The following is a 56,654-nucleotide window of genomic DNA, read 5'->3' on the forward strand; positions in this document are numbered from 1 at the left end:
GTCATGGGTTCGCATGACGTCTGTCATGCGAACCCATGACAGACCGCACTGCCACCGGGGCCCGCTCCACGAGAGCGTGGGGAGCACGACCAGGAACGACCACCGGGCGGAAAGGCAGACCATGCGTGACGAAACGCTGCTCGTCGAGGACCTGATGCTGATGCTCCTCGATGACGAGACGGGCGCCGTTGCCGGAGCGGGCACCCTTCACTACCCGCTGGGCGGCGCGCTCCTCGCCGAACTCGCGCTCCGCGGCAGGGTCGAGACCGACGAGGGCCGGGCGGGGCTGAACGGTGCCAAGGTCCTCGCGGTGGGGGACGGCCCGCTCCCGGACCCCCTGCTCGGGTCCGCGTACGAGAAGGTCGCCGAGCGTCCGCGGGGCGTCGAGACACTCCTCCTCGACATCGGCGGCGGCCTCTGGAAGCCGATGACCGACCGGCTGGTCGAGCGCGGCTTCATCCGCCGTGAGAGCAGGCGGAGGCTGGGCGTGTTCCGCACGACCAGGCTGCCGGTCGACGACGCGCGGCACGAGGCCGAACTCCGGCAGCGGATCTGCGCCGTACTGGAGGACGGCGAGAGCCCCGACGCCCGTACGGCGGCGGTGATCGCGCTGCTCTCCGCGAGCGGGACCCTGCCGAGCCTTCACCCCGCACCGAAGTGGTCGACCACGGTGTACGAGCGCGCGAAGGAGCTGGAGAAAGCCAGTTGGGTGGCGACGGCCGTGGGCACCGCGGTGACGCGGACCACCACGGCGAACACCGTGGCGAGCGCCGTGGTCACCGCCTCCGTGATCACCTGACGCGCCGCGCCGGCCGACCAACGTCAGGGCGCGTCCGCAACCCCGCCTGCGAGGGGCGGCGGGTCACTCCTCCAGGGCTGAGGCGATGCGGTCGAGGTCGGCGAGGAGCGCCGCGACGCGCTGGGGCGGGATCGCCCGGACCATGCGCTGTTCGACGGCGTAGACGGCGGCCTGGACCGCGGCCAGCCGCGCACGGCCCTCCTCGGTGAGGCGGGCGGGACGGGCGCGGCCGTGGTCGGCGGTCGCGGGGCGGGTGATCAGTCCCGCGTCCTGGAGCCCCCGCAGGACGACGTTTCCGGACTGCCGGGTGACGAAGGTCGCGCGGGCGAGGTCGGCGTTGGACATACCGGGACGCAGGGCCAGGAGTTCGAGGGTGGCGTACTGCGGCACGGTCAGCCCGTGCTCGCGCAGGACCTTGTCCATGGCTCCCCGCAGGGCGGCCTGCGCGCGTTTGAGCAGGTATCCCACGTGCTGGGTGACGTCCTGCGCGGGATGGGGCGGCTCGGGCGACGGACTCTTCGGCATGTCAGCATTTTGACATACGCACCCCTCGGCCATAGCCTCCCCTATGTCAAAGTACTGACATCAAGGATCGAGGAAAACCCATGTCTGTCACCGTCGAAGGACCCGACTTCATCGCCTTGCAGGTGCGCGACCTGAACGCCGCGGCGGCCTTCTGCGAGCAGCACCTGGGACTGCGCCGGGCGGCGGTCTCACCGCCCCACGCGGTCGTGTTCGACACGAAGCCGACCCCCTTCGCCCTCCGTGAGCCCCTCCCGGGCGTCGACCTCGCCGACACCGCACGGCCCGGCCTGGGCGTGGCGCTCTGGTTCGAGACCTCCGACGCCCACCAGCTCCACGACCAGCTCGCCGCCGCCGGGGTCACCATCCTCAGCCCGATGCGGGACAGCCCCTTCGGGCCGGTGTTCTCCTTCGAGGGCCCCGAGGGGTACGCGCTCACCGCGCACGGAGGCCGTCGGCCGCAGTGAGTTGTCAGTGCTCCCTGGCAGGATCACCGGCATGACACGGACGCGGACACCGTTGCTCCTCACCGACATCGAACAAGCCGTACGCGGCAGTTGGAGTGCCGAGACGTGCACTCCCGAGTTCCGGTCGCGCTGGACCGAGGAGAACCCGGCCCGGGACCAGTGCGGGGTGACCGCCATGGTCCTCAACGACCTGCTGGGGGGCGAGCTGATCCGGGGGGAGGTCCACGTCGACGGCGTGCGTGTGGACTACCACTGGTGGAACCGCCTCGGCATGGGCTTCGAGATCGACCTCACGCGCGAGCAGTTCGGCCCCGAGGAGATCGTCACCGGCGGCGATGTCGTCGCCCGCCCGCCCCAGGCCGAGTGGCGCAGGCTCCACGAGGAGTACGAGCTGCTCCGCGACCGCGTGCTGGAGAAGCTCAACCGGCGGCAGGCGACGGGCTCTTCGGCCATATCGCGCCGGCCGGTCTGACCGGCACGGCAGGCCGTTCGGGGCGTTCATCGCGGCGTCAGGACTTCCGGCCCACTCCGGCGTAGAGCGGGACGGGGTCCTGGCCGTTCGGGGTGGCCGGCCCGCCGCTCTCCGGGCGCCAGTCGGTGGCCGGGACGATGCCGGGTTCGACCAGGGTCAGTCCGTCGAAGAACCGCACGACCTCCGCGTGGGACCGGACCTGGGCGGGCGTTCCGCCGTTGCGGTAGATACCGACGATCTCGGCCCAGGTGGCCGGGTCGAAGTCGCCGGTCACATGGGAGAGGACGAGACAGCTTCCGGGCGGCAGTTCGTCGACGAGTTTCGCGACGATACCGGTGGGGTTGTACTCGTCGGAGACGAAGTGCAGGAGCGCGACGAGCGACAGGGCGACGGGCTTGCCGAAGTCCAGGGTGGCCTTGGCCTGTTCGATGATCTTCTCGGCGTCCCGGACGTCCGCGAGGATGAACTCCGTACTGCCCTGCGGGGTGCTGCGCAGGAGGGCCTCGCCGTGGCGGAGCACGATGGGATCGCTGTCGACGTAGACGATGCGGGCGTCGGGGGCTGTCTGCTGGACGATCTGGTGGAGGTTGGGTTCGCTGGGGATGCCGGTGCCTATGTCGAGGAACTGCCGGATCCCCTGGTCGGTCAGCCACCGGGCGGCACGGTGCATGAAGGCCCGGTTGATCTGCGCGCCTTCCTTGATGGCGGGAAAGCGGGCGATGACCTGTTCCGCGGCGGTCCGGTCGACTTCGTAGTTGTCCTTTCCGCCCAGGTAGTAGTCGTACATCCGGGCCGAGTGAGGCTTGCCGGTGTCGATCTTGATCTTGTCCGTGGTCATCTGTCTCTCCGCTGACTGCCGTGACGGTTGACGCGAGATGCAGTGTGCCATGACGCACGGGCGGAAAGAACGCGCTTTCCAGCGCGGCGACTTGAACCGCCTGCATCGCCAAGTGAGCTGGTTACACAGCGGAGTTGGCCGGTGGCGGGACCCTGCTCCCCTTTACCGTGGCGGTACTTCCCACCGTCCCCGGAGCGGGGACGGCACACAGGGACGCGCGCCGGCCGCGCGCGCCGCACCGCCCACTCAGATCCCCGGATCGCAGCATCCGTCCCGCCTCATCAGGCGCCCCACCGCGAGCCATTCGTCGTCGCCACCGGCGGGGGCACGGCGCGCCGGCGTCTCGAACGCGGCCACCAGGTCCTCGGTCGCGTACGGCACGCCGCCTCTGAGCACCGCGACCGTCCGGACCAGCGTGTCGAAATCCGCGAACGGGTCACCGTCCACCACCGTCAGGTCGGCGATCCTGCCCCGCTCCACCGTGCCGAGATCCCGGTCGAGGCCGAAGAGCCGGGCGGGCAGCACGGTCGCGGTGCGCAGTGCCGCCGCCGGTGACAGCCCGCCCCGGTGCAGCGCCCGGAGGCCCAGATGCAGGGAGAGGCCGACCGGGACGAGCGGCGCGTCCGTACCGAGCGCGACCAGACCGCCCGCGGCCAGCACCCGGCGGTAGACGTCGGTCTCCGTGCGCAGGGTCGCCAGCTGAGCCGCGGTGGGCGGCGCGCTCGCCGACCGCCGTACGGCCGCGACGTCCCACGGGGGCATTACGGCGGTGACCCGGGGGTCGTCGGCGAGCCCGGGGTCCGCGCCGAGCAGCGGTACGGCGGTGAACGGGGTGGCGATGAGGCCGAAGTCGATCCCCCGCGCGCCGTAGATCTCCACCACGTCCTCGTAGGCGCGCCCGGACGCGGTCACCGCGTGGCCGGACTCCCCTCGCTGGGTGGCCTGCAGATGGGTCGTCAGGTCCTGCCCCAACTGGACGCCGGGCGAAAGCAGATGGCTGCCCGTACGCACCCCGAGCCGCTCGTGCGCGAACCGTGCGGCTTCCTCCATCACCCACCCCGGCGCCCGCACATAGGTCTTGACGAAGTCCCAGTCGAGCGCGGCGCCTCGCTCCAGGGAGCGCCGCAGCCCTTCGAGGGTGCGGTGGGCGCGTCCCATGCTGTAGGCGACCCGGGCGCCGTCGAGGAGTTCGCCGGTGGTCAGCAGCCGGGGCCCCGCGAGCTGCCCGGCGGCCACCGCCTCGCGGATACGGGCCTGTTCATGGGCGAACCCGCCGAGGGACACGGCGGTGGTGATCCCGTACGTCAGCTGGCCGACGGTCTGGCGCCCGCCGTAGGTGCTCTGCCACGGGTGGGTGTGGGTGTCCCACAGGCCGGGGACGACCGTACGCGCCGAGGCGTCGATCCGCCGCAGGGCGCCGGGGCGGGCGGCGCGGTGCGGTTCGACCGCCGCGATCCGGCCCGCGCGTACGACAATGTCGACGTCGTCCCGTACCGCGTCGCCGGTACCGTCCCACAGCCGCCCGGCGTGCACCACGGTGTCGGCGGGGGTGGGTGTGCACCGGTCCAGCGGTACCCGGACCGTACGGGCGCGCGTGCCGTCGGTGCCGATGAGCCGCAGCCTCGATCCCGACAGGTACAGCAGCGTGCCCGAGTCGCCGGACCAGGACGGGTGGTCGGCCGGTTCGTCCGTCAGGGTGCGGAGCTCTCCCCTCGGGGTGCCGTCGGGCGCCACGGGCAGCAGGCACAGCGCCGACTCCACGATCACCGCCATCCAGCGGCCGTCGGGCGACCAGACGGGCCCGGAGTCGTACCGGTCGGCGACGGAGACATGGGGCGCGACGGCGTGCAGCCGGTCGGCGCCGGTCGTGGCGTCCACGACCCGGATGAGGTTGTACCCCTCCCTGAAGCGCAGGTTGAGGCGGTTGCGGTCGCAGAGGGCGAGATACCGCCCGTCGGGTGACCAGCTCGGCCGGCCGGGCAGTCCGCCGCCGCCGAGCGGATCCACGAGAACGCGTTCCGTGCCGGTCGTCAGGTCGCGCACCACGAGCCGGCCGGCCATATCGAGGCAGGCGAGTCTCCCGCCGTCCGGTGAGAGCGCCGGATGCACCCGGCCGCCCGTCGCGAGCGCGCTCTCCGCGCCGGTGGCCAGATCTCGCCGGTACACGCCGAGGAGTCCGTCACGGTCGTCGGCGTACAGCAGGGAGCGCCCGTCGCGCGCCCACACCGGTCCGAGCGGATAGCGGGTGGTGGACGGCCGGTTCAGCCGCTCGGGCGGCCGGGCGCCCGAGGTGTCCGCCAGCCAGAGGGTGTTGAGGGCGCCGAAGGCCACCCGGTTGCCGTCGGGTGAGAGCGCCGGCAGATGAATGCCCCGCACCGGGCGCACCCGCGCCTCCCCCAGGTCGTACTCCTTGACGCGGTAGCGCGGCCGGTCCACGGGGAGTACGCCCGCGAAGGGGATGGTCTCCGGTTTCCCCGGCTCTCCGGGGCGTACGAGGGTGAAGCGGCCGTCCACGGTGAGCAGCAGCTCTCCCCGGGCCGTCCAGCGCGGGGGTACGGCCGCGATGTCCCCGGCGACCGGCACGGGCCGGCCGTCGACGACGAGCGCGCAGGAGCCGTCGGGCGCCGCCGTGGTCCGCAGATAGGCGAGACGGCGGCCGTCCGGCGCCAGGGCCGGCGTCATGACCTGCGCCGCCTCGGTCTCGGTGTGCTCCGTCACGACCGGTCCCGCGCCCCCGGCGGGGACGGCGGCGACGGTACGGGCCTCCAGCCCTGGCCCGGTGGGGGTGGTGACGGCCCGCGCCCGTACGAACAGGATCCGCTTCCCGTCCGGCGACCAGGTGGGGTCGAAGTCCTCCCAGGCGCCGTCCTGAAGGGGGCCGTCCTGTCCGGCGACCCCGGTGACCCGGGCGATGTGGCCGGTCCGCAGGTCGAGGACGTGGATACGGTACGGGCTGCCCGCCACCGGGTCCCCGGCGCGCTCCGAGGCGTAGGCGATCCGGGTGCCGTCCGGCGACCAGGCCGGTCCCCGGTCGTCCCAGGGCCCTTCGGTCCGCTGCCGTACGTCCGATCCGTCGGGCCGCATGGTCCACAGGTGGTAGCCGCCGCCCTGGAAGGCGCAGAACGCGAGGAGCGTGCCGTCTGGGGAGTGCACGGGCCGGTGGGGTTCGAGGCCCGCCGGGGTGAGCGGCACGGCCTTGCCGCCGGTGCGCGGTACCGACCACAGGACGTTCTGGATCTCGGCGACGAGCCGGTCCCCGGCGGGTGAGAGGGTCGCCGCGCCGTTGGTGGCCGCCGTGAACGACAGCGAGAGCCCGGCGCGCGGCCGGGCCGCCGCCGGCGCGGCCCCGACGGTGGCGGCCGCTCCGGCGGCGCCCGCGGCGGCCAGCAGCCGGCGGCGGGAGAGCGGGAGGGCGGCGGAGATGCTGCGTTCGCGGTCCGGATCCATGACCCAGCAGGCTCGCGCACCTCACGGCCCAGCGGCAACACCGCCATTCACGCCAAACGGGTAGGGCCCGATGCTACAAGTACGGCGCGACGCAATCGGTACGGCGCGATGCTACGACCTGATGGCCGAGCCGCACGCGGCGTCGCCGGCCTCCCGCATGCGCGCGTCCATCGAGGTGCTCCGGTCGTACGGGTCGACCTCCGGGCCGTCCTCCGGCCCCGAGGTCGCGCGTTCGGCACCGAACGCGGGGGTGAAGTAGCCGGTGAAGGTGGAGCAGCCGCCGTTGGTGGAGTCCACCTTGTAGGAGACGAGGGAGAACGTCCCCGGCTCGATGACCACCTTCTCCGGGTCGTCCCAGCTCATCACGATCTCGCGGCGCGCGATGGTGCGCACGACCTCGTCGCTGCCCGCCTCGGCGCGTACGACCGGGTACACGTAGGTGACATCGGTCGTCACCTCGACCGCGCCCGCGTCACCCTCCCGGTAGGTGATCCGGCCACGTGTCTTGACGACGTCACCGACGAGCCGCACCTCCGACTCCGCGAAACGGCTGAACAGCAGCAGCGGGTCGTCCTCCTCGCTGGGCGTGCCGAACGCGGCCGTCAGATAGTCCTGGACGTCCCGCTGACGCGGATTGATCAACGCGATCGCCTCGCGGGGCCGTTCCCCGCGCAGCACGCCGGGGTCCAGGCTGGAGGCGGCGAGGAAGTCCCGGCTCCGGTCGAGGGCCCGCGCGACCTCCTCCGCGTTCATCCAGCCGGTCGCCCGCGCCGCGGGCAGGCTGATCCCGGCCGTCCCGTCGTCCCACCGCTCGGCGGGCGACCCCTTGAAGGGTTCCTCCACGGTGGGGCGCAGGGCTCCCGCCTCCCCGCTTCCGCCGCTTCCGCCACCGAACCAGCCGGTCACGCGCCCCGGGTCCAGCGCGACGAGCAGCAGGGCGACGGCGGCCAGCAGCCCGACCACGTACCAGACCTTCCTGCCGCGTCGCCGCGGGGCCGGCCCGTACGTCCGCCAGCCCTCCGGCCGGCCGGGCTCCTCCTGGAGCCGCCGCGCCACCATCCGGGCCCGCGCCGACGGCTCCTCGGGGGCGCCCTGGGACCCGGCCTCGGCCTCCCGAAGGAAGCGCTCCCACTCCTCGTCCGGTATGGACGTCCCGTCCTTGCTCATGTTGCGCTCCCGCCCCCTCGCCCGCGCCCGGTCCGTCCCCGGCGGCGGTCGACATCCGTACATCATCACACAGCTCAACGGCGTCATCACGAGCCCCGACCGCCACCTGACCGGTCGCGGACACCCTTTCGAACTCCCCCTGGAAAGCGCGGGGTTGGGGTGATGCGGTTCAGGCGGACACCGAGCCCCTCGCCCGGTCGGCCCCGTCGGCCCCGTCGGCCAGAAGCTGCGCGGCCAGCGTCGCCCCGTCGGTACGGATCGTGCCGGCCACGGCCCTCGCCCGTGCGCGGGTCCCGGGGGCCAGCGCCGAACCGAGCGCGGCCGACAGGGAGTCGACGGTCGGTGTCGGGCCGTCATGTGCCGTGCCGATGCCCAACTCGGCCACGCGGGCGGCCCAGTACGGCTGGTCGACCATCTGCGGGACCACCACCTGAGGCGTCCCCGCCACGGCCGCCGCCGTCGTGGTACCGGCGCCTCCGTGGTGCACGACGGCGGCCACCCTGCCGAACAGGGTCCGCAGGTCGACCTCGCCGACGGCGAAGCAGTCGCTCCGGTCCCCGGTCACCGCCAGCCCCGCCCAGCCGCGGAAGACCAGGACGCGGCGGCCCTGGGCGCGGGCCGCCTCGACGGCCACCCGGGCGATGCCCTCCGGGGCGCGCATGCTGCCGAAGCCCACGTACACCGGGGGCGCGCCGGCGTTCAGGAACGTCTCCAACTCGGCCGGCAGGGGGCGCTCGTCCGGAAGGATCCACGCGCCCTTCTGCACCACGTCGAGATCCGCCGGCTCCGGCCACGGGGCCAGGACCGGGTCGGCCGCCAGCCAGGGGCTGCCGGTGAAGACATGGTCGCGGATCCCGTCCACCGGCGGCAGCCCGATCGACGCCCGGTGCGTGTTGAGCGGCACGTCGAAGAGTTCGTCGATGCCCTGGGCGTCCAGGTCCCACAACTCCCGGTTGCCGGCGGTGTCCGGTGGCAGCGGCCAGCCCGGCCGCGGGTGCGGCGGGTGGTGCGGCGACGGCAGGGTGGTCGGCTGGTAGCTCACGTACACGTAGCGGATGCCCAGTTTCTCCGCGACCGACCGCGCGGCGACCTGCGCCAGGCCGGCCGCCACCAGCACGTCACATCCCTCGGCCGCCGCGGTGACCGTGTCGAACTGCGCGGCGACCAGATCGAGTCGGCGCCGGTACAGGTCGTCGGCCGACGGTGGCGCCGCCCCGTGCATCGTCGGGCGCACCGGTGGACCGATCGGCACCAGCGGCACGCCGGCGCGGTCCAGCAGCTCCGCGAACTCCTCGTCCGGCGGCGCGCACATCCGCACCTCGGCGCCGAGTGCCCGCAGCCGCACCGCGAGTGCCACCAAGGGCTGGACGTCCCCGCGCGACCCGTACGTCGACAACAGCACACGCATTTCGCGACTCCCTGTCCATGCGTTCCGGCCTCGGTGGGTGATTCTGCGGCGCCGCCCCGGTCTTGCCGCAAGTCCCCTGGTACGCGGTAGGTTGCGGGCTGCGAGGAGTGGCGGATCTCCGTCCCCTCCGCGGGCTCCGGCGGTGTCACGGCAGCGTTCCGAAACCGTCGGATGAGCACTTAAACATCGCGCGGGCAAGATCATCGCATCGAGTTAACACCGACGGCTTTTCCGGGCCGACCGGGCGCACCGGCCGTTACTGTTCCCAGGGATCTGGACGGGTTCCCGGTCAATTGCCCCTCTTTTGCCCCTCTTTTCCTCTTTCCCGGTGACGCGCACGGTGCGCCGGCCACCGCCCCCACGAAGGAGAGCTCGCCCGATGAGTGTTGATACCGGCCAGGAAACACCGCTGGAGTCGCCTCGGCAGTCCAGCCTCAGTACGGCGGCTGCCCGCAACCTCGCCACCACGACCAAGTCCGCCCCGCAGATGCAGGAGATCACCTCCCGCTGGCTGCTGCGGACGCTCCCCTGGGTGGAGACCAAGGGCGGCACCTACCGGGTGAACCGCCGGCTGAGCTACACCGTGGGCGACGGGCGCGTGGAGTTCATTCAGGACGGCGCGGGGGTCCGGGTGATCCCCCGCGAACTCGGCGAACTGGCCCTGCTGCGCGGCTTCGAGGACGTGGAGGTGCTGACCGCGCTCGCCGACCGGTGCGTCCAGCGCGACTTCCGCGCCGGTGAGACGCTGGTCGAGCGCGGTACGCCCGCCGAGCAGATCCATCTGATCGCCCACGGCCGCATCAACCAGACCACCGCGGGCAAGTACGGTGACGAGGTCGCCGTGGCCGTACTCGCCGACGGCGACCGGTTCGGCGAGAACTCCCTGCTGGACGGGGACGCCCGGTGGGACTACACCGCCACGGCGGAGACCGCGGGCACCCTGCTCACGCTGTCCCGCGCCGACTTCGCCGCCCTGCTGTCCTCGGCGCCGAGCCTCCAGGCCCACATCCAGCAGTTCAGCTCACTCCCCCAGCAGCGGCAGAACCGTCACGGCGAGGCCGAGATCGCCATGTCGGCCGGTCACACCGGCGAGCCCGAGCTGCCCGGCGCGTTCGTCGACTACGAACTGAAGCCGCGGGAGTACGAACTCTCCGTCGCGCAGACCATTCTGCGGGTCCACACCAGGGTCGCCGACCTCTACAACGGCCCGATGAACCAGACCGAGGAACAGCTCAGGCTCACCATCGAGGCGCTGCGCGAGCGTCAGGAGCACGAGCTGATCAACAACCGGGAGTTCGGCCTGCTCCACAACGCCGACTTCAAGCAGCGCATCCAGACCCACTCCGGCCCGCCCACCCCGGACGACCTCGACGAACTGCTCTGCCGGCGCCGCGGCTCCCAGTTCTTCCTCGCCCACCCCAGGACGATCGCGGCGATCGGGCGTGAGTTCAACCGCCGCGGGCTCTACCCGAACCACGTCGACCTCGGCGGGCAGCAGGTCCCGGCCTGGCGCGGGGTCCCGATCCTGCCCTGCGGCAAGATCCCCATCACCAAGGAGAAGACCAGCTCGATCCTCGTCATGCGCACCGGCGAGGACAACCAGGGCGTCATCGGTCTGCGTCAGACCGGTCTGCCGGAGGAGTACGAGCCGGGGCTGTCGGTGCGCTTCATGGGCATCGACGAGAAGTCGATCATCTCCTACCTCGTCAGCACCTACTACTCCGCCGCCATCCTCGTGCCGGACGCGCTCGGTGTGCTGGAGAACGTCCAGATCGCCCACCGCCACGGCTGAGTCCGGTCCGGCACACCCTGCCCCGGGGGCGGACACCCGCCGGTCGCGCCCCGGGGTCCGCCCTGCCACGCGGCTCCGCCGGACCGGCCCCCTGGCCACCGAGCATGCCCGCACTCCGGGACACCCCCGGGGACCCGGGACACCCACCCAACCCACCATGGAGCCATGGATGCCCGACCCTGAGCTCTCCCCTCCGCAGTCGAGCCTGCCGACGGCCGCCTCGCACGTCGGGGCGTACGTCCTCGCCGACGCCGCCGCCCGTGCCCGTGACATCGAGGCGGTCTTCGGCCCGCCGCCCCCGTCGGCCCCGCCGCCCGTTGATCGCCCGGCCGCCCCTGCCCTCTCCGCCGTCTCCGGCGCCGAGGTGCGGAGACCGGCCGCCGGTCTGGAACGGATCCTGCGCGGCCCCAGCGGCCTGGGCACAGCGAGCCTCCATCCGGCCCGGCGGGAGGAGCCGTCCCCACCACCGGAGCCGTCGGTGGAGGGCACCCCGGTCCCGGGCCTCTACCACCACCCGGTGCGGGAGCCCGACCCCGTACGGGTGGAAGAGGTCAGCCGCAGGATCAAGGACTGGGCGCTGGACGAGGTCGACCTGTACCCCGACGACTGGGAGGACCAGTTCGACGGGTTCTCCGTGGGGCGCTACATGGTCGCCTGCCATCCGGACGCTCCCACCGTCGACCACCTGATGCTCGCCACGCGCCTGATGGTCGCCGAGAACGCGGTGGACGACTGCTACTGCGAGGACCACGGGGGCTCGCCGGTCGGCCTGGGCGAACGCCTGCTGCTGGCGCACACCGCCCTCGACCCCCTCCACACGACGGAGGAGTACCACGCACGGTGGGCGGAGTCCCTCCGTTCGGACGCGCCTCGGCGTGCCTACCGCTCCGCCATGGAGTACTTCGTCCGGACGTCCACCGCCTCCCAGGCCGACCGGTTCCGGCACGACATGGCCCGTCTGCACATGGGGTACCTCGCCGAGGCGGCCTGGGCCCAGGCGGACCACGTCCCCGAGGTGTGGGAGTACCTGGCGATGCGCCAGTTCAACAACTTCCGCCCCTGCCCCACCATCACCGACACGGTCGGCGGTTACGAACTGCCGGCGGACCTGCACGCCCAGCCCGCCATGCAGCGGGTCATCGCGCTCGCTTCGAACGCCACCACCATCGTGAACGACCTGTACTCGTACACGAAGGAACTCGCCTCCCCCGGACGGCATCTCAACCTGCCGGTGGTGATCGCCGAACGCGAGAACGTCTCCGAACAGGAGGCCTATCTGAAGGCGGTCGAGGTCCACAACGACCTCATGCGCGACTTCGAGGCCGAGGCCGCGGCCCTGGCCGCCGCCTGCCCCGTCCCGAGCGCGCAGCGCTTTCTGCGCGGCGTCGCCGTCTGGGTCGACGGCAACCACTACTGGCACCGGACCAACACCTACCGCTACAGCCTGCCCGACTTCTGGTAAGAAGAATGGATTCACCTGTGACCAGCACCCAGCTCAGCGCCATCGCCGCCGCCACCGGCAGCTCCGTGTTCATCCCCTCCCCGGCGACGCCCTACCAGGGGGACATCGCCCGCTACTGGGACCACGAGGCCCGGCCCGTGAACCTGCGTCTCGGTGATGTCGACGGTCTCTACCACCACCACTACGGCATCGGCGACGTCGACCACGCCTCCCTCGGCGACACCGAGGACAGCACCTACGAGAAGAAGCTGATCGCCGAACTCCACCGCCTGGAGTCCGCGCAGGCCGAATTCCTCCTGGACCACCTCGGCCCCGTCGAGCGCGGCGACACCCTCGTGGACGCCGGCTGCGGCCGCGGCGGCTCCATGGTCATGGCCCACCAGCGCTTCGGGTGCGCGGTCGAGGGCGTCACGCTCTCGGCCAAGCAGGCCGACTTCGCCAACCAGCGCGCCCGTGAACTCGGCATCGACGACCGCGTCCGCGCCCGGGTCTGCAACATGCTCGGCATGCCCTTCGAGACCGGGCAGGCGGCCGCCTCGTGGAACAACGAGTCGAGCATGTACGTCGACCTGCACGACCTCTTCGGCGAGCACTCCCGGGTCCTCGCGGTCGGCGGCCGTTATGTGACGATCACCGGCTGCTGGAACCCGCGCTACGGCCAGCCCTCGAAGTGGGTGTCCCAGATCAACGCCCACTTCGAGTGCAACATCCACTCCCGCCGGGAGTACCTGCGGGCCATGGCCGACAACCGCCTCGTACCGCAGGCCGTCGTCGACCTCACTCCCGCGACCCTGCCCTACTGGGAGCTGCGGGCCACGTCCTCACTGGTCACCGGCATCGAGGAAGCCTTCATCAACTCCTACAAGGACGGCTCCTTCCAGTACGTCCTGATCGCGGCCGACCGCGTCTGATCTCGTACGCGTGCCGCCGGCGTCGGCCTTCACGACCTGACCGGGGTCGTGGAGGCCGGCGTCGGCGTACCACACCACTAGGTGCCCGCCGCGCCGGTGCTGTCCGGCTCGGCCGTCGGCAGCCACACCCGCATCGTCGACGGGCCGCGGTTCGCCCAGGAGTGGTACGGCACCAGGACGATCCCCGGGGCCCGTTCGGCGGGTGCCGCGGCTTCGCCGAGCGGGCGGTACGGCCAAGGGGCCCCGGACCGCTCCCCCGCCACGGCGAGTTCGCCGGGCGCGACGACGGTGCCGTCCGGTCCGTCCTCCGGGTCGGCCGACGGATCCACCCGTACGACGTCGATCTCCTGTCCATCGGTCAGGTCCACGGACTCCGCGCAGTACACCAGCGGCCCGCGCTCGACGGCCACCGTGCCGCGCACCGCGTCGACGCGCGGGTCGGCCCCGATCCAGCGGGGCGCCACGGGCAGTTCGAGCCGTATCTCGTCACCGGCCCGGAAGGCCCGGGTGACGGTGGCCGTGCCGGGCGCGACGGGACGGCGCGCCCCGTCCGCGTCGACCAGCCACGCGGTGGCGCCCGCCGCCCAGGCGGGGACGCGCAGCGAGAGCGTCCACGGGCGGTCCGCGGAGCGGGTGATCCGGACGGACACCCGGCCGCCGTGCGGGTAATCGGTACGGACCCGCAGCGCGACGGCATGGCCGCCGGGGAGGGTGGTGGCGATCTCCGCGTCGGCGTACTGGTGCAGTTGGACGCCCCCGTCGTCCGCCGTCGCCAGGTAGGCGGGCAGCAGGGCCAGCGTCCGCGCCACGTTGGTCGGGCAGCAGGACACCGCGAACCAGGGCGCCCGCAGGCCCGACTCGGCGCGCGGGCTCTGGGCGTTCGCGGGCGGCACGGTGCCCCGGGACCGCCGGTACAGGGTGTTCGCGTAGAAGAAGGCCCGGCCGTCCTCGGACGGGGAGGCCGCGACCACGTTGAACAGGGTCCGCTCGGCGAGGTCCGCGTAGCGCGGGTCACCGGTGGCGAGCAGCAGCCGCCAGCCGAGCATCACGGAGGCGACGCCGGCGCAGGTCTCCGCGTAGGCCCGGTCGGGCGGCAGGACGAAGTCGTCGCCGAAGGACTCGTCCCGGTGGTGCGACCCCATGCCGCCGGTCAGATAGGTGCGCCGGGCGACCGTGGTCTCCCACTGCCGGGCGACCGCGGCGAGCAGGGCGTCGTCCCCGGTCTCCACGGCCACGTCGACGGCGCCGGCCGCCAGGTACAGGGCGCGCACGGCGTGCCCGCGCAGCACGGTGGCGTCGCGGACGGGCAGGTCGTCCTGGAAGTAGGCGCGGCCGAACTCGATGTCGGCGAGCGTGCCGTGGCCGCGCCGGTCGACGAAGAGTGCCGCCTGGTCGAGGTAGCGCCGCTCGCCCGTGGCCCTGGCGAGTTCGACCAGGGCCGTCTCGATCTCGGGGTGTCCGCAGACCCCTTCGATACCGCCCGGGCCGAAGGTGGCGCAGACGTGGTCGGCGGCCCGCCGGGCGGTCTTCGCCAGCTCGCCCTCGCCCCTGGCCCGCAGCTGGGCCACGCCCGCCTGGATCAGGTGCCCGTAGCAGTACAGCTCGTGGCCCCATTCGAGATCGCTGTAGCGGGGTCGCTGTCCGGGGCGGCCGAAGGCGGTGTTCAGGTAGCCGTCCGGTTCCTGCGCTGCGGCGATGGTCCCGGTGAGTTCGGCGATCCCGGCGTCGAGCGAGGTGCCGTCGCCCTGCCCGGCCTGCCAGACCATGGCTTCGAGGAGCTTGTAGACATCGGAGTCGGCGAACTCCCGGCCGCGCCGGTCCCGGTGGATCCTGCCCTCGACGGCGGCCCGGAAGTTGCCGGTCCAGCCGACGCGTTCCATCCACTCCCGGCAGTGGCCGAGTGTGGCGGTCGCGTTGGTCTCCCGGCGCCGGGCCCAGAATCCTCCGGTGATCCTGACCTCGTCGAGACCGAGCGGCCGCAGCCGGCCCCGGGTCGGCGCCACCGGCAGGACGAGCGACCGCGCCATGTTCTCCCTCACCAGTTCATGCCTTCGGTACGTCCTTCGGTGGTCCGCTGGTCCCGTGCTGCGATGGCCCGCTTGTCCGGCCGTCGCGTGATGTGCGGCTGCCGTGGTGCCTCAGCCCTTGAGCGCGCCCGACATGAAGCCCCGTACGTAATGCCGTTGGAGCAGCAGGAAGAGGAGGAGGCAGGGCACGGCGAGGACCACCACGCCCGCCTCGGTGGCGCCGTAGTCGACGGCGCCCATGCTCTGCTGCCGCAGGTTCGCGACGGCCAGCGGCAGGGGCGCCCGCTCGCTGTCGGAGATGAGGATCAGCGGTGCGATGAAGTCGTTCCAGGCCGCGAGGAAGGCGAAGAGCCCCACGGTGATCAGCCCGGGGCGCACCGCGGGCAGGAGGATCCGGCGCAGCGCGCCCGCCGTGCCGCAGCCGTCGACGAGCGCCGACTCCTCCAGTTCGCGCGGCACCGCCTCGAAGGAGATCCGCATCATGAAGGTGGCGAACGGCAGTTGGAACATGGCCAGCACCAGGCTCAGCCCGATCAGCGAGTTCTGCAGGTGGAGTCTGCCGAGCAGCACGTAGAGGGGGATGAGGAGGGTGGCGTACGGGACCATGAGGATGGCCAGCGTCAGCAGGAAGAGCAGGTTCCGGCCCGGGAAGTCGAAGCGGGCGAAGGCGTAGCCGCCCAGCAGCGACACCCCGAGGGTCAGGGCGACGGTCAGCGCCGAGACGACGGTGCTGTTGAGGAGGTAGCGCCACAGGCCCGCGTCGTAGTCGAGCAGGGTGCGGTAGTTGCCGAGGCCGTAGCCGGACTCCTGCGCGGTGCCCGGCTGGGCACTGACCGACGCCCAGGCGTTCCACAGCAGGGGGAAGAGGAAGATGACGGCCAGTCCTCCGGCGACGACGTAGTACGGCGTCCGGCCGAGGGCGCGGGTGGGCACGGGGGTTGTCCCTTCTCCGGACGGTGCGTTGACGGACGGTGCCTCTCCGGACGGTGCCTTTCCGGACGGCGCGGGTCATGATGCGTCGGTGCGGCGCAGGCCGCGGAACTGGGCGGCGTTGAGCAGGAGCAGCGCGGCCAGCACGATGATCGAGAGAGCCGCCGCGGTGCCGAGGTCCAGCCGCTGGAACGCCTCGCGGTAGATCAACTGCACGACGGTGACGGTGCTGTTGTCGGGGCCGCCCTTGGTGAGGACGAAGAACTGGTCGAAGGCGAGCAGTGATCCGGTCACGCACAGCAGCAGGGACAGCGCGAGGGACGGCCGGAGCAGCGGGAGGGTGATGGACCGGAAGATCTGGCCGCGGCTCGCGCCGTCCGTCCGTGCCGCCTCGTACACCTCGTGGGGGATGCGCTGGAGGCCCACGAGGAGGATCAGCATGTAGAAACCGGCGAACTTCCAGACGACGAGGAAGACCGTCGACAGCAGGGCGGAGGTCGGCGTGCCGAGGAAGGACACCGGGTCGTCGGTGAGGCCGAGCCGCTGCGGAAGGCGGCCGAGCGGGCCGGTGGTGGGGCTGTACAGGCCCCAGAACAGCAGGGAGGCGGAGGCCAGTCCGAGGGCGCCGGGCAGGAAGTAGACCGTACGGAGGAAACCGGTGCCGGGGCGGGACTGCTGCACCAGCAGGGCGAGGAGGAGCGCCAGCCCGAGGAGGGCCACCGTGACGATCACGGTGTAGAGGAGGGTGAAGCGGACGGCGGGCCAGAAGAGGGTGCTGCCGGCGACATCGGTGTAGTTCTCGGGGGCGTTGGCGCCCTGGTCTCCCGCGAGCAGGGGCCAGTCGCTGAGCGACATCTGCCCGACGAGGAGCAGGGGCAGCAGGAAGAAGACCCCGACGAAGAGGGCCGTGGGGGCCGCGTAGCCGAGCCCCTGGACGGTGCGCGAGCGCCATCGGGGCGCGGCGCCGGCGGCTCGGTGGGCCGGGCGCCGCGGTGGGGTCCGGGGCACGGCGGCCACTCGGTCGGGCGGCGCCTTCACCTGCATGGTGCTCCTCTGCCGGGTGACGTGGGAGACGGGGAAAGGGGCGTAGGGCTCTCGGGAATCGCCGGAGGGGGCGTGCCGGGCCCGCCGGCCGGGGGCGAGCGGGGTGGTCAGTCCCTCAGCGAGGCGGTGATCGCCTTGTTGTCCTTCTCCACGGACGCCCCGTCGCCGAAGACGGCGTCGCGCATCAGGCTCAGCCAGGGCCCGTTGGGGTCGTTGAAGGTCTGGCCGAACTTCAGGGCGTACGGGGTGCGGCCGTCCGCCACGAGCTGGTTGATCAGCACCAGGCGCGGGTCCGCGTCGGAGTGTTCGTTGGACGCCAGATCGGTGCGCGCCACCACGTCCTTGTGCGCGGCGACCACGTCGACCTGCGCCTCGTCGCCCAGCGACCAGGCGAGGAAGTTCCAGGCCTGGTCGGCCGAGCGGCTCGTGGCGGAGACACCGATGGCGTCACCGCCGACGAAGGTGGACCGGCCCCCGTCGGGTCCGGGGATGGGCGCGACGCCGAGGTCCAGGTTCTCGGGCATCAGCCCGAGGGTGGTCGACGGCATGGGCATCACCCCGACCTTGCCCTTGGGGAAGACCCCGGTCCAGGTCGCTCCCGTCTCGTCGCGCGCGCCGGGCGCCACGACGCCGTCCCGTACCCATCCCCGGTAGGTCTCGTAGACCTTCCGCGCCGTGCCGGAGTCGAGTTTCGCCTCGGTGCCCTCCTTGTCCAGCACGTCCTCTCCGCCGGCCCAGATGGACGGCCACCAGGTGAAGACACCGCAGCCGCCGCAGTTGCCGCCGAAGAAGGTGCCGTCGACACCGCCGCCCAGCGCGTCCACGGCCCGGGCCTGCCGGTCCCATTCGGCCAGGGTGGCGGGCGGCTTCGCGGGGTCGAGCTTCGCCCGGCGGTAGAGGTCCTTGTTGTAGAAGAGCACCGACAGGTCGAGGGTGTGCGGCACGACGTACTTCCTGCCCTCGTACGTACCGGCCTTGATGTGCGACTGTGCCAGGCGGTCGGCGAAGGGCAGGGCGTCGATGCGTTCGGTGAGGTCGGCGAAGAGCCGGCTGGAGGTGTAGTTGGGGACGAACACCACGTCGGAGGCGAAGAGGTCGGGGAGGTCGCGGGATCCGGCGGCCGCTCCGACCTTGGCCTGGTAGTCGTCGGTGGGGACGACGGTGAGTTCGATCTTGTTCTTGTGGTGTGCGTTGTACGCCTTCACCAGCGCCTCGCTCTGCGGCCGGGTCGCCGCGCGCGTCCACATCGTGAGTGTGGTGCCGTCGTCGACACCCCGGGCCCGCGCCGCCGCCCCGCCCTGTCCGCCGCCGCCCGAACCGCCGTCCCCCGAACCGCATGCCACGAGCAGGCCGGCGGCGGCGAGCAGGGCGGCGCCACCGGTGACGAGGCGGCGTGAGCGGGCGCGTAAGAGGTCGCGCGGTCCGGCCGTACTCCCCATGACGATCCCCCTTGAGTGGCGGCCCCGGCCCGTGGGCGGGCCGCCGGTCGGGACGACGGATGTGGTGGCACTGCACTCGACAGAAATGAACCGAAAAGGCTTTCAGCAAGCTAGAACCCGGTGCACCGCCCGTCAATCCCCTTGCACGGAACCGCTGTCCGGCCACCCCCGAAAGCCGCGGATACGCCCTGGACCCGCCCGGGCCGAAAGCTTCTCGCGTACGGTTTCCCCCACGCGACGCGAAAACAGGAGAACTCCCATGTCACAGGCCACCGGCCCCGCTCGTTCGCACCCGGCCCGGCTCAGCGATGTCGCCCGGCTGGCAGGCGTGTCCGTCGCCACCGCGTCCAAGGCGCTCAACGGCCGCAGCCAGGTGCGCGCCGAGACGCGGCAGCGGGTGATCGAGGCGGCGGAGCGGCTGTCGTTCCGGCCCAACCAGCTGGCCCGCGGGCTGCTCGCCGGGCGGACGGGCACCGTCGGCCTGCTCACCAGCGACCTGGAGGGCCGGTTCAGCATCCCGATCCTCATGGGCGCCGAGGACGCCTTCGGGGCGGGCGAGGTCGCGGTCTTCCTCTGTGACGCCCGGGGCGACGCCATCCGCGAACAGCACCATGTCCGCGCGCTGCTCGGGCGCCGGGTCGACGGCCTCATCGTGGTGGGCAGCAGGACCGACCCCCGTCCGTCGCTCGGCCGGGAGCTGCCCGTCCCCGTCGTCCACGCGTACGCGCCCTCGGACGATCCGGCGGACCTGTCCATCGTGCCCGACAACGTCGACGCCGGCCGGATCGCGGTGGAGCACCTGCTCGCCTGCGGCCGTACCCGGATCGCGCACATCACCGGCGACCCCGGGTACCTCGCGGCGCGGGACCGGGCCGAGGGGGCCGGGGCCGCGCTCGCCGGCGCCGGACTCGCCCTGGTGGGCGAGGCGCGGTACGGGGCCTGGTCGGAGGGGTGGGGGCGGGCGGCCACCGCGCTGCTCCTCGACCGGCACCCCGACGTGGACGCCGTGCTGTGCGGCAGCGACCAGATCGCCCGCGGCGTCATGGACGTGCTGCGCGAGCGCGGCCTGCGGGTGCCGGAGGACGTGGCGGTCATGGGCTTCGACAACTGGCAGGTCCTGACGGCCTCCTCGCGTCCGCCGCTGACCAGCGTCGACATGAATCTCGAACAGGTCGGCCGCGCCGCGGCGCACGCCCTGTTCACCGCGATCTCCGGGGCCCGGCGCTCGGGGATCGAGGCCCTGCCCTGCCGCGTGGTGATCAGGGGGTCGACGGCGCCGCTGTCCTGAACGGGGCGGTTCGCCGTACCGGTACTCCGCAGCCTCCCTTGACACGCCATCAGCTCGCTCCTACGTTGCGAAAACCTTTCAGGTCCGTTTCCGCACTCCTCGGGTCAGGAACGCCGGCGCCATCGCGAGCACACGCCTGTTGTCAACTGGACACGGAGCATCCGATGAGAAGACCGCACGTCCACCGGGCACGACGCCTGCGCACGAGGGGTTTCCTCGTCGCACTGGTGCTCAGTGTCTGTTCCGTCGTCACCGCGCCCCCGGCCGTCGCGGCGCAGACGATCGGGTTCCCCACCTTCAACGGGCCCGCGATCCCGGCCCCGCCCGTGGCCCACACGCCGGGCGACATGATGCGGGCCATGTACGACGCGGAGAGCTCGGGGACCGACTTCTGGATGGACCGGCTGCTGGCGCGCTCCGGCAACGACCCGGCCGGTCCCTGGCTGATGAGCCGCGGGCGCGCGCTCTTCATGAAGACCCACAACCCCGCCGTGCTCGGCTTCGGGGGCAACGTCGCGTACTGGGAGGGCATCAACAACCAGAACGCCTACAGCGTCGCGGTCACCCCCGGCACCTTCACCGAACAGGTCTCCCAGCGCCGGCAGGCGCCCAGCCACTGGAAGAGTGTGCACACCAGTGGCACGGTCACGGTCGACCAGACGAAGTTCATCACCGACAACAACGTCGCCGTGACCAATCTGTCGATCAGGAACACCGGCAGCGCCGCCACCACGCTGCAGTTACGGGCCGTCTCCCCGTACGCCACCACGGGCACCGGCGGTGAGCTGACCGGGCAGGTCAACGCGTACAACAACCTCACCACGATCCGTCCGCGGCTCACCGGCGACGGTTTCACCGCCTCCGGCGGCGGGCTGAACCGCTCCGTGACGATCGCGGCCGGGGCCACCGTCACCGCCAAGGTGGTGATGGGCTTCGTCACCGATGAGATCCCCGAGTCGCTCACCGAGTACAACGCCTACGCGGGCTACTCCAACGCCACCGCGTTCGCCACTCATGTGAGGGCGTACAACCTGTGGTGGGCGCAGAACGTGCCGTACATCGACGTGCCGGAGCCCGCGATCAAGAAGAACATCTACTACCGCTGGTGGCTGATGCGCTTCAACAATCTGGACGCGGACATCCCGGGGCAGACCTTCCAGTTCCCCACGTCGACCGAGGGCGTCCTCGGCTACAACAACGCGATCGCGCTCACCCAGCCCATGCACATCGACGATCTCAAGTACCTGCGCAACCCGGCCTACGCGTACGGGGACTGGCTCAGCGCCGGCCAGACGTCCAAGGGCGGCCGCTTCCTCGACAACCCGGGCGACCCGGAGAACTGGTCCAACAGCTACACCCAGTACATCGCCGAGGCGGCGTGGAAGAGCTACCAGATCCACGGCGGCCAGCCCGCGATCGCCGGCAGCCTCGCCCGGTACGCGGAGGGCGACGTCAAGGGCCAGCTCGCCTACTACGACCATGACAACAACAAGCTGATCGAGTACGACTGGGGCGCCCTGACCGGCAACGACGCCGACGCGGTGTCCTTCCACTGGAAGCCCGGGAACATGGACCGCGCGGAGTCCGCCTACCAGTACAGCGGCGCGCTCGCCGCCGCGCAGGCGTACGAGGCGACCGGCAACACCGCCAAGGCGACCGAGCTGCGCACGCTGGCGGGACAGATCAAGGACGCCATCGTCAACGTGCTGTGGAACCCGAACCGGCAGCTGTTCGAGCACCGGCTCAAGTCGACCAACGAGTGGGTGCCCTGGAAGGAGATCAACAACTACTATCCGTTCTCGGTCGGCGCCGTCCCCAACACCGCGGCGTACCGGCAGGCCCTGCGTCTCTACGACGACCCGGCCCAGTACCCCGTCTTCCCCTTCTACACGGCCAACCAGGTGGACAAGAAGGCCGCGGCGGACGCCGGCAGCCCGGGCTCCAACAACTTCTCGACCATCAACTCCACCGTGCAGTTCCGGCTGTACTCCTCCGTGCTGCGCAACTACCCCAACTCCTGGATGAACGCGACCGACTACAAGAAGCTGCTCTACTGGAACACCTGGGCGCAGTACGTCGGCGGCAACACCCAGTGGCCCGACGCCAACGAGTTCTGGGCCGACTGGAACGGCACCGGGATCGACTACCGCTCGTGGATCCACCACAACATCCTCGGCAGCAGCAACTGGACCGTGATCGAGGACGTGGCCGGACTGCGGCCGCGCAACGACGCCAAGGTCGAGCTCTCCCCGATCAACATCGGCTGGAGCCACTTCACCGTCAACAACCTCCGCTACCGGGGCGCCGACCTGTCCGTCGTCTGGGACGACCCGGCCGACGGTGTGGTGCGCTACCCCGGCATCCCGGAGGGTTACTCGATCTTCGTCAACGGCAACCGGGTCGCCACCGTCAGCTCCCTGGTGCCCCTCACCTGGGACCCGGCCACCGGTGACGTCACCACGAGCGGCACGGTCACCCACCACACGGCCGTCCCCGGGCTCAAGGCCCCCAACCAGGTGGTGCAGAACAGTCCCCGGATGGTCGACATGCTCGCCAAGGCCGGCGTCGACCTGACCGCGGATCTGCCCAACCTGGCCTCCGGGGCGTCCGTCTCCGCCTCGTACACCGGTTCCGGGAGCAATGTCTCCGGCGCGGTCGACGGGTATCCCACCAACGAGCCGTTCTGGGGCGCCGGTTCCTCCCCCAACAGCCAGGACTGGTACGAGCTGAACTTCGGCACCGCGCGCACCCTCGACGAGGTGCGCCTGTACTTCAAGGACAGCCGCCCGGCGAGCACCGTCCACCGGGCCCCGTCCGCCTACACCATCCAGTACTACGACGGCAGTTCCTGGGTGACGGTGCCCGGCCAGACCAGGAGTCCGGCCGTGCCAAGGGCCAACTACAACCTGGTGCGGTTCCCGGCGGTCAGCGCCCAGCGCATACGGGTCCTGGCCACCCACGCCTCCGGGGCCAGGACGGGCCTCACCGAGGTCAAGGTCCACCACAGGGGCGGGGCCCGGTCACCGGCCCACCCGGCGACATCCGCGCACGCACGGGCCCTGACCGACCGATGAAGGATGTGCACCAGTGACCCGCTCCAGATGTCTCTCCGTGCTGGTGGCCGTACTCACCGGGGTGGTCGCCTTCCTGGTGGCGCCACCCGTCTCCGCCACCACCGCCGCCACCGCCTTCACTTCGACGGGGGTGAACCAGAACGGCGGCAACTGCCTGGACCTGCCGGGCGGTTCGACCGCCAACGGTACGCAGTTGCGCGCGTTCACCTGCGGTGGCGGAGCCGGCCAGAACTTCGGCTTCACCCCCGTCGCCGGGACGGCCGACACGTACACGATCAGCACACCGTCCGGCCAGTGCGCCGATGTCTCCGGCGCGTCCACCGCCGACAACGGCGCGGTCATCCAGTGGCCCTGCCACGGCGCGACGAACCAGCAGTGGCGCCTCGTGCCGGTGGCGGTGGGCGGCACCGACCGGACCTTCAACCTGGTCTCCGTCAGCTCGGGCAAGTGTGTCACCCCGAGCGGCGGCGCGTCGGCCTCCGGCACCAGCCTCGTGCAGTTGCCGTGCGCCGCCGCGAACGGCAGGGTGTGGCGGCTGCCGGGCTTCGCCGGGGGCGGTACGGGCACCCGCACCTTCACCAACCCGCTCGCCCAGCGCGGGCCCGACCCCTGGCTCACGTACTACGACGGGTACTACTACCTCGCCACCACGACCTGGAACTCGACCGTCACCATGCGCAAGGCGAGCACCCTGGCGGGTCTCGCCACCGCCACCGAGCAGGTGGTCTTCAACCTCACGCGGCCCAACGGCGCCGGCACCATGTGGGCGCCGGAGTTCCATCTGCTCGACGGCCCCAGCGGAAAGCGGTGGTACTTCTACTACACGGCCGGGCGGGAGCCGTACGACCTGGGCACCCAGCGGATCCATGTGCTGGAGAGCGCCGGACTCGACCCGATGGGGCCCTACAGCTTCAAGGCCGACCTGCTCGACCCGACCCAGGACAACACCTGGGAGCTGGACCCGGGCATCCTGCAACTCGACGGCAAGCTCTACCTCCTGGGCACCTTCTACAACGGCTCCCAGCCGATGTTCATCCGGCCGCTGTCCAACCCGTGGACGGCGAGCGGCACCCGCCGGGTGCTCTCCACGCCGACCTACGGCTGGGAGACGGTGGGCGGCGCGGTCAACGAGGGCGCCGAGGTCCTCCAGCGGGGCGGCAGGACGTTCATCGTGTACTCCGCCAGTCACTGTTCCACACCCGACTACAAGCTGGGCATGCTGACCTACAACGGTGGTGACCCGCTCAACTCGTCCTCCTGGGTCAAGTCACCGAACCCGGTCTTCCAGCGGTCCAACGCCAACGGTGTGTACGGTCCCGGTCACAACGGCTTCTTCAAGTCGCCCGACGGGACCGAGGACTGGATGGTGTACCACGCCAACAGCTCGGCGGGCGGAGGCTGTGACATGAACCGCTCCACCAGGGCGCAGAAGTTCACGTGGAACGCCGACGGCACGCCCAACTTCGGCACTCCGGTGGCCCTGGGGGTCACCTTGCCGGCGCCGTCGGGGGAATAGCGGGACAGCGGGACAGCGGGACCGTCACGGCTTCCCGTGGCGCCCCTTCCCACTCCGGTCGGCTCCCGTCCTGGGACGGCCACCGCGGCGGGCGGTGACCGCCGTCTCAGGACGGCGAGTTCGGCCGGGGGCCGCGGGCCCGTGACTCCCCGCGCCCCGGCCGGCTCCGCGGGCTCCGGCGCCGGTCGGCGCGGCGGCGCAGCCGCCTGCGCTCCGCCTCGTCCGTACCGCCCCACACTCCGGTGGTGCGCTCGGTGCTCAGCGCCCACGCGAGGCACTGGCTCTCCACCGGACAGGCGTGGCACACCTGCTTGGCACGTTCCACCTGCTCGACGGCGGGCCCGGACTCCCCCACGGGGAAGAACAGCTCCGGGTCGGCGTCGGCGCAGGCCGCGTACCGCAGCCAGGCCCAGGTGTCCCCGTCCTCTTCGATGTCCTGTTGTGCGGTGATCGGCAGCGTGCTCATGGGGTCCTCTCTCCTCCGCTCCGATTCCTGGACATCGGTTCGAGTACCCCGTGGCTCGCCGCGAAACAGGGTCAGACCATGACCCTTTCCGTCAGCAGCCGCACCGCCGCGGCCACCGACTCGGCGTCGATCCCCGCGGAACGCAGCTGCTCCCCGGACGTCGCCGATCCGGGCTGGTTCCCCACCGCCAGGCGGACGAGGCGCCTCGGCGCGGGGCGGCCGTCCGAGAACACCTCGGCCACCGCGTCCCCGATCCCGCCCTCCGGGTGATGGTCCTCCACCGTGATCAGACAGCCCGTGTCGTCCGCCGCGGCCTGGAGTGCCGCCTCGTCCGCGGGCTTGACCGAGTAGAGGTCGATGACACGGACGGGGATGCCCTCACCGGCGAGGGCGTCCGCCGCCGCGAGGCACTCGTGGACGGTGGTGCCGGCGCCGATCAGTGTCACGCGGTCCCCGTCGGAACGGCGCAGCGTCCTGCTGCCGCCGATGGGGAACTGCTCGTCGGGTCCGTAGACGACCGGTGTCTTTCCCCGCAGTGTGCGCAGATAGCGGACGCCGGACAGTCCGTACGTGGCTTCCACCAGCCGCGCCGTCTGGTTGGCGTCGCAGGGGTGGAGCACCGTACTGCCGTGCACGGCGCGGAACATGGCGAGGTCCTCCAGACCCATCTGGGAGGGGCCGTCCTGTCCGATCGCGACGCCGGCGTGGGAGCCCACGACGGTGAACGAGGCCCGGCTGACGGCCGCCATGCGGAGGAAGTCGTGCGCACGGGTGAGGAAGGCGGCGAAGGTGGAGACATACGGTGCGAGACCCAGTGCCTGCATGCCGACGGCGGCCGCCACGAGCTGCTGTTCGGCGATGTAGCACTCGAAGAACCGCTCGGGGTGCTCCTTGGCGAAGAACTCCACGCGGGTGGAGTCGCTCACCTCGCCGTCGAGGGCGACGACATCCTCGCGGGCCGTTCCGAGGGCGGCGAGCGTCCTGCCGTACGCGTCCCGGGTGGCGACCTCGTCGCCCACGTCGTAGCGCGGCAGTTGGACGGGGCCGGTCCGCGGCGCGGTGCGGGCGGCCGTGTCCGGCGCGGCGGGCCGGGCCACCTGCACCCGTACGGAGCGGCGGCCGCCCAGCTCCTCGATCGCGCTCGCGGCGTCCGGCAGCGGCTTGCCGTGCATGCCCTCGCGGTCCTCGACGGAGTGCACGCCGCGCCCCTTGCGGGTGCCCGCGATGATGGCGGTCGGCTGGCGCGGGGTGGACTTCGCCTCGTTGAAGGCGGCGTCCACGGCATCCATGTCGTGGCCGTCGATCTCGACGGTGTGCCAGCCGAACGCGCGCAGCCTGCGGCCGTACGCGTCCAGGTCCCGCTGGTGGCGGGTGGGTCCCCGCTGTCCCAGCCGGTTGACGTCGACGACGAGGGTGACGGAGTCGAGGTGCTGGTCCCCGGCGTGTTCGACGGCCTCCCACACGGAGCCCTCGGCCATCTCGCTGTCGCCGGAGAGTACCCACACGTGGTACGGGGTGTGGCCGAGCCGCTGTCCGGCGAGTGCCATGCCGACGCCGACGGGCAGCCCCTGGCCCAGGGAGCCGGTGGCGACGTCGACCCACGGGAGCCGCGGGGTGGGGTGGCCTTCGAGCCGGCTGCCGAGGGTCCGGTAGGTGAGGAACTCCTCCTCGTCGATCGCGCCCGCCGCCAGGTACATGGAGTAGAGCAGCGGCGACGCGTGGCCCTTGGAGAAGATCAGCCGGTCGTTGCCCGGATGGCCGGGGTGGTCGAAGTCGTAGCGCAGATGGTTGGCGAGCAGGGCCGCCATGAGATCCGCGGCGGACATCGAGGAGGTGGGGTGTCCGGAGCCCGCCGCATCGGCGACGCGCACCGAGTCGACCCTCAACTGCTGGGCCAGTTCGGTGAGTTGTTCGCTGTTCATGTCGCTCCTTCCGTAGCGTGCCGGAAGGCCCTCCCGATCGTGGCGCTCGCGTCCGGCTCCGGAGGGCGAAAAATCGGGTCGTACCGGTCGTAGGTCACGTGCCCGGAGGCAGCGCCGACAAACACCGCCCGCCCGCTCCCGGTGCGCGACTCCCGCTGTGACGTGGTGTTTCTCCTGCCGTTTGACACCGAAGCGAGAGATGGGAGGGTGGAGCCGACGGATGAACCGCCCGCGGGCGGCTGTCCCTGCGGCACCGCCTTGGCGACCCATCCTTCCCGCCGCCCCCGCCCCGGCACGGGGGAAGGAGCGGGAGACGGTACGAGCCGAGGAGGATCGCGTGAGTGACAGGAACGAGACCACCGGTGACGAGGTCTACCAGCCGGACGGCGCCGAGGTCGGCGAGGACCAGGGCATTCTGGACGCCGAGGACACCCTGGTCGACCGGGGTTCCGATCCCTACGACGAGGGCTGGTCACCGCCCGATCGGCCGCTGGGCGTCGAGCGCGAGGGGACGACCGCGGCCGAGCGCCTGGAGGGCGAGTCCCTGGACCGGCGCCTCGCCGAGGAGGTTCCCGACCCTCCCGTGCCGGACGGGGAGGACGGCGTCGGAGACCTGCCGCACGGGGAGGGCGAGCGCGTGGACCTGGAGGCCGGCGACGAACGCTCGGACCGGCCGGGGGCGCCGGACGGGGCCGCCCGCGAGGACGCCGAGAAGGACATGATCGCCGACGCCGAGCGGGAGTGAGGCGCGGTCCCGCCCGTCCCTGTACATCGATGTACATCTGGGTACATCCGGTTCCACCGGGGCGCCACACCCCACGGGGCCCGGGTCCCGCGTACGGGATCCGGGCCCCAGGCTCCCGGCTACCGCGGGTCGCGCTCCTCGATGGCGGCCGGACGGATCTGCGCGGCGCGGATCCGCTCGACGTCCAGCTTGGCGCCGCGGTCGAAGCGGTAGACGCCGTTGCGTTCCTGGAAGACGTCGGTGAGCTGGGTGTAGCAGTAGCCGAACATGGCGGGGTCGTCGAGCAGGACGCCCGTGAGCCCGGCGAACCGCGCGTGGAACTCGTCCTCGTCGCGCACCCGTTCGCCGTACCCCCAGGACTCCGTCCGGTCCTCGCCGGACTGGGCGGCGGCAGCGGCCGGATCCCACCAGATCCCGCCGAACTCGCTGACGAAGTAGGGCTGGCCGCGGTACGGCACGGAGTAGGGCGCGCCGTTCTCGTAGGCGTTGACGAACGGTTCGTCCTTGGCCAGGCCGGACATCTGGCGCTGGAACGCGGCCGGGTCCTGCTCGTAGCTGTGGGAGTCGTAGATGTCGGTCTCGGTGACACGGTGGGCGTATCCGGACGCGTCGACGACCGGCCGGGTCGTGTCCATGGCCTTGGTGGCCAGGTACATCGCCCGGGTCACGGCGTCGAGTTGGGTGATGCGGTCGTGCAGCTTCTGGTACGTCTCGTTCAGCGGGCACCATCCGATGATCGAGGGGTGCGAGTAGTCGCGCTCCAGTGCTTCGAGCCACTGGGCGGTGTACGAGGCGTCCGGCCGCTGGTTGTCGCCCGACGAACCGCCGGTCTCACAGCCCCAGTCGCCGAACTCCCCCCAGACCAGGTAGCCGAGGCGGTCCGCGTGGTGGAGGAAGCGCTCCTCGAAGACCTTCTGGTGCAGGCGCGCGCCGTTGAAGCCGGCCGCCATGGCGATCTCGATGTCATGGATCAGGGCCTCGTCGGTCGGCGCGGTCATCAGACCGTCCGGGTACCAGCCCTGGTCGAGCACGAGGCGCTGGAAGACGGGGCGCCCGTTGAGGGTGACGGCCTTGCCCTGGATGCCGACGGCGCGGAGACCGGCGTAGCTGTCCGCGCTGTCGGTCACCCGGCCCGACGCGTCGAGGAGTTCGATGCGCAGGTCGTACAGGTGCGGGTCCTGCGGGCCCCACTCGCGCCGGCGCTCCTCGGGTACCGGGAGGTGGAGGCGCGGCGCGAGGTCGAGATCGGCGCGGACCTCCGCGCGGCAGACCTCGCCGGCGGGGTCGGAGAGCACGGCGCGCACCCGGTACCCGGGGCGGTTGCCGGAGAGCGGCAGTTCCAGATGGAACGCCGATCCGGCCAGGTCGGGCGTGATGCGGGGGCGTCGCAGATGAAGGTCGGGGACCGGCTCCAGCCACACGGTCTGCCAGATGCCGGTGACCCGGGTGTAGTTGCAGTCGTGGTTGGCGTACTGGACGGCCTGCTTGCCGCGGGCCTGCGGGCCCGACCTCGGGTCGCGGGCGCGGACGGTGAGGGTGACCTCGTCGCCGGGGCCGGCCACATCACCGAGGTCGGCGGTGAACGGGGTGAACCCACCGCGGTGGCGGGCCACTTCGGTGCCGTTGGCCCACACGGTGGTGTCGTGGTCGACGGCGCCGAAGTGCAGCAGCACCCGGCGTCCGGCCCACTCGGAGGGCAGGGTGAGCACCCGCCGGTACCAGACGGCCTCCAGGAAGTCGGTGTCTCCGATGCCGGACAGCTCCGACTCCGGCGGGAAGGGGACGAGGATCTCACCGGTCAGGGCGCGGTCCAGGAGGCCCCGCTCCAGACCGCTGTCCCCCCGGTCGGTCTCGAACTGCCAGGTGCCGTTGAGGTTGAGCCAGTCGGCACGGACGAACTGCGGTCGCGGGTACTCCGGACGCGGTACGGAGGGAGTGGGCACACGTGCTCCAGTCGGGGTGAGGGCGGGCGGCGCGGTGACCGGACCCACGAATGTACATCGTTGTAAACATGTCCCGCGGAGTCGCCCTTGACGCATCGGGACGGGGAGGGAGCGGCGTCCCGAAGCCCCGGGCCGGGGCCGGAACCGGGACCGGGATCGGGAACCGCCGCCGGGAGACGGGGTCAGGCGCCGCCGAGGCCCGTGGTGGCCACCGATCGGACGATGCGCCGCTGGAAGAGGAGGAACATGACGATCAGGGGAAGCGAGGCGAGCAGTGCGGAGGCCATGGAGTGGGAGTACACGATCCCGAAGGAGTCCTTGACCGTGGCCAGCCCCACCGGCAGCGTCATGAGGCCGGGGTCGTTGGTCACGATGAACGGCCACATGAAGTTGTTCCAGGCGCCGATGAAGACGAAGATCGCGACGGCGGCCACGATGGGCCGGGAGAGCGGCAGCACGACCGAGAAGAAGACCCGCGCCTCGGAGGCGCCGTCGATCCGGGCCGCGTCCTCCAGTTCCCGGGGCAGGGCCTCGAAGAACCGTTTGAGGATGAACACCATCATCGGCGCCACCACTTGAGGCAGCACGATCGCCGCGTACGTGTCCACCAGGTTGAACAGGAGCATCTGCTCGAAGAGGGGGACGATGAGCAGCTGCGGCGGCACCATGATGGCGGCGACGGTGACGGCCAGCAGGACGCGGCGTCCGCGGAACGTGCCGCGGGCGAATCCGTACGCGGCGAGCGTGGAGACGGCCACGGTGATCAGCGTGACCAGACCGGCCACGAGAAAGCTGTTGAAGGCCCAGGTCAGTACGTTCCCGCGGGCCAGGATCTGCTGGTAGGACTCCAGGGTGAGGGCGCCCTTGAACGGGGACAGGCCCGGCGTCGACACGTCCTGTTCGCTCTGGAGGGAGGTGGCGACCGCCCACAGGAGCGGCAGCAGCCAGACGGCCGCCAGCACGGCCAGCGCCGTCCCGGCCAGTGCCCGCGGCAGCCGCCCCGGGCCGAGGAGCATCGGCGAGCCGCCGGCCTCGCGGGGCGCACGGCGGCGCGGACGCACGGGAGTTGCGGTAGCGGACACGGTCAGTCCTCCTGGCGGAAGAAGCGGAGCTGCGCGAGGGAGATGACGATCACCAGCGCGAAGAAGACATAGGAGACGGCCGAGGCGTAGCCCAGCCGGTAGCCGCTGAACCCGACGTCGTAGACGTACTCCAGGATGGGCCGGGTGGAGCCGTTCGGGCCGCCCTTGGTGAGGATGTAGATCTGGTCGAAGACCTTGAGCGAGGCCAGGACCTGGAGCATGCCCACCATCACGGTGGTCCTGCGCAGTTGGGGCAGGGTGATGGACCACAGCCGGCGCCAGGCGCCCGCGCCGTCGAGCGCGGCGGCCTCGTCGAGGGTCTCCGGCAGTCCCTGGAGGGCGGCGAGGTAGAGCAGGAAGTTGAAGCCGACCGTCCACCAGACGGTCAGGGCGGCGATGGACCACATGGCGACCGCCTCGTCGGAGAGCCAGCCGACGGGCTCCAGGCCGAGGGTGCCGAGCAGTTGGTTGGCGAAGCCGATGTCCGGCTGGTAGAGCCAGGTCCAGATGAGGGTCACCACGGTGACGGGCAGGAGGTACGGCGCGAAGAACGCGAGGCGCCACGCCCACTGGCCGGCCAGCCCGCTGTGCACCAGCAGCGCCATCGCGAGGGCGACCAGCACCAGGGGGACGCACGAGATGAGGGTGAAGAAGACCGTGTTGCCCAGGCTGCTCCAGACGTCCGGGTCGCCGAACGCCTCGGCGTAGTTGGCGAATCCGACGAAGGACGTGTCGCGCAGCGCGAGCGAGCTGTCGGTGAGGCTCATCCACAGGCCATGGACGACGGGCCAGACCAGGAAGAGGACGAAGAGCACCAGGAAGGGGAGGACGAAGAGCAGGCCGTTGTTCCGGCCGGTGGCGCCCTTGTCGCGGAGGCGGAGGCGACCGCGCGGGGCGGTGGACGGGGGCGGCGTGCCGGTGGGCACGGCGGCACCGGTGGGTGCGGTGGTTGTCACGTCTGTAGCTCCTTGTGCTCCGGTCAGGCCACCGGGTTGGGCTGCCGGAGCAGCGTGTCCGCCTCGCGGACCATCTGCCGTACGGCCTTCTCGGCCGAGGTGTTGCCGAGCAGCGCCGACTGGAGCGGCTGGCACATGCGGTTCTGGAAGTTCGAGGCGGCTCCGGCGAACCAGTTCGGCGGATCGAGCACCGCCACCTCTCCCGCCTCCGCGTACGACGACTGAGGGGTGAGCTCCGCGTATTCGGGGCGGGCCAGTACGGGCTGGTACGCGGGGATGTGCCCGGCGCTCGCCCAGGTGAGGCTCTGCTTGACCATCTGCGCCACGTACCGGTGCGCCTGGCGCCGCCGCGCGGGGTCGGGGTCGGCCTGGCGCGGCAGGACGAAGCTGTGGGAGTCGGTGTAGACGGCGGGCTTCTCGAAGACCTGCGGGAAGGGCGCGGCGCCCAGCGGGATCCCGGACTTCCGCAGGGTCGGCAGCTCCCACTCGCCGAGCATGGCCATACCGCCGCGGCGGTCGAGGAACGCGGCCATCGCCCCGTAGTAGTCGAGGTTGTTGGGGTTGGTCCTGCCGTCGAAGAGCCGCTGCATGAACGACACGACCCGGACGGCGGCGTCCACGTCGATCTCGGGCGGCCCGCCCTCGGGCAGGGTGAACTCGGCGCCCGTCTGGGCGTAGAAGGCCGCGAACTGCCGCCAGCACTGCGCGGTGTCGGTGACATGGCCGAAGAGGATGCCCGCACCGCCGGTGGCCTTCGCGAGCGCCTTCCCCGCGTCCAGCAGCGCCTCGGGGGAACCCATCGGGGCGAGTTCGCCCGAGGTGTCGAGGAGTCCGGCCCGGTCGGCGGCGTCGCGGTCGTAGAAGACGATGAAGGGGTGGATGTCCAGCGGGACCGCGTAGACGGTTCCCTCGTGCTGTGTGCGCTTCCAGACGGCCGGGGTGAAGTCGGCCTCGCCGCAGCCGAATTCGGCGAGCAGATCCAGGTCGAAGGGGTCCAGCAGGCCGCCCGGTGCGTATCCGGCCAGCCGCGAGAGGTGGAGGACGGCCACGTCGGAGGCGCGGCCTCCGGCGGCCGACATGGCGAGCTTGGTGTAGTAGGACGGCCCCCAGTCCAGGATGGTGCGGTCGACGGTGAAGCCGTCGGGGGCGGCGGAGACGGCCTTGATCATGTCGTCCATCAGCATGCCGTCCCCGCCCTGGAAGAGGTCCCAGACGCGCAGGGCCGAGGCGTCCGCCGAGGCGGCGGGTGAGGCGCAGCCGGTCAGCGCGGCGGAGCCGAGCAGCGCGGCGCCGGCCCCGGCCATGCCGTAGCGCAGGAGCCCACGGCGGCTCGGGCCGCCCGGCGGCGGGGGCGTGAACGCGGGCCGGGGCCCCGGGACGGGTGGGGAAGAAGAACTCATCGCGGACCTTTCGACAGCCGGTCGGCTGCGCCGTTGACGGCGGCCACCGGTGCGGTGCCATGTTTTTACATCGATGTACAACAGCTGTAAAGAGCTGTGGCACGGCCCGTTGCCCGGCGGGCGGTGCCGGGCCGCGCCAGGGCTCCCACCGGGGTCCGCGCGTCCTCCCTGACCGGCACGGCATAGACTCGGCGGTGCCCGAGAGCAGGGGGAAGACGCGGTGGCACGACCCAGGATCAAGGACGTCGCACGGCACGCGGGCGTGTCGGAGAAGACCGTCTCGAACGTCATCAACGACTACGTCCATGTGTCGGACCGGACCCGGCGCGTGGTCCGTGAGGCCATCGACCAGCTCGGCTACCGGGTGAACCTGGCGGGCCGCCATCTGCGCACCGGGCGCAGCGGGATCATCGCCCTGGTCGTGCCGGAACTGGACGTCCCGTACTTCGCCGAACTGGCCCGGCATGTCATCCGCGCGGCCGAGCAGTCCTCGCTGACCGTGCTGGTCCACCAGTCCGGCGGGGACCGGGGCCACGAGCTGGCGGCGCTCGCGGGGTTCGGCTCCGACTTCGTCGACGGCGTCATCCTCAGCCCGCTCGCCCTGACCTCCGACGATCTGCGCGAACACGCGGGATCGCCGCCGACGGTCCTGCTGGGAGAGCTGCTGGAGGAGGGGGCCGACCATGTGGCGATAGACAACGAACGGGCCGCGCGCGAGGCCACCGACCACCTGATCGCCCGCGGGCGACGCGAGATCCTCGTCATCGGGGGCCGCGACAGCGCGGGACTAGGGACGGCGGAGGCGCGCACGCGCGGGTACCGGGCGGCCCTGTCGGCGGCGGGTCTCGCCTACGACCCGGCGGCACTGCTCCCCGTGGCGGCCTTCCGGATGCCCGACGGGGCCGAGGCGGCGGCCCGGGCGCTGGGCGGCGGCGGGCACCCCGACGCACTGCTGTGCCTCAACGACCAGCTCGCCCTGGGGGCGTTGCGGACGCTGCACGAGCACGGGGTACGGGTGCCCGAGGACATCGCCGTGATGGGCTTCGACGATGTGGAGGGCGGGCGGTACAGCGTACCGACCCTGAGCACCGTGGCCCCCGACAAGGGAGCGGTGGCCAGGGCCGCCGTGCATCTGCTGCGGCACCGTATCGACGAGGCGAACCGCCCGCGGGACCCGGCGGACGCGCCGTCGGGCGCCCCCCTGTCGCCGCAGGACCGCGTCGTGGCACACCGCCTCGTCCTGCGCGAGAGCACCGAGGGCGCGGCGCACCACTGATCCGCGCACCACTGATCCGCGCCCCGTGGATCAGGGCCCCGTGGATCCGCGCGACCGCTGTGTTCAGTCCACCCGTTCGGACATGGTCTCGCCGATCCGCTGGGCCAGTTCACGGAAGCGCTGGCCCGACTGGCTGCGGTAGCGCGGGTTCCAGGCCACGGCCAGGCCGAGCGGGGGCTGCGGTCCCGCCGTGTCCAGCTCGCGGAACTCCACCCCCTGGCGGCGGCCCCGGGCCGCGCTGGAGGGGACCAGGGCCACCCCCATCGCGTTCTCCACCAGAAACAGCACCGTCTCCACCTGCACCGCTTCCTGCGCGACACGGGGGGTGACGCCGGCCTCCTGGAAGAGCATCGTGCACAGCGCGTGCAGCCCCGGGATGGCGTGCGCGGTGTAGTCGATGAACGGCTCGTCGGCCAGGTCCCGCAGGGTGATGCGTTTCTGCCGGGTGAAGCGGTGCCCGGCCGGCAGCGCCACCACGAAACGGTCCGCCTCGACCGTGACGTACTGCAGATCGCTGCGCCGGATCATCGGAACCCGGACGATGCAGATGTCCAGGACGTGCCGCTCCAGGAAGTCCACCAGCGCGGTGTTCGTCTCCTCGGTGAACTGCACGGTGACGCCCGGGTACATCTCCCGGAAGGCGGGCAGCAGCCGCGGCAGCAGCCGGTTCTTCGCCGAGCCGACGAAGCCCACGCGCAGCACTCCGGTGGCGCCCGCCGCGGTCGACCCGGCGACCCGGGCCAGCTCCGCGCAGTGGAAGAGGGCCGCCCGGGCGTGCTCCAGCGCCGCTTCCCCCGCCGCCGTCAGCTCGACGCTGTGCGTGGTGCGTTCGAAGAGGCGCGCGTTCACCTCCTCCTCCAGTTTGCGGATCGAGACCGACAGCGGGGGCTGGGTCATGTGGAGCCGCTCCGCGGCCGTCCGAAAGTTAAGGGTTTCGGCCACCTCCAGGAAGTGCCTGAGCTGCCGTAGCTCCACGCTGATACCTCCCGTGTATCAAGAGTTGGCAATCACTCCTTGCTCATTGTATGGCCGCAGCCGCGTCCGCAGAGTGGCTCGGACCACACTCACGCTGACCGAGCATCAAGGGAGCCGCCCATGTCAGCCGTGCCGTCGCCGTCCGTTCCCACGGGTTTCGAGCAGGCGTTCAGGCCGCGTTCCGTCGCCGTGATCGGCGCCTCGGACGATGCGAGCCGCATCTCGGGACGGGCCCTGCACTATCTGCTGCGCAGCGGCTACGGTGGCGCGATCTATCCGGTCAACAACAAGCGGGACACCGTCCAGGGGGTCCGGGCCTACCCGTCGCTCGACGCGGTCCCCGACGTCCCGGACATCGCGCTGATCGGTCTCCCCTCCCATCTGCTGAAGCAGGCGGTGACCGACTGCGTGGCCAAGGGGGTCGCCGCCGCCGTCGTCTACGCGGCCGGATTCGCGGAGACCGGCGAGGCGGGCCAGGCCCTCCAGGACGAGCTGGCCGAGCTGGCCCGCGCCGGTGGCCTGCGCCTCTTCGGCCCGAACTGCCTGGGGCTGCTGCACGCCGAGAGCGGCTTCGTCGGCACCTTCAGCAGCGCCTTCGACGCGGAGGTGCCCACCGGCGGCAAGGTGGCGGTGGTCAGCCAGAGCGGCGCGTACGGTGGCCACCTGGCCTACCTGTGCCGCAACCGCGGCATCGGTGTCGGCTACTGGGTGTCCACCGGCAACGAGGCCGGCACCGATGTCGCCGAGTGCGTCCACTGGCTCGCCCTCCAGGACGACGTGTCGGTGATCCTCGCCTACGCCGAGGGGGTCCGGGACGCCGGCCGGCTGCGTACCGCGCTCGCCGTCGCCCACGAGCGGCGCAAGCCCGTCATCTTCATGAAGGTCGGCTCCTCCAGCACGGGCGCGGCGGCCGCCGCCTCGCACACGGCTTCCATGGTCGGCAGCGACGACGTCTACGACGCGCTCTTCCGCCAGTACGGCGTCCACCGGGCCCGCACCACGCAGGAGCAGGTCGACCTCGCCTACGTGTGCAGCCGCGGCGTCCTGCCGGCCGGCCGGCGGCTGGGGGTGGTCAGCGTCTCCGGCGGCTTCGGCGTGCAGCTGTGCGACGCGGCCGAGCGCCACGGGCTGGACGTGGCCGGTCTGCCCGAGGAGGCCCGGGCCCGGCTGCGCGAGATCAACCCGATGGGCAGCGACGACAACCCCTGCGACACCACGGCCGGCTGGCTCAACGACATGTCGCTGATCACGGACACCTACCGGCTGATGTACGCCGAGGGCGACTACGACGCCGTGGTCGGCTCCTTCACGATGCTCCCCGACTCGCCCACCTACGGCGAGGCCATCAAGGAGGCCATCGGCAAGGGAACCGCCGCATACCTGGACCGGCCGACCGTGCTGTGCATGGAGGCACGGCCCGAGGTGGTGCGCTCCTACGAGGCGGCGGGCTTCCTCGTCTACGACGACTCCGAGCGCGCGGTGGCGGCCCTGGCGGGGGCGGCCCGGCTGCGGGAAGGCTTCGAACGGCCGCTGCCCGCGGAGTGCCCCGCTTCCTCCGTCCCCCGCCTGGAGTTCCCCGACGGACCGCTCTCCGAGGCGACCGCCCGGAACCTGCTCGCCCCGGCGGGCGTCGCCTTCCCGTTCTCCCGGGTGACCGGTTCGCCGCGAGAGGCCGCCGAGGCGGCGCGCGAGGCGGGTTTCCCGGTCGTCATGAAGATCGTCTCGCCCGACGTCCCGCACAAGACGGAGATCGGCGGGGTCCTGCTGGGCGTCGCCGACGCCGACGCGGCGGCCGCCGCCTACACCACGCTCGTCGAACGCGTCCGCGCCGCCCGTCCCGACGCCCGTGTCGAGGGCGTCTCCGTCGCGGCGACCGCGCCGGACGGTCCCCATCTCATCGTCGGCACCCGCAGCGACCCGGTCTTCGGCCCCGTGGTGATGGTCGGGACCGGCGGGGTGCAGGCCGAGCTCTTCCAGGACGTCGCCGTCCGGGTCGGTGCCGTGGACCACGCCGAGGCGCTGCGGATGCTCGCCGAGATCCGCGGCCACGCCCTGCTCACCGGTTTCCGCGGCGCGCCCGTCGCCGACTCGGGGGCCGTCGCCGACCTCCTGGTCACGGTCTCCGCGCTGGCCGTCGCCCACGCCGGCCGGATCGACTCGCTGGAGCTCAACCCCGTGGTCGTCCGTGCGGACGGCCTCGGCGTCCTGGCGCTGGACGCCCTCGTCGTCACCCACGGGACAGGGCGGTGACCATGGACCCGTACGCACTGCTGCGCCGCGAGTTCGCCCCGGTCCGGCACCGCTACACCGCCCGTGACACCGCCCTCCACGCGCTCGGGCTCGGGCTCGGCGGTGACCCTCTGGACGCGCGGCAGCTCGCCTACGTACTGCCCGAGCGGTGCACGGCCTTCCCGACCCTGCCCAACGTCCTCGGCTACAGCGGTTTCTGGGCCCGCGAGCCCGGTACCGGCATCGACTGGCGGCGCCTGCTCCACGTCGAGCAGTCCCTCACCCTGCACGAGCGGCTGCCCGCCGACGGCGATGTCACCGGGTACACGCGCGTGACCGGTGTCGTCGACAAGGGCGAGGCCAAGGGCGCCCTGCTGTACCAGGAACGCCGCCTCACCGACAGCGCCGACGGCCGGCTGCTCGCCGAGGTCGGCCAGGTGAGCCTGCTGCGCGGCAACGGCGGCTGCGGCAGCACCATGGCCGCCCCGCCCGCCCCGCACCGCGTTCCCGAACGGGCGCCGGACCACGTCCAGGACCTGCCCACACTGCCGCAGGCCGCTCTGCTGTACCGGCTCAGCGGCGACCACAACCCCGTGCACAGCGACCCCGGCACGGCCCGCGGCGCCGGCTTCGACCGGCCCCTGCTGCACGGGCTGTGCACCTTCGGCGTCGCCGTGCACGCCCTGCTCGCCGGTCCGCTGGCGTGGGACGCCGCGCGCCTGCACCGGCTGCGGGTCCGCTTCACCGCCCCCGTGTACCCGGGGGAGACACTGCGCACCGAGTCCTGGACCGACGGCGGCACCGTCTCCTTCCGCACCCATGTCACCGAACGGGCGACGGTCGTCCTGGACGCCGGCCGCGCCGATCTCCGCTGAACCACCCGCACCTCAGGAGCCGCACCATGGATCTGGAACTCGCCGGCCGCACGGCCGTCATCACGGGCTCGGCCCGCGGTCTGGGCGCCGCGACCGCGCTGCGGCTGGCCCGGGAGGGCGCCGCCGTCGTCGTCACCGACATCGACGAGGAGGGCGCCCGCGCCACCGCCGCGGCCATCACCGCGCTGGGCCACCGCGCCGTCGCCGTCCGCGCCGACATCACCTCGGGCCCGGACGTCGACACCCTGGTGGCCGCCGCGAACGACGCGTTCGGGCCCGTGCACATCCTCGTCAACAACGCGGGATTCCCGCGCGACACCTTCCTCACCCGGATGACCGACGCGGAGTGGGACTCCGTCATCGAGGTCATCCTCAAGGGCTCGTTCCTCGTCACCCGCGCCGTCATGCCGCAGCTCATCGAGGGCCGCTGGGGCCGCGTCGTCAACATCTCCTCCCGCAGCCACTTCGGCACCGCGGGCCAGGCGAACTACTCCACCGCCAAGGCCGGCGTCCTCGGCTTCACCCGCGCGCTCGCCGCCGAACAGGGCCGTTACGGCATCACCGTCAACGCGGTGGCCCCCGGCTTCATGGAGACGGAGGCGGTGCTCGCCCTCGACGCGTACGAACGGCTCCGCGACCGCGCCGTGGCCGCCCAGCCGCTGCGCCGCCCCGGGCGCCCCGAGGACATCGCGGACGCCGTCGCCTTCCTCGTCTCGGAGCGCGCCTCCTTCATCACCGGCGAGACCCTGCACGTCACCGGCGGCCGCTACGGCTGAACCGGCCGGTGCGCGGGGCCGGGACGCGCCCGGTCCCGCCGCCGGGGCCTCCCGTCCGCCCCCCGCTCCGTTCCCCCGCTCCGTTCCCCGCACCGGTGCCCGTCCCCCTCCCCCTCCCGCGCGGCCCGCCGGGAGACCACCACCGTCCGTTCCCCCACGCTTGCCGAAGATGTCAATGGAGATGTCCCATGAGCGTTCCCTCCCCGTCCGCCGAAAAAGCGGCGCGTCCCGGTGACGCGGCCGCCGCCCGCCGCTCCAAGGTCCGCTACCTGATCGTGGCACTGCTGTTCCTGGTCTCGACCCTCAACAACGCCGACCGGGCGATCCTGTCGATCACCGGCTCGGAGATGCAGGGCGACATCGGGATGAGCGACGTCACCCTCGGCTACCTCTTCTCCGCCTTCTCCTGGGCGTACATGCTCGCCCAGCTGCCCGGCGGCTGGATCGTGGACCGCTGGGGCGCCCGGCGGGTGTACGCGGGCAGCATCTTCCTGTGGTCGCTGACCACGCTGCTCCAGGGCTTCGTCCCGCTGTTCGGTCTCGGCTCGATGCTGATCGCCCTGTTCGTCCTGCGGATCGCGGTCGGCATCGCCGAGGGGCCCGCGTACCCCACCAACGGGCGCGTGGTGGCGACCTGGTTCCCCGCCTCCGAACGGGCCACCGCCTCGGCCGTCTTCAACGCCGCGCAGTACGCCGCACCCGTCGTGTTCACCCCGTTCATGGCCTGGCTGACCCACAGCTGGGGCTGGCCCTCGGCCTACTTCGTCATGGGCGGCATCGGCATCGCCCTGAGCATCCTGTGGTGGGCCGTCTACCGCCAGCCCCGCGACCACGCCCGCGTCTCCGAGGGCGAACTCGCCCACCTCGTGGAGGGCGGCGCCCTGGTCGACATCGAACAGGCCACCCCCGTGGGCTCCTCGCACGGCCTGAGCACCTGGTCCGTGGTCCGCCAGCTCCTCAGCAGCCGGATGATGATCGGCATCTACCTCGGCCAGTTCTTCATCACCACGATCGTCTACTTCTTCCTCACCTGGTTCCCCATCTACCTGCTCAAGGGGCTGGGAATGCCGCTGCTGGAAGCCGGCTTCACCGCGGCCATCCCCGCGCTCTTCGGATTCGTCGGCGGCATACTCGGCGGCCTCCTCTCCGACTCGCTGCTGCGCCGCGGCATGTCGGTGACGGCGGCCCGCAAGATCCCGATCGTGTCCGGTCTGACCCTGTCCGTCTGCATCGTCGCCTGTGCCTGGACCGACAGCCGGACGGTCATCATCGTCCTGATGGCGGTCGCCTTCTTCGGCAAGGGACTCGGCAGCCTGGGCTGGACCACCGTGTCCGACACCTCGCCCAAGGAGGCGGCGGGCCTGTCCGGCGGACTGTTCAACACCTTCGCCAATCTCGCCGGCATCACCACCCCCATCATCATCGGATACGTGGTCGACATCACCGGGTCCTTCGACGGCGCGCTCCTCTTCGTCGGCCTCTCCGGGCTGGGCGCCGCGCTCTCCTTCCTGCTGATCACCGGCCGTATCGAACGCATCGAGCTGAAGGGAACCACCGCATGACTCCGCCGCCCGACCCCGGCGACCGGGAGGGCAGGAGCGAGGAGGCCGAGGACACCCCGGACCCCGGGTCACCCGCCGCCCTCGCCGCCCTGCTGGACCGGCCCGCCGCCGACGCGGCCGCCCCGCTGCCCCCGCTCCTGCACTGGCTCTGCTTCCGCCCCCGCGTACCGCGCGGCGAGCTGGGCCCCGACGGTCACCCCCGCACGGGCGGCTTCCTGCCGCCCGTCGAACTGCCGCGCCGGATGTGGGGCGGCGGGGAACTCGCCTTCGCCGCACCGCTGCGGACCGGCGTCCCCGTCCACCGCACCTCGGTCATCGCCCGGGTGAGGCGGCGCGAGGGCCGCAGCGGGCCGCTGGTCCTCGTCACCGTCGACCACACGCTGCGCCAGAACGGCGCGAGCGTCCTCACCGAACGCCAGGACCTCGTCTACCGCGCCGCGCCGACCGCCGCCGCGGACGCGCCCGGGGACGCGGCCGGGGCGGAGGAGGAGGAACAGCCGCCGGGGCGGTGGCGGCGTTCCCTCGTACCCGACCCGGTGCTGCTCTTCCAGTACTCGGCGCTGACCTTCAACAGCCACCGCATCCACTACGACCGCCCGTACGCCCGCGAGGAGGAGGGGTATCCCGGTCTCGTCGTGCACGCGCCGCTCACCGCGACCCTGCTGCTCGACCACTACCTGCGCCACCGGCCGGCCGCCCATGTCACCGGCTTCCGGTTCCGCGCGGTCCGCCCCGCCTTCGACGGGCACGCACTCGTCCTGCACGCCACCCCCGTGCCCGGCGGCGCGCGGCTGCGCGCCGCCGACGACCGCGGGCGGACTGTGATGAGCGCGGAGGTGGACGCCGTATGACCGGCAGTACTCCATGGCGGTCCCTGCTCTTCGTCCCCGCCGACAACGAACGGCTCCTCTCCGGCGCACACCGGCGCGGTGCCCACGCGCTCGTCCTCGACCTGGAGGACTCGGTGTCCGAGGCCGGGAAGGAAGCGGCGCGGCAGAAGCTGCCCGGGCAGCTGGTACGGCTGGCCGCGCTGGACCAGCGGGTGACGGTACGGGTCAACTCCGGCGCGGCGGAGCGCGAACGGGACCTGCGCGCGGCCGTCGGCCCCGGCCTGCGGGCGGTCGTCCTGCCCAAGGCCGAGGACCCGGCCGAAGTCGCCGACGCCGCCGCCGCCCTGACCGCGCTGGAGCGGGAACGCGGCCTGCCCGAGGGCTCGGTGGGGATCGTGCCGCTGATCGAGTCGCCCGCCGCGCTGTTCGCGCTGTCCGCGCTGGCCACCGCGCCCCGCGTCCGCGGACTGGCCCTGGGCAGCGAGGACTTCTCCCTGCGCCTCGGGGTGGCCCCGACGCCGGCGGTGCTCACCGAGCCGTGCCGCTGGATCGCGCTCGCCGCCGCGGCGGCCGGCGTCGCCTCCTACGCGCTGCCCGTCTCGCTGGCCACCCTGGACGGCGGCGAGGAGCTGACCCGCGCGGCCCGCCAGGCCAGGGAACTCGGCGCCACCGGCGCGCTCTGTGTGCACCCCGCGCAGGTCGCCGCCGTCAACGCGGCCTGGCTGCCGTCCGTACCGGAGGTGAGCGGCGCCCGCCGGATCGCGGACGCCTGGCGGGCGCGGGAGCGGGGCGCGGGCGCGATCCGGGTGGACGGCCTGATGGTCGACGCTCCCGTGGCCCGCCGCGCCCTGGACCTGCTGGCCGAGGCCGGCGACGGCGGAGCGGAGGGAACCCGGTGAGCGCGGACGTACGGCTCAGTGTGCGGGACGGGGTGGCGCTGCTCGTCCTGGACAATCCTCCGCTGCATGTGTGGAACGCCGGCATGACCCGTGGCCTGAGCCGGGCCCTGGACGCCGTGGAGGCCGACCCCGAGGCGCGCGTCGTCGTCCTCACCGGCGACGGCGACCGCGCGTTCTGCGCCGGTTCCGACATCGCCGAGTTCGCGGGGATGCGGGCGCCCGGCGAGGCGGTGGCCCGCAAACTCCGGCCGCAGCAGGAGCTGTTCGCGCGGCTCGCGGCCCTCCCCCGGCCCACGGTGGCCGCGCTCAACGGTCACACCCTGGGCGGCGGCCTGGAGATCGCGGTCTGCTGCGACCTGGTCGTCGCCGAGGAACACATCGCGATCGGCTCACCGGAGATCAAGCTCGGTGTGTTCCCCGGCAGCGGCGGCACGTTCCGCGTCGCCCGCCGCATCGGCGCGGGCCGGGCCAAGGAGATGCAGCTGCTCGGCGAGCCGGTCACCGCGGCGACCGCCCTGGAGTGGGGGCTCGTCAACCGGGTCGTACCCCGCGGCGGATCCCGCGCGGCGGCCCTGGAGCTGGCGCGGACCCTGCTGGACCGGCCGCCCCGGGCCATGGCGCTGTGCAAGTCGGTGGTCGACGCCGCGCACGACCTCACGGAGGACGAGCTGATCGAACTCTCCCTGCGTGCCAGCGACGAGGCGTTCACCTCCGCCGAGAGCGCCGAGGGCACCGCCGCGTTCCTGGCCCGCCGGGCCCCCGCCTTCCGGGCCTTCCCCGGCTCGGCCCCCTCGACGAGTGAACAGGAGAACCAGTCATGACCCGCGCGGCGATCGTCGCCCCCGTCCGTACCCCCATCGGCGCCTTCGGCGGCGCCCTGCGTCCGGTGCCGGTGGAGAAACTGGGAGCCGCCGTGGCGACGGAGACGGTCGCCCGGGCCGGGATCGATCCCGGCCGTGTCGAGGACGTCGTCTTCGCCCAGTCCTACGCGAGCAGCGAGACGCCCTGCGTCGGCCGCTGGATCGCCCTGGAGGCCGGCTTCCCCGTCGAGGTGCCCGGCATGCAGCTCGACCGGCGCTGCGGCGGCGGGCTCCAGTCCGTCGCCACCGCCGCCATGATGGTGACCTCCGGGGCCGCCGACGTCGTCGTCGCCGGTGGCGTGGAGAGCATGAGCAACGTCGAGTACTACAGCACCGACATGCGCTGGGGCGGCCGCTTCGGCTCCACCACGTTCCACGACCGGCTCGACCGGGGCCGCGAACGCGCCCAGCCCGAGCACCGGTTCGGCCGGATCTCCGGCATGATCGAGACGGCCGAGAACCTGGCCCGCGCCTACGGGATCACCCGCGAGGAGTCCGACGCCTACGCCGCGCGCAGCCACCGCAGGGCCGCCGCCGCCTGGGAGGCGGGCCGCTTCGCCCGCGAAGTCGTCCCCGTCACCGTCCCCCGGCGCAAGGGCGACCCGCTGACCGTCGACCGTGACGAGGGCGTACGGCCCGGCTCCACCGAGGAGGAACTGGCGCGGCTGCGCCCCGTCGAGCCGGGCGGCACCGTGACGGCCGGCAACGCCTGCCAGCAGAACGACGCCGCCGCGGCCTGCCTCGTGGTGTCCGAGGACCGGCTGGAGGAACTCGGTCTCACCCCGGTCGCCTTCCTCGGCGGCTGGTCCGCCGCCGGCTGCGAGCCCTCCCGTATGGGCATCGGCCCGGTGCCCGCCACCGCCCGGCTGCTGCGGAGGCTCGGCCTGACCCTCGACGACATGGATCTGATCGAGGTCAACGAGGCGTTCGCCTGCCAGGTCCTGGCCGTGCTGCGGGAGTGGGGCGTCGACGACGACTCCGAGCGGGTCAACGTGAACGGCTCCGGCATCTCCCTCGGCCACCCCGTCGGCGCCACCGGCGTCCGGATCATGACCACGCTGCTGTACGAGATGGAACGCCGCGGCGCCCGCTACGGCCTGGAGACCATGTGCGTCGGAGGAGGTCAGGGCATTGCCGCCGTCTTCGAACGCGCCTGAGCCGCGCCCCGGCCCGCTGGCCGGGCTCCGGATCGTGGAGCTCCCGGCGTTCGTCGCCGCTCCCCTGGCCGGGATGACGCTGGCCCAGCTCGGCGCCGAGGTGATCCGGATCGACCCGCTGCGGGGCGGCATGGACCAGCACCGCTGGCCGCGGACCGAGGACGGCGCGAGCCTGTACTGGGCGAGCCTCAACAAGGGCAAACGGTCGGTCGCCCTGCCGCTGGACACCCCCGAGGGGCAGCGGGCCGCGGCCGACATCATCTGCGCCGCGGGAGAGGGCGGCGGCATCGTCGTCACCAACCTCCCGGCGCGCGGCCTGCTCTCGTACGACCTGCTGTCGGCCCGCAGGCCCGATCTGATCATGATGCGGCTGCTGGGCAACCACGACGGCTCCCCCGCCGTCGACTACTCGGTGAACTGCGCCAGCGGTTTCCCGCACGCCACCGGCGCCACCGAGGCCCCGGTCAACCATGTCCTGCCGGCCTGGGACATCGCCGCCGGGCTCTATCTGACGACCGGTCTGCTCGCCGCCGAGCGGCGGCGGCAGGCCACGGGGGAAGGCCAGGAAGTCACCCTGGCCCTCTCCGACGTCATGCTCGCCACGGTCGGCAACCTCGGCTACCTCGCCGATGTCCAGATCAACGGCGTCTCCCGGGAACCCGTCGGCAATGCCCTGTACGGGGCGTTCGGGCGGGACTTCGCCACCTCCGACGGGCGCTCGGTCATGGTCGTGGCCATCACGACCCGGCAGTTCGACGCGCTCGGCCGGGCGACCGGGCTGACCGGGAAGCTGAGGCTCGCCGGCGAGCTCGTGGACGCCGACCTCACCACGGAGGGCGGCCGCTACGCCGCCCGGCACGCGCTCGCCGCGGTGCTGGAACCCTGGTTCGCCGCGCGCACCCTCGCCGAGGTCCGTGCCGCGTTCGCGGGATCGGGCGCGCTGTGGGGTCCGTACCAGACCTTCCGGCAGCTCGTGGCGGAGGACGAGCGCTGCTCCCCCGACAACCCCATGTTCTCGTGGATCGAGCAGCCCGGCGTCGGGACCTACCTCGCGCCGGGCTCGCCCCTCTCCTTCTCCCGCGACCCGGTGCCGCCGGCCCGGCCGGCGCCCGCCCTCGGCGCCGACACGCAGGATGTCCTGGCGGCGGCCGGCCAGGCGCGGTGAGCGTCGCCCGGGGCCGCGGGGCGGGTGCCCCCGCCCCGGGCTCGCCTGCCCCCTCAGCGGTCGCCGACGAGATACATGGTCACGAGCACCGCGCACACCACGACGGTCCATCCGCCGAACAGCAGGCGCAGCGCTCTCGGCGCCTGGGAGAGCTCCATGAAGTAGCGGCCGACCAGGTACACCTTGAGGAAGGCCACCGTCAGTACGCCCACGGTCGCCGCCTGCCGGGCACCGTGGCCGTCGCCGAGGTACCAGGACACCGCTGTCGCGCCCATGAGGGCGAGCCATACGAGGACGGCGCGGTGTCTGGCCGTGCGGGCCGCGGCGGGTGTCGGCACGGAGGTCGGCACGGGCGTCACCTCATCAGGTAGAGCAGTGCGAAGAGGACGATCCAGAGCAGGTCCACGAGATGCCAGTAGCAGCCTCCGGCTTCGAGGACACGCATCTCCTTGGCGCCGGGAACAGGGGTACGGGCGATCCTGTACATGATCACCAGGGCGGCCATCCCGATCAGCAGATGGAGCAGGTGGATGCCCGTGAGGACGAAGTAGTACATGAAGAAGACGTTCACCGACGGCCCGTGCCCGGCCTGGATCTCGTGCGCGTACTCCAGGTACTTGTCGACCACGAAGCCCGCTCCGCAGAGCAGCGTGACGGCGAACGACCACGCGCCCGACCGGGCGGCCCCCCGGCGCAGCGCGTGCAGGCCCATCACGACGCACACCGATCCGGTGAGCAGCAGCAGGGTGTTGACCGTGCCGAACGTGAGGCTCAGGGCCTGGCGGCCCCGCTCGAACTCCTCCGGGCTGCGCGACCGCTCGTGGACGAACACGCAGAAGAACACGGTGAAGACGACGAGGTCTCCGAAGATGAAGACCCAGATGCCGGTCTCCCCGGGTACCCGGCCGTCGCCCCGGGAGGGCCGCACGGGCCCCCTCGGGGCGACGCGTGACACGAACGGATCGGCGAAGGAATCCGGAGTCCGGGTGGACCCGGTCACGACACGCCGGCCGGCTCTCGTTCACCGGCTCCACGAGCCGGTTCCTGCTCGTGTACGAAGCCGTTCCTGACGTTCCGCATCGAGAGGTAGCTGAAGTACAGGACCCACATGCCGAAGACGACGAACGGTATCCAGAGGCACACCACGCCGGTCCAGCCGAACGGCCCGTCCTTGAAGAACCAGACGGTGCCGCCCGGGATGAAGCAGACACCGGCCCAGATGCTGAAGTAGCCCGTCCAACGCGGGTAGACGGGGGCGTCGGTCCTGTCCAGCAGGATGTTCAGCCCGAGTGCGACGGCCCAGATGGTGAACGGCGGCCATGTGCCGAGCAGGATGATGTAGGCCGCGTCGTTGAACGCCTGGGTGATCTCGGGTGACACCTCGCCGGCCCGGAAGGCCGCCGTCGCCCAGAGGCCGCAGTTCACGACGATCTGCGCGGTGCCCGCGGCCATGCAGGTCAGCTGTACGTAGGTCAGCGCCGGGAAGAGTCCTTCCTTGCGCCGGGTCTGGACGGCCACGCACACACCCCACACGCCCATCAGCGCGTAGGCCATGGTGGAGAGGACGAGGCCGATACGGATAGGGGTCGCGTGGTCCTGGTAGTACCGCGCCACCTGCTCCGCGGAGTCGCCCGGATGGATGGCGGGCGGGAAGTAGCGCGCGAGCCACACGCTGCCGATCGCGAACAGGACGACCATCGCGGGCCCGCACCACGCGATGAGGAGCTGGGAGTTGCGGCTCATGCTCCGGAGGTCGGGTTCCGCCCGACCGGCGGGATTCGAGCCATGGCCCGTGGTGGGAGCCACGACGGTATCGGGGGCGCTCATGGGTGCCCTCCTTCTCACTCGACCGATGGGGACGCGGGCGGACCGGGTGCCGGTCGGAGCCTTCTGCGCGACGCGGGGAAACGTCCGCGGCCCGCCCCTCGTACTGTGCTGGCCGCCGGCCGCTCGTCGGCGGGGGCGACACATCGAGCGATCCTCAGTCAACAAACAACTGATTGTTTGTGAAGGTAGCTCCGCCCCTGACGAGTGTCAACAGGACTGACACGTCACCGCCTTGTAACAAACAACCATTTGTTCTAGCGTGAGGATCCGTTGCGGGCCTGGGCCCGCGGGCCTGTCGTCGTGACGGGTCGACCAAGCGGAAGGAGCAGGCCGTGACTGCCGGTGGACAGCACGTCAGCACGCTTGAGGGAAGGACCGTCCTCATCACGGGGGCGGGCTCGGGAATCGGCCGGGCGACCGCGCGGCTCACCGCCGCGGCGGGGGCGTTCGTCGTCGCCACGGACGTCAAGGGCCACGACGAGACCGCGGCGGCCATCACCGATGCCGGTGGCGGGGCCGAGGCGCGCACGCTCGACATCACCGACGCCGGCGCGTGGCGGAGTGTGGTGGACGAGGTGCTGTCCTCGCACGGCCGGATCGACGGCCTGGCCAACATCGCCGGCATCGTGTCCAGCACGGACACCCTGCTGACACAGACCGAGGAGGGATGGGACCGGCTCATCGGCGTGGACCTCAAGGGCCCGTGGCTGGGGATGCGGGCGGTGATCCGGCACATGCTGGCCGCCGGGTCCGGAAAGATCGTGAACACCGCGTCCACGGCGGGGCTCATCGGCATGCCCGACGTGCTGGCCTACTCGGCGGCCAAGGGCGGCGTCATCGCCATGTCGCGACAGGTCGCCGTGGAGTACGCGGCGCGGAACGTCCAGGTGAACGTGGTCGCTCCCGGGGTCATCCGTACCCCCATGCACGGTGATGTCACCCCCGGGCTGATGACCGCGGTGAAGGCCGCGACCCCGGCCGGCCGCATCGGTGAGCCGGAGGACATCGGGAACATGGTCGTCTACCTGCTCGGGCCGGCCGCCGACTTCGTCACGGGTCAGGTGTTCACCGTGGACGGGGGCTGGACCGCGCAGTAGGAGTACGGAAGTCGTACGGCGCGCCCTGCGCCGAGGCGCCGCTCCACCGATCGGGGGGAGCGGCGCCGTCGTATCCGCCGAAGGCGCACCGGTTTGCCGAAGCCGCTCCGGCCGACCGGTCAGCCGTCGAGTCCGATCGCCCGCTCGGGGCAGCCGCGCGCTCCGCGCCGGGCACCGGCCTCCTGGCCCGGCGCGATCTCGACGGTGTCGTCGCGGCGCAGGTTGTAGCCCTCGTCATCGGGGAGGTAGACGTCGGGTGCCAGGGTGTAGCAGCGCCCGTGGCCCGTGCACAGCGAGCCGTCGACGGTGTACTTCATCGGCCCGCGCCTCCCGCCCGCCGGCCGGGGAACACCAGGTGCAGCGATGTCATCGTGCGCAGCACACCGGTCTCGTACTCCTGGGTGGTGCCTTCCTTGACGGAGAAGTCCGGGATCCGGCGCAGGAACTCCTCCAGGACGACCCGCAGTTCGAGGCGGGCCAGGTGCGAGCCGATGCACCGGTGCGGACCGACGCCGAAGGAGGTGTGCAGGATGTCCTCGCGGCCGATGTCGAGTTCGGCGGGGTTGTCGAGTGCTTTCGGATCACGTGAGGCCGAGGCGTAGTTGAGCAGGACGTAATCGCCCTCCTTGAACCGGTGCCCGCCGATCTCGGTCTCCTTGGTGACCGTGCGGCCGAGGGCGACCACCGGCGGGTAGTAACGGGCGAACTCCTCCACCGCGTTCGGGATCAGGCCCGGGTCCCGGACCAGTCTGTCGCGGTCCTCCGGATGGGTGGCCAGATGCAGCATCGCGCCGGCCATGACGAAGGTCGTGGTGGCGATGCCGCCGAAGGTCAGGTCGGTGATGACGCTGACCCGGTCCTCCCACGGACACGGCTCGCCGTCACGCTCGACCCCCGCGGCGATCACATCGACGAGATCGCCGCGCGAGGGCTCGTCCCGCCGCCGGGCGAGGAATTCGCCGAGGTAGCCCAGGGCCCGGCCGAAGGCCGCCGCACGCTTGTCGACGGGACCGTAGATGCCGGTCTCCATCGCCTCGACCAGCATCGGCAGATCCTCCACCGGGACGCCGATCAGGTTCTTGAAGAAGGCGCGCCCGGGCAGTTCGGAAGCGAAGTCGCTGATGAACTCGCACTCACCCCGGTCGACGAAGGAGTCGATGAGGTCGTTGGCGTCGGCCCGGATCTGTTCGTCGAAGCCCTTCACGGCGTTCGGGGAGAAGTACGGGCTCAGGACCCGGCGCCAGTTGTCGTGGTACGGCGGGTCGGACTCCTCCGGGTAGAGATAGGGCAGGCCCGCGGGGCGGTTGGGCTGGAAGCCCTTGGCGCTGCTGAACGTCTGCCAGTCCTGCCCGGCCCTGCGGACGTCCTCGTACCGGTTGATCAGCGCATAGCCGTTCCCGACCTTGCTGTGCGCGACCGGGCACCGCGCGACCAGGGTGTCCAGCACGTCGTAGAAGTTCTCGTTGAATGCCGGATCGTCGATGTCGAAGTCCTTCTCGATGTCTCGTCCGAACCGCTCGGTATCCATGTGAGGTCCTCCACCGGAATCTACGGTGCGTCCGCCTTCATGACACACAAACAAACAGTCGTTTGCAAGCTAGGACGCGTCTCATGCACTGTCAACAGCCTTGACGGGCAAGGCTTCCGGACATGGCCGCGACGGCGGCTGAGGCCGTGTCCGCGACGGCCCTCCCGCGCTCCGCCGACGGTCCGGTGTCCACAGCACCGTCCGGGAGATCCCGACCTCCACGACGTCTACCTCGGGCAGCTCCAGCAGTACGTCGGTGATGAAGCGGCGCATTCCGGTGAAGTGGACGCACGACGTGTCCGTGAGCACCAGGGTGATCCGGACCCGCCCCGCCGCGTACCGGATCTCTTCGACCAGCCCCATCTCGCAGATGTCCAGGGGGTCCCGCATCAGCAGGGCGCACGGTTCGGGAACCTTCCGCAGCTGGCCACGGATCCGGTCCTCCAGGGAGGCGGCCGCGCCACCGCCGTCGGCCGTCATCCGCGCGCCCGCGTCGCGCGGCCGGCCCGCAGATACCCCCAGGGTGGGGCGCCACCGTCGCGGGAGCGGGCCCGCGCGAACGCGTCGCCGGCGGTGCGCCGGACCACCTCGGCCGCGTCCAGCCCGTGCACCCGCAGCGCGGTGCCGCCGAGGATCAGCTCCCGGTCCCGCGCGGTGATCTGCCGGAAGCCGTACTCGTCGAGCGTCTCGCGCGGGAAGCGGTAGTCGCGGAACGCGGCGAGCAGCGGCGCGGGATGACTGAGGTTCGAGCCGCTTCCGTACATCAGTTGGCCGGCGCCGCAGGCCTGCAACAGCGTGCCCAGGATCTTGGCGAAGACGCGCGGCCGGACGACGGCGTAGGCGAACACCGACTCCAGCGTGGCGTACAGGTTACGGTGCCGGCCCAGCAAAGCCGCGGTGTGCTCCAGGAACGCCGCTCCCGCGTGCACGACATGGAAGTTCAGCTCGGGAAAGCGTTCCAGCGGCGCGCTCAGGTCGTCGATGCCGAAGGCGCTGCGCGGCGCGGGCGGCAGCCACAGCGCCTTGTGCACGGCGACATTGCGGATGCCGAGATCGCGGGCGGCCTCCAGCAGCGGGGTGGCGAAGTCGGCGCCGTCCAGGCGCCACCCCTCCCCCGTGCCACCGTAGAAGAACGCGGGGTAGAGCTTCAGCCCGTCCACCCCGAACTCGCTCACCTGCCATTCGAGTTGGGCGATCGCCGCATCGGTGACCGGGGTGTCGACCGTCGCGTAGAGCAGAAAGCGGTCCGGGTGGCGGGACCTGAACGCGGCGGCGCGCCGAGGGTCGGTGACGTAGTCACGGGCGAATCCGAGGTTGGGCAGGGCGTGTATGACCGCCAGGTCCACGGGGCTCTCCACGAACAGCGAGCCGGCGATCGCCTCGAACGGGAAGTCGGAGAAGAACTCGTCGCGGTCGAGCCGGTAGTCCCGGAGCTCCCGCGCGTCCCCGGTCGCCAGGAGATGGGCGGCGTAGACCGATTCCAACTGCTCCGCGGCATCCGGATTCCGATTCTCGGACGAGAGGTTGTACGGGTGGACCACAGCGTCCACCACCACGGTGTCACCGATCATGCGCACCTCCAGCGGTTTACCAAACGAGTGTTTGTTCATGGAGACCCGATGTCAAGCGGACGACCCGTCGCCACCCACCCTGAAAACAAACAGTCGTTTGTTATCGTCGACTTGAGGGGATTCTCCCCGACGCCCACCGCAATGGCTCCGCCCGTACCGGGTCTCCCAGAGAGGTGACGAACATGAGCGAGTCGTCGTCGACAGCGCATGCCGCGACCACGGCGGCCGGGACACTCTGGGCGGCCGCCCAGGTCCACCCCGACCGGATCTGCGTCACCGAGGTGGACCGCCCGGACGGCGTGCTCAGCTATGCCGGGCTACGGGACAGGGTCGCCGCGACGGCGGGCGGTCTGCGCGCCCTGGGGGCCGGGCCGGGCGACCGGCTGGCCCTGCTGCTGCCCAACTGTGTCGAGTACGTGGAGACCTTTCTCGGCGCGCTGGCCGCCGGGCTGGTCGTGGTCCCGTTGAACGTCCGGCTGCTGCGCACGGACTACGCACACATGCTGTCCGACTCGGGCAGCAGGGTGCTGGTCACCACCGGGGCGTTCCTCGACCGCCTGCCGGAAGCGAAGAGCCTGCCCGGTCTGACGGTCGTCCGGACGGACACCGCCGGCCCCGGATCGCTGCGGGCGCTGCGCTCCACCGGCGAGCCGGCCGCCGAACCCGTCGCCGCCCACGGGCACGACGCGGCCTCCCTGATGTACACCTCCGGCACCACCGGGCTGCCCAAGGCGGTCGTCCTGACGCACCACGCGTGGCGGAGCGTGGCCGAAACCGCCCTGCGCGTCCTGGACTTCGGCCCGGACGAGGTGATCCTGCACGCCGCCCCGCTCACCCACGGCTCGGGGTTCCTGCTGCTGCCCACCCTGATGACCGGCGGACACAGTCTGCTGGCCGGCTCGTACGACGCCACGCGCACCGCCACGCTCTTCGACGAGGCGGGCGTCACGGGGCTCTTCATGGTTCCGTCGATGATCAGGATGCTGCTGGACGCGCTGCCCGCCGGATACACCCCACCGCCGGCCCTGCGGCGCGTCTACTACGCCGGGTCACCCATCGACCCGGAGACCCTGCGCGAGGCGGCCGACGTCCTCGACGGGCGGCTGGTGCAGTCGTTCGCGCAGATGGAGTCACCGATGTTCTTCACCGTCCTGGACCAGGCGGACCATCGCCGGGCGGCACGCGATCCGCGGCTGCCGCTGGTCCGCTCCGCGGGGCGCGTCCTGCCCGGCGTCACGCTCGTGGTCGTGGACGGGACGGGCGCGCCCCTCCCCCCGGGCCGGGCCGGGGAGATCCTCGCCCGGGCCCCGCAGACCATGGCCGGTTACTGGAACCGCCCCGGCGAATCCGCGGCGGCGCTCGCGGACGGCTGGCTGCACACCGGGGACATCGGCTTCCTCGACGAGCGGGGGTACCTCTTCCTCGTCGACCGCAAGAAGGACATGATCGTCACCGGCGGGTCGAATGTGTACGCCCGCGAGGTCGAGGAGGTCCTGCTCGGGCTGGCAGGGGTGCGTGACGCCGCCGTGGTGGGGCTGCCCCACCGGATCTGGGGCGAGGCGGTCACCGCCGTACTCGTACCGGAGCCGGACCGGACCCCGCCCGCCGACGAGGAGATCGTGGCCGGCTGCCGTGCCTCGCTGGCCGGGTACCGCGTGCCCAAACAGGTCGTCTGGGTGGACGAACTGCCGCGTAACGCCTACGGGAAAGTCCTCAAACGGGAGCTGCGCGAACGGCTGTCGGCCGAGCACCTGTACCGCGTTGACAGTGCGGGGAGCCCGTGACTACCGTACAAACAAATGATTGTTTGCTTAGCTCTACAGCTACGAGCCACCCACCACGATGGAGAGTGTGGACACCGTGACGCAGACATCGCCGAAGACCGGCCTCACGGCAGCGGAGCAGCAGTACCCCCTCCCCCCGAGCCGATGGGACGCGTCCGTCTACACCGACCCGGACCGCTACCGCTCCGAACTCACCGCGGTCTTCCATCACTCCTGGTTCCCGGTCCATCCGTCCGGGGACCTGCCGCGCGCGCGTGACTTCCTCACCTGGGACCGGATCGGGCAGTCGATCGTCATCACCCGGCTCGACGACGGTTCGGTACGTGCCTGGCACAACGTGTGCCAGCACCGCGGGGCCCGGCTGGTCAACGGCTCGGGCAACTGCGGCCGGGCCCGGTTCACCTGCCCCTGGCACGGCTTCGTGTACGACCTGGAGGGCGTGGTCGGCGCGGTGCCGCTGCGCGAGAGCTTCGACGAGGAAGCGCTGCGCGGGCTGCGCGCCCCCGCCGTTCAGGTGACGGAGTGGGCCGGGTGGATCTGGCTGGCGCTCTCCGACGACGTGCCGCCGCTCCTCGACCACCTCGGCGCCATCGGCACCGAACTCGCGGGGTACGGCCTGGAGGGCTTCACCACGCGCTTCCGTACGTCGGTCCGCCTGAAGGTGAACTGGAAGATCGCCGTCGACGGCTTCAACGAGACCTGGCACGTGCCCTTCACCCACCCCCACACCCTCGCCGGCCTGGTGATGTGGCGGGACGCCGTGCTGCGGATCAGCTCACCGCATTCGTGGATGACGCTCCCGATCCGCGGGTACACCGAGCGGGCGAAGGCGACGGACGACCACCGCGCCTCCCACCTGTGCCACTACCTGGTCTTCCCGAACACCATCTTCAGCTGCTTCCCCACCCACCTCCAGATGTGGAGTGCCTGGCCGGTGTCGGTGGACGAGACGGAGCTGTGCGCGTACGAGGTCGTCGGACCGCCGCCCGCGGGGAAGACCGCGGAGCAGTGGGACCGGCACAACCGGCGGGACTGGCAGCAGTTCCTCGACGTCCTCAACGAGGACGCCGAGGTGATCAACGACATCTCGACGGTGATCGGGTCGCTCGGCTTCCGAGGCAGCATGTTCAACACCGCCGAGAGCCGGCTGACCGCGTTCCACCGTGAGATCGCCCGGCGGATCGGCGAGGAGGAGCCCGCGTGATCAGGATCAGGGTCGACCGCGAACGGTGCCAGGGGTACGGCAACTGCGTCATGGCCCTGGCCGGCGCGTTCGACATCGACGACGAGGGACTCGTCGTGCTGAAGCGCGCGACGGTGGGCGACGGTGAGACGGGGGCGCTGCGACGGGCCGCCTACGACTGCCCCACCGAGGCGATCTCGTTCCACGCCGCCGGCGACGCCGACCCGGAGGCCGAGGCCGGAGCCGAGGCCGGAGCCGAGGCCGAGACCGGCTCCGGCTCCGGCTCCGGCTCCGGCTCCGGCTCCGGCTCCGGCTCCGGCTCCGGCGATCGTGTCTGAGCGCTGTCCTCACCTGTCGTCGCGCAGGCACGCCACGTAGTCGCGCCAGACGACCCGCCCGGCCAGCACATCCCGCAGCCCGTAGTCCTGGGCGGGAACGTCCCAGCGGGTGGTGGTCGAGGTGAACTGCAGCAGAGTGCCGAAGGTCGACCGTGGCGGCAGGAACGTCTCGCTCCAGCGCGGCGAGGCGGTGTCGGTCCCCGTGGGCGCGTAACCGCTCGCCGCCAGGGCCTCGACCGTCTGCGGTACGTCGTCCACGAACAGGGTCAGATGGTGGAACCCCGGCCCCCGGCCGTCCAGGAAGGCGGCCACCGCGGCGTCGGCCCGCAGCGGCTGCAGCAGCTCGATCTTGAACTGGCCGAGGGCCAGGTGCAGAAGCCGGATCCCGCGTTCGTCGTTGTCCCCGCCGGACAGGAACCGGCCGCCGAGCAGATCGACGAAGAGCGGTACGGCCTCGGCCACGGACGGTACCGCGATCCCGATGTGGTCGACCGTCCGCACCCGGTCGGCCACCGACACCGTGCGCGTGTCCGCAGGGGTCACAGGCCCATCTCCTTGGCGATGATGCTTCGTTGGATCTCACTGGTGCCGCCGCCGACCATGGCGTGCTTGGCCTCGCGGAAGTAGCGCTCCATGTCGTACTCGGGCAACTGGGCGTAACCGCCCAGGGCCTGCATGCCGTTGAACGACGTCTTGAAGGCCACGTCCGCGGCGAACACCTTCGCCATGGAGACCTCCTTGACCGCCCGTTCGCCGCGGGCCATCTTCGTGGCGGCGCTGTAGACCAGCAGACGGGCCGCCTCGATCTCGCACTCGTTCTCCGCCATCCGGTGCTTGAGGACCTGGAACGACGACAGCGGGCGGCCGAACTGGGTGCGCCCGGAGGTGTACGTGACCGTGTCGTCGAGCGCGGTGCGGGCGTTGCCCACGTAGCTGGCGGCCAATGCGAGGCGCTCGTACTCCAGGTGCTCACCGATGTACGTCCAGCCGCCGCCGACCTCGCCGAGGAGGTTCTCGCGCGGTACCCGTACGTCGGTCAGGAAGATCTCGGTGGTGCCGAGGCTCCGGCGGACGATGGTGTTGAGCTTGCGGATGTCCACGCCGGGCTCGTTGTTGGGTACGAGGATCAGGCTCAGCCCTTTGTGCCGGTCGGGTCCCGTCCTGGCCAGCACCGTGATCACGGTGCCGGGTACATGGGCGCCCGAGCAGAACACCTTGTTGCCGTTGAGGACGAAGTGGTCGCCGTCGGCCACCGCACTGGTCCGCAGACCGGCCGCGTCCGAGCCGGCGCCCGGTTCGGTGATGGAGACACTGAACTTGATGTCGCCGCGCAGGAATCCGCCGAGGTAGCGCTCGCGCTGCTCGGCGGTGCCGTGGTTGGCGATGTTGGTGGCGGTGAACATCGAGGTCATCACGGCGGCGGCGAAGTCGAGGCTGTACGTGGCGATCGCCTCGCAGAAGATCGCGTACATCACCGGGTCCGCCTCCAGGCCGCCGTACTCCTCGGGGATCAGCAGCCCCAGCCAGCCCCGCTCGGCGAACTTCCGGTACGCCTCCTCGGGAAACTCCCGCGACTCGTCGTGCTTGCGGGTGTACTCGCGGCCC

49 protein-coding genes (1 of these 49 running past the window's edge) are annotated in these 56,654 nt (G+C 71.8%); 24 read left to right on the forward strand and 25 right to left on the reverse strand.

Annotation, left to right across the window (positions count from 1 at the left end):
• The first annotated feature begins 121 nt into the window (after positions 1-121).
• The gene (locus ACFTZC_RS14970) at positions 122-799 is read left to right on the forward strand and encodes a GPP34 family phosphoprotein (protein WP_382889588.1); all 678 of its coding nucleotides are present in this window, start codon (positions 122-124) and stop codon (positions 797-799) included.
• A 63-nt stretch (positions 800-862) separates the two neighbouring features.
• On the opposite strand, the gene ACFTZC_RS14975 is transcribed toward ACFTZC_RS14970, so the two are convergent.
• Positions 863-1,324, reverse strand: coding sequence for a MarR family winged helix-turn-helix transcriptional regulator (locus ACFTZC_RS14975; RefSeq protein ID WP_382889590.1), 462 nt, complete (start codon positions 1,322-1,324; stop codon positions 863-865).
• An 80-nt stretch (positions 1,325-1,404) separates the two neighbouring features.
• On the opposite strand from ACFTZC_RS14975, the gene ACFTZC_RS14980 reads away from it, so the two are divergent.
• Complete coding sequence (locus ACFTZC_RS14980; RefSeq protein WP_382889592.1) at positions 1,405-1,788, forward strand: VOC family protein; 384 nt, start codon at positions 1,405-1,407, stop codon at positions 1,786-1,788.
• A 31-nt stretch (positions 1,789-1,819) separates the two neighbouring features.
• Positions 1,820-2,260: a hypothetical protein gene (locus ACFTZC_RS14985; protein ID WP_382889594.1), complete on the forward strand. Its 441-nt coding sequence runs from the start codon at positions 1,820-1,822 to the stop codon at positions 2,258-2,260.
• 37 nt (positions 2,261-2,297) lie between these two features.
• On the opposite strand, the gene ACFTZC_RS14990 is transcribed toward ACFTZC_RS14985, so the two are convergent.
• From ACFTZC_RS14990 to ACFTZC_RS15005, 4 genes are all read right to left on the reverse strand, one after another.
• Positions 2,298-3,098, reverse strand: a complete 801-nt coding sequence (locus ACFTZC_RS14990) for an SAM-dependent methyltransferase (protein ID WP_382889596.1) — start codon at positions 3,096-3,098, stop codon at positions 2,298-2,300.
• 246 nt (positions 3,099-3,344) lie between these two features.
• A complete protein-coding gene (locus ACFTZC_RS14995; protein ID WP_382889598.1) occupies positions 3,345-6,545 on the reverse strand; it encodes an amidohydrolase family protein in 3,201 nt (1,066 codons plus the stop codon).
• A gap of 111 nt (positions 6,546-6,656) precedes the next feature.
• Positions 6,657-7,712: a hypothetical protein gene (locus tag ACFTZC_RS15000; protein ID WP_382889600.1), complete on the reverse strand. Its 1,056-nt coding sequence runs from the start codon at positions 7,710-7,712 to the stop codon at positions 6,657-6,659.
• Positions 7,713-7,881: 169 nt separating this feature from the next.
• Positions 7,882-9,120 carry a glycosyltransferase gene (locus tag ACFTZC_RS15005; RefSeq protein ID WP_382889602.1) on the reverse strand — a complete coding sequence of 413 codons (1,239 nt, stop codon included), beginning with the start codon at positions 9,118-9,120 and terminating at the stop codon, positions 7,882-7,884.
• Positions 9,121-9,499: 379 nt separating this feature from the next.
• Between ACFTZC_RS15005 and ACFTZC_RS15010 the strand changes: the two genes are divergently transcribed.
• The 3 genes from ACFTZC_RS15010 to ACFTZC_RS15020 all read left to right on the forward strand — a co-directional run bounded on the left by ACFTZC_RS15010 (position 9,500) and on the right by ACFTZC_RS15020 (position 13,285).
• On the forward strand, positions 9,500-10,912 hold the full coding sequence (locus tag ACFTZC_RS15010; RefSeq protein WP_382889605.1) for a family 2B encapsulin nanocompartment shell protein: 1,413 nt from the start codon (positions 9,500-9,502) through the stop codon (positions 10,910-10,912).
• Between the two features lie 169 nt (positions 10,913-11,081).
• Positions 11,082-12,374 (forward strand): family 2 encapsulin nanocompartment cargo protein terpene cyclase, encoded by a 1,293-nt coding sequence (locus ACFTZC_RS15015; protein ID WP_382889607.1) that lies wholly within the window; start codon positions 11,082-11,084, stop codon positions 12,372-12,374.
• 5 nt (positions 12,375-12,379) lie between these two features.
• Complete coding sequence (locus tag ACFTZC_RS15020; RefSeq protein WP_382889609.1) at positions 12,380-13,285, forward strand: geranyl diphosphate 2-C-methyltransferase; 906 nt, start codon at positions 12,380-12,382, stop codon at positions 13,283-13,285.
• Positions 13,286-13,362: 77 nt separating this feature from the next.
• Here the strand turns inward: ACFTZC_RS15020 and ACFTZC_RS15025 are convergent, their stop codons facing one another.
• The 4 genes from ACFTZC_RS15025 to ACFTZC_RS15040 all read right to left on the reverse strand — a co-directional run bounded on the left by ACFTZC_RS15025 (position 13,363) and on the right by ACFTZC_RS15040 (position 18,725).
• Positions 13,363-15,312: a glycoside hydrolase family 127 protein gene (locus ACFTZC_RS15025; protein ID WP_382890002.1), complete on the reverse strand. Its 1,950-nt coding sequence runs from the start codon at positions 15,310-15,312 to the stop codon at positions 13,363-13,365.
• Between the two features lie 111 nt (positions 15,313-15,423).
• Positions 15,424-16,245: a carbohydrate ABC transporter permease gene (locus ACFTZC_RS15030; RefSeq protein WP_382889611.1), complete on the reverse strand. Its 822-nt coding sequence runs from the start codon at positions 16,243-16,245 to the stop codon at positions 15,424-15,426.
• Between the two features lie 75 nt (positions 16,246-16,320).
• Complete coding sequence (locus tag ACFTZC_RS15035) at positions 16,321-17,286, reverse strand: carbohydrate ABC transporter permease (RefSeq protein WP_382889613.1); 966 nt, start codon at positions 17,284-17,286, stop codon at positions 16,321-16,323.
• A gap of 107 nt (positions 17,287-17,393) precedes the next feature.
• Positions 17,394-18,725, reverse strand: a complete 1,332-nt coding sequence (locus ACFTZC_RS15040; RefSeq protein WP_382889615.1) for an ABC transporter substrate-binding protein — start codon at positions 18,723-18,725, stop codon at positions 17,394-17,396.
• Positions 18,726-18,984: 259 nt separating this feature from the next.
• Between ACFTZC_RS15040 and ACFTZC_RS15045 the strand changes: the two genes are divergently transcribed.
• From ACFTZC_RS15045 to ACFTZC_RS15055, 3 genes are all read left to right on the forward strand, one after another.
• Positions 18,985-20,013 (forward strand): LacI family DNA-binding transcriptional regulator, encoded by a 1,029-nt coding sequence (locus ACFTZC_RS15045; protein WP_382889617.1) that lies wholly within the window; start codon positions 18,985-18,987, stop codon positions 20,011-20,013.
• Between the two features lie 164 nt (positions 20,014-20,177).
• A complete protein-coding gene (locus ACFTZC_RS15050) occupies positions 20,178-23,087 on the forward strand; it encodes a discoidin domain-containing protein (protein ID WP_382889619.1) in 2,910 nt (969 codons plus the stop codon).
• Between the two features lie 13 nt (positions 23,088-23,100).
• Positions 23,101-24,603: a family 43 glycosylhydrolase gene (locus ACFTZC_RS15055; protein ID WP_382889621.1), complete on the forward strand. Its 1,503-nt coding sequence runs from the start codon at positions 23,101-23,103 to the stop codon at positions 24,601-24,603.
• Positions 24,604-24,709: 106 nt separating this feature from the next.
• Here ACFTZC_RS15055 and ACFTZC_RS15060 read toward each other — a convergent pair whose 3' ends face one another.
• A complete protein-coding gene (locus tag ACFTZC_RS15060; protein WP_382889623.1) occupies positions 24,710-25,069 on the reverse strand; it encodes a WhiB family transcriptional regulator in 360 nt (119 codons plus the stop codon).
• 71 nt (positions 25,070-25,140) lie between these two features.
• Positions 25,141-26,991, reverse strand: a complete 1,851-nt coding sequence (locus tag ACFTZC_RS15065) for a transketolase (protein ID WP_382889625.1) — start codon at positions 26,989-26,991, stop codon at positions 25,141-25,143.
• Between the two features lie 337 nt (positions 26,992-27,328).
• Here ACFTZC_RS15065 and ACFTZC_RS15070 point away from each other — a divergent pair, with 337 nt between their 5' ends.
• A complete protein-coding gene (locus ACFTZC_RS15070) occupies positions 27,329-27,736 on the forward strand; it encodes a hypothetical protein (protein WP_382889627.1) in 408 nt (135 codons plus the stop codon).
• A gap of 119 nt (positions 27,737-27,855) precedes the next feature.
• Here ACFTZC_RS15070 and ACFTZC_RS15075 read toward each other — a convergent pair whose 3' ends face one another.
• The 4 genes from ACFTZC_RS15075 to ACFTZC_RS15090 all read right to left on the reverse strand — a co-directional run bounded on the left by ACFTZC_RS15075 (position 27,856) and on the right by ACFTZC_RS15090 (position 33,117).
• On the reverse strand, positions 27,856-29,679 hold the full coding sequence (locus ACFTZC_RS15075; RefSeq protein ID WP_382889629.1) for a glycoside hydrolase family 2 protein: 1,824 nt from the start codon (positions 29,677-29,679) through the stop codon (positions 27,856-27,858).
• 182 nt (positions 29,680-29,861) lie between these two features.
• Positions 29,862-30,761 (reverse strand): carbohydrate ABC transporter permease, encoded by a 900-nt coding sequence (locus ACFTZC_RS15080; protein ID WP_382889631.1) that lies wholly within the window; start codon positions 30,759-30,761, stop codon positions 29,862-29,864.
• Positions 30,762-30,763: 2 nt separating this feature from the next.
• Positions 30,764-31,717, reverse strand: a complete 954-nt coding sequence (locus tag ACFTZC_RS15085; RefSeq protein WP_382889633.1) for a carbohydrate ABC transporter permease — start codon at positions 31,715-31,717, stop codon at positions 30,764-30,766.
• Between the two features lie 23 nt (positions 31,718-31,740).
• Positions 31,741-33,117: an extracellular solute-binding protein gene (locus ACFTZC_RS15090; RefSeq protein ID WP_382889635.1), complete on the reverse strand. Its 1,377-nt coding sequence runs from the start codon at positions 33,115-33,117 to the stop codon at positions 31,741-31,743.
• Between the two features lie 220 nt (positions 33,118-33,337).
• Between ACFTZC_RS15090 and ACFTZC_RS15095 the strand changes: the two genes are divergently transcribed.
• Positions 33,338-34,393, forward strand: a complete 1,056-nt coding sequence (locus ACFTZC_RS15095) for a LacI family DNA-binding transcriptional regulator (protein WP_382889637.1) — start codon at positions 33,338-33,340, stop codon at positions 34,391-34,393.
• A gap of 63 nt (positions 34,394-34,456) precedes the next feature.
• Here the strand turns inward: ACFTZC_RS15095 and ACFTZC_RS15100 are convergent, their stop codons facing one another.
• Entirely contained in the window at positions 34,457-35,368 is a 912-nt protein-coding gene (locus ACFTZC_RS15100; protein ID WP_382889639.1) for a LysR family transcriptional regulator, read from the reverse strand.
• A gap of 120 nt (positions 35,369-35,488) precedes the next feature.
• Here ACFTZC_RS15100 and ACFTZC_RS15105 point away from each other — a divergent pair, with 120 nt between their 5' ends.
• The 9 genes from ACFTZC_RS15105 to ACFTZC_RS15145 all read left to right on the forward strand — a co-directional run bounded on the left by ACFTZC_RS15105 (position 35,489) and on the right by ACFTZC_RS15145 (position 45,721).
• Positions 35,489-37,618: an acetate--CoA ligase family protein gene (locus ACFTZC_RS15105; protein ID WP_382889641.1), complete on the forward strand. Its 2,130-nt coding sequence runs from the start codon at positions 35,489-35,491 to the stop codon at positions 37,616-37,618.
• A gap of 2 nt (positions 37,619-37,620) precedes the next feature.
• Positions 37,621-38,472, forward strand: coding sequence for a MaoC/PaaZ C-terminal domain-containing protein (locus ACFTZC_RS15110; RefSeq protein ID WP_382889643.1), 852 nt, complete (start codon positions 37,621-37,623; stop codon positions 38,470-38,472).
• A 26-nt stretch (positions 38,473-38,498) separates the two neighbouring features.
• Positions 38,499-39,248, forward strand: a complete 750-nt coding sequence (gene fabG / locus ACFTZC_RS15115; protein ID WP_382889645.1) for a 3-oxoacyl-ACP reductase FabG — start codon at positions 38,499-38,501, stop codon at positions 39,246-39,248.
• A gap of 188 nt (positions 39,249-39,436) precedes the next feature.
• Positions 39,437-40,810: an MFS transporter gene (locus tag ACFTZC_RS15120; RefSeq protein WP_382889647.1), complete on the forward strand. Its 1,374-nt coding sequence runs from the start codon at positions 39,437-39,439 to the stop codon at positions 40,808-40,810.
• Positions 40,807-41,661: a MaoC family dehydratase N-terminal domain-containing protein gene (locus ACFTZC_RS15125; protein WP_382889649.1), complete on the forward strand. Its 855-nt coding sequence runs from the start codon at positions 40,807-40,809 to the stop codon at positions 41,659-41,661. Before ACFTZC_RS15120 ends, ACFTZC_RS15125 begins: the two co-directional genes overlap by 4 nt.
• The gene (locus ACFTZC_RS15130) at positions 41,658-42,539 is read left to right on the forward strand and encodes an HpcH/HpaI aldolase/citrate lyase family protein (RefSeq protein ID WP_382889651.1); all 882 of its coding nucleotides are present in this window, start codon (positions 41,658-41,660) and stop codon (positions 42,537-42,539) included. Before ACFTZC_RS15125 ends, ACFTZC_RS15130 begins: the two co-directional genes overlap by 4 nt.
• Positions 42,536-43,360, forward strand: coding sequence for an enoyl-CoA hydratase/isomerase family protein (locus tag ACFTZC_RS15135; protein ID WP_382889653.1), 825 nt, complete (start codon positions 42,536-42,538; stop codon positions 43,358-43,360). The genes ACFTZC_RS15130 and ACFTZC_RS15135 overlap by 4 nt, the downstream gene beginning before the upstream one ends.
• Positions 43,357-44,556, forward strand: coding sequence for an acetyl-CoA C-acetyltransferase (locus ACFTZC_RS15140; RefSeq protein ID WP_382889655.1), 1,200 nt, complete (start codon positions 43,357-43,359; stop codon positions 44,554-44,556). The genes ACFTZC_RS15135 and ACFTZC_RS15140 overlap by 4 nt, the downstream gene beginning before the upstream one ends.
• Positions 44,531-45,721, forward strand: coding sequence for a CoA transferase (locus ACFTZC_RS15145; RefSeq protein WP_382889657.1), 1,191 nt, complete (start codon positions 44,531-44,533; stop codon positions 45,719-45,721). The genes ACFTZC_RS15140 and ACFTZC_RS15145 overlap by 26 nt, the downstream gene beginning before the upstream one ends.
• A gap of 53 nt (positions 45,722-45,774) precedes the next feature.
• Here the strand turns inward: ACFTZC_RS15145 and ACFTZC_RS15150 are convergent, their stop codons facing one another.
• The 3 genes from ACFTZC_RS15150 to ACFTZC_RS15160 form a co-directional block, all read right to left on the reverse strand.
• Positions 45,775-46,071 carry a cytochrome C oxidase subunit IV family protein gene (locus ACFTZC_RS15150; protein ID WP_382889659.1) on the reverse strand — a complete coding sequence of 99 codons (297 nt, stop codon included), beginning with the start codon at positions 46,069-46,071 and terminating at the stop codon, positions 45,775-45,777.
• Between the two features lie 5 nt (positions 46,072-46,076).
• Entirely contained in the window at positions 46,077-46,649 is a 573-nt protein-coding gene (locus tag ACFTZC_RS15155) for a cytochrome c oxidase subunit 3 family protein (protein ID WP_382889661.1), read from the reverse strand.
• Positions 46,650-46,717: 68 nt separating this feature from the next.
• On the reverse strand, positions 46,718-47,548 hold the full coding sequence (locus ACFTZC_RS15160; RefSeq protein WP_382889663.1) for a hypothetical protein: 831 nt from the start codon (positions 47,546-47,548) through the stop codon (positions 46,718-46,720).
• A gap of 332 nt (positions 47,549-47,880) precedes the next feature.
• Between ACFTZC_RS15160 and ACFTZC_RS15165 the strand changes: the two genes are divergently transcribed.
• A complete protein-coding gene (locus tag ACFTZC_RS15165) occupies positions 47,881-48,645 on the forward strand; it encodes an SDR family NAD(P)-dependent oxidoreductase (protein ID WP_382889665.1) in 765 nt (254 codons plus the stop codon).
• A 119-nt stretch (positions 48,646-48,764) separates the two neighbouring features.
• Here ACFTZC_RS15165 and ACFTZC_RS15170 read toward each other — a convergent pair whose 3' ends face one another.
• The 4 genes from ACFTZC_RS15170 to ACFTZC_RS15185 form a co-directional block, all read right to left on the reverse strand.
• On the reverse strand, positions 48,765-48,962 hold the full coding sequence (locus tag ACFTZC_RS15170) for a ferredoxin (RefSeq protein WP_382889667.1): 198 nt from the start codon (positions 48,960-48,962) through the stop codon (positions 48,765-48,767).
• Positions 48,959-50,173, reverse strand: coding sequence for a cytochrome P450 (locus ACFTZC_RS15175; RefSeq protein WP_382889669.1), 1,215 nt, complete (start codon positions 50,171-50,173; stop codon positions 48,959-48,961). The genes ACFTZC_RS15170 and ACFTZC_RS15175 overlap by 4 nt, the downstream gene beginning before the upstream one ends.
• An 81-nt stretch (positions 50,174-50,254) precedes the next feature.
• The gene (locus ACFTZC_RS15180) at positions 50,255-50,653 is read right to left on the reverse strand and encodes an iron-sulfur cluster assembly protein (RefSeq protein ID WP_382889671.1); all 399 of its coding nucleotides are present in this window, start codon (positions 50,651-50,653) and stop codon (positions 50,255-50,257) included.
• Complete coding sequence (locus ACFTZC_RS15185; protein WP_382889673.1) at positions 50,650-51,744, reverse strand: amidohydrolase family protein; 1,095 nt, start codon at positions 51,742-51,744, stop codon at positions 50,650-50,652. Before ACFTZC_RS15185 ends, ACFTZC_RS15180 begins: the two co-directional genes overlap by 4 nt.
• A gap of 182 nt (positions 51,745-51,926) precedes the next feature.
• On the opposite strand from ACFTZC_RS15185, the gene ACFTZC_RS15190 reads away from it, so the two are divergent.
• From ACFTZC_RS15190 to ACFTZC_RS15200, 3 genes are all read left to right on the forward strand, one after another.
• Positions 51,927-53,528 (forward strand): class I adenylate-forming enzyme family protein, encoded by a 1,602-nt coding sequence (locus ACFTZC_RS15190; RefSeq protein ID WP_382889675.1) that lies wholly within the window; start codon positions 51,927-51,929, stop codon positions 53,526-53,528.
• Positions 53,529-53,604: 76 nt separating this feature from the next.
• Complete coding sequence (locus tag ACFTZC_RS15195) at positions 53,605-54,732, forward strand: aromatic ring-hydroxylating dioxygenase subunit alpha (RefSeq protein ID WP_382889677.1); 1,128 nt, start codon at positions 53,605-53,607, stop codon at positions 54,730-54,732.
• Positions 54,729-55,049: a ferredoxin gene (locus ACFTZC_RS15200; protein ID WP_382889679.1), complete on the forward strand. Its 321-nt coding sequence runs from the start codon at positions 54,729-54,731 to the stop codon at positions 55,047-55,049. The genes ACFTZC_RS15195 and ACFTZC_RS15200 overlap by 4 nt, the downstream gene beginning before the upstream one ends.
• A 9-nt stretch (positions 55,050-55,058) precedes the next feature.
• Here the strand turns inward: ACFTZC_RS15200 and ACFTZC_RS15205 are convergent, their stop codons facing one another.
• Both ACFTZC_RS15205 and ACFTZC_RS15210 read right to left on the reverse strand, forming a co-directional pair.
• Entirely contained in the window at positions 55,059-55,592 is a 534-nt protein-coding gene (locus tag ACFTZC_RS15205; RefSeq protein WP_382889682.1) for a VOC family protein, read from the reverse strand.
• Positions 55,589-56,654, reverse strand: partial view of an acyl-CoA dehydrogenase family protein gene (locus ACFTZC_RS15210; RefSeq protein ID WP_382889684.1) — the 3' portion only. Its footprint extends 71 nt past the window's final position; 1,066 of the gene's 1,137 nt are visible here — the last part of the coding sequence; its start codon lies beyond the right edge, outside the window — the gene reads right to left on this strand; it ends in the stop codon at positions 55,589-55,591. The genes ACFTZC_RS15205 and ACFTZC_RS15210 overlap by 4 nt, the downstream gene beginning before the upstream one ends.

Origin of the sequence: Streptomyces sp. NPDC056987 (assembly GCF_042673865.1) — a bacterium.
GTDB lineage: Bacteria > Actinomycetota > Actinomycetes > Streptomycetales > Streptomycetaceae > Streptomyces.

Excerpts from the sequence above, each read along its gene's own strand:
- ACFTZC_RS14970 (WP_382889588.1), top strand. The coding sequence starts at position 122 with ATGCGTGACGAAACGCTGCTCGTCGAGGACCTGATGCTGATGCTCCTC.
- ACFTZC_RS14975 (WP_382889590.1), bottom strand. The coding sequence starts at position 1,324 with ATGCCGAAGAGTCCGTCGCCCGAGCCGCCCCATCCCGCGCAGGACGTC.
- ACFTZC_RS14980 (WP_382889592.1), top strand. The coding sequence starts at position 1,405 with ATGTCTGTCACCGTCGAAGGACCCGACTTCATCGCCTTGCAGGTGCGC.
- ACFTZC_RS14985 (WP_382889594.1), top strand. The coding sequence starts at position 1,820 with ATGACACGGACGCGGACACCGTTGCTCCTCACCGACATCGAACAAGCC.
- ACFTZC_RS14990 (WP_382889596.1), bottom strand. The coding sequence starts at position 3,098 with ATGACCACGGACAAGATCAAGATCGACACCGGCAAGCCTCACTCGGCC.
- ACFTZC_RS14995 (WP_382889598.1), bottom strand. The coding sequence starts at position 6,545 with ATGGATCCGGACCGCGAACGCAGCATCTCCGCCGCCCTCCCGCTCTCC.
- ACFTZC_RS15000 (WP_382889600.1), bottom strand. The coding sequence starts at position 7,712 with ATGAGCAAGGACGGGACGTCCATACCGGACGAGGAGTGGGAGCGCTTC.
- ACFTZC_RS15005 (WP_382889602.1), bottom strand. The coding sequence starts at position 9,120 with ATGCGTGTGCTGTTGTCGACGTACGGGTCGCGCGGGGACGTCCAGCCC.
- ACFTZC_RS15010 (WP_382889605.1), top strand. The coding sequence starts at position 9,500 with ATGAGTGTTGATACCGGCCAGGAAACACCGCTGGAGTCGCCTCGGCAG.
- ACFTZC_RS15015 (WP_382889607.1), top strand. The coding sequence starts at position 11,082 with ATGCCCGACCCTGAGCTCTCCCCTCCGCAGTCGAGCCTGCCGACGGCC.
- ACFTZC_RS15020 (WP_382889609.1), top strand. The coding sequence starts at position 12,380 with ATGGATTCACCTGTGACCAGCACCCAGCTCAGCGCCATCGCCGCCGCC.
- ACFTZC_RS15025 (WP_382890002.1), bottom strand. The coding sequence starts at position 15,312 with ATGGCGCGGTCGCTCGTCCTGCCGGTGGCGCCGACCCGGGGCCGGCTG.
- ACFTZC_RS15035 (WP_382889613.1), bottom strand. The coding sequence starts at position 17,286 with ATGCAGGTGAAGGCGCCGCCCGACCGAGTGGCCGCCGTGCCCCGGACC.
- ACFTZC_RS15040 (WP_382889615.1), bottom strand. The coding sequence starts at position 18,725 with ATGGGGAGTACGGCCGGACCGCGCGACCTCTTACGCGCCCGCTCACGC.
- ACFTZC_RS15045 (WP_382889617.1), top strand. The coding sequence starts at position 18,985 with ATGTCACAGGCCACCGGCCCCGCTCGTTCGCACCCGGCCCGGCTCAGC.
- ACFTZC_RS15050 (WP_382889619.1), top strand. The coding sequence starts at position 20,178 with ATGAGAAGACCGCACGTCCACCGGGCACGACGCCTGCGCACGAGGGGT.
- ACFTZC_RS15060 (WP_382889623.1), bottom strand. The coding sequence starts at position 25,069 with ATGAGCACGCTGCCGATCACCGCACAACAGGACATCGAAGAGGACGGG.
- ACFTZC_RS15065 (WP_382889625.1), bottom strand. The coding sequence starts at position 26,991 with ATGAACAGCGAACAACTCACCGAACTGGCCCAGCAGTTGAGGGTCGAC.
- ACFTZC_RS15090 (WP_382889635.1), bottom strand. The coding sequence starts at position 33,117 with ATGAGTTCTTCTTCCCCACCCGTCCCGGGGCCCCGGCCCGCGTTCACG.
- ACFTZC_RS15105 (WP_382889641.1), top strand. The coding sequence starts at position 35,489 with ATGTCAGCCGTGCCGTCGCCGTCCGTTCCCACGGGTTTCGAGCAGGCG.
- ACFTZC_RS15110 (WP_382889643.1), top strand. The coding sequence starts at position 37,621 with ATGGACCCGTACGCACTGCTGCGCCGCGAGTTCGCCCCGGTCCGGCAC.
- fabG (WP_382889645.1), top strand. The coding sequence starts at position 38,499 with ATGGATCTGGAACTCGCCGGCCGCACGGCCGTCATCACGGGCTCGGCC.
- ACFTZC_RS15120 (WP_382889647.1), top strand. The coding sequence starts at position 39,437 with ATGAGCGTTCCCTCCCCGTCCGCCGAAAAAGCGGCGCGTCCCGGTGAC.
- ACFTZC_RS15125 (WP_382889649.1), top strand. The coding sequence starts at position 40,807 with ATGACTCCGCCGCCCGACCCCGGCGACCGGGAGGGCAGGAGCGAGGAG.
- ACFTZC_RS15130 (WP_382889651.1), top strand. The coding sequence starts at position 41,658 with ATGACCGGCAGTACTCCATGGCGGTCCCTGCTCTTCGTCCCCGCCGAC.
- ACFTZC_RS15140 (WP_382889655.1), top strand. The coding sequence starts at position 43,357 with ATGACCCGCGCGGCGATCGTCGCCCCCGTCCGTACCCCCATCGGCGCC.
- ACFTZC_RS15160 (WP_382889663.1), bottom strand. The coding sequence starts at position 47,548 with ATGAGCGCCCCCGATACCGTCGTGGCTCCCACCACGGGCCATGGCTCG.
- ACFTZC_RS15170 (WP_382889667.1), bottom strand. The coding sequence starts at position 48,962 with ATGAAGTACACCGTCGACGGCTCGCTGTGCACGGGCCACGGGCGCTGC.
- ACFTZC_RS15175 (WP_382889669.1), bottom strand. The coding sequence starts at position 50,173 with ATGGATACCGAGCGGTTCGGACGAGACATCGAGAAGGACTTCGACATC.
- ACFTZC_RS15180 (WP_382889671.1), bottom strand. The coding sequence starts at position 50,653 with ATGACGGCCGACGGCGGTGGCGCGGCCGCCTCCCTGGAGGACCGGATC.
- ACFTZC_RS15185 (WP_382889673.1), bottom strand. The coding sequence starts at position 51,744 with ATGATCGGTGACACCGTGGTGGTGGACGCTGTGGTCCACCCGTACAAC.
- ACFTZC_RS15190 (WP_382889675.1), top strand. The coding sequence starts at position 51,927 with ATGAGCGAGTCGTCGTCGACAGCGCATGCCGCGACCACGGCGGCCGGG.